This window comes from Bifidobacterium sp. C0047B3, from assembly GCF_056590535.1.
The window spans coordinates 57,672-115,342 of sequence record NZ_JBWPWH010000001.1; the positions used below are offsets into that span (position 1 = coordinate 57,672).

Below are 57,671 nucleotides of genomic sequence, written 5' to 3' on the forward strand. Positions count from 1 at the left end.
TTTGGTGACGCATTTTCCTTCTATTGCAGAGCAGTATCGCCGCCAATACAGCCAAGTTTTGCTTGACGAATATCAAGATACTTCTACAACTCAAGCAATGCTGATTGCAACGCTGTTTCATAAAAAAGCTAGCGGTGTGGAAGAAGCTAGCGGTGTTGAGGAAGCTAGCGTTGATGCGAAAGATAACGTTGCTGCGAAAACTAGCGAAAATCAAGACTTTTTAACTACTCAACAAACGCATATTGCTGCAGTAGGTGATCCGTTCCAAGCTATTTACTCGTTTAGAGGAGCTAGTTCCGGAGCTTTCAGAAAGCTTGAGCAAGCACTAAATATTGACCAATCAAGTGAGTTTTCTCTTACTAGAACGCGACGCAATTCGCGACTTATTTTAAAAGCTGCAAATTCTATTACGAAACCTTTGCGAGTGCCTGCGCTTCGTCATAGTAGCTCACTTGCTACAGAAGTAGAAGTGAAGAACTTGCAATACTTAGATAATGCGCCAAAAGGTACTTTTAGTGTGTTAAATATGCCTACGCAATATCAAGAAGTAGAAGCCGTTGTGCGTTTTGTAAAATATGTAAAACATAATGCGCTGTCTCAAAACGACGATACTAATTCTGCATCTGCTAGAGTTGCAGTTCTTTTCCGTAGCAAAAATAATATTCCGTTATATGAAGAAGCATTACAAAAAGCAGGTTTGCGCACTCTTACTGTTGGGTATTCTGCATTGCTTGAAAAACCAGAAATTCGAGATGTTTTAGCTCTTCTTTCTGTTGTTGCAGATCACACAAATACTCAAGCTTTGATGAGATTGCTTGCAACTCCTCGTTTTGCGCTTAATACTGACGATTTGACTGCTATAGCTAATATTGCAACATCAAAGAATATCGAATATGTTTTTCGTGCTTTAGTGCAAGCAGGTTTAGTAGACGCTGAAACTCCTCGCTCTAAGTGGTCGCAAGTTGTTCGAGAACAGCAATCTCAAGCTTCGCAAACCAATAGTATTCATGGTGGAGTTTTTGTGGCGGATGTTTTGCTTGAAGCATACGAAACTCAACTAAGCGAAGAAGCAAAAAATAACGACAATAACGACAATAATTTGCTTTCTGATCTAAAAAATAATTTAAGCTCTAAAGCTTATGTAGCAGTGTTAAGAATAGGGCAAATGATTCATGCAATACAACGTGCTCAATCTGGCTCTTTACAAGATATTATGCGCGTTGCTGTAGAAACGCTTAACGTTGATATTGACGTTGCGCTATCTCGTGCGCTTATGAATGATACTTCCTCTAATGCAACGCTTCTTGACGATATGCACTCTACTGTCGATTCTATTTGTCTACTAGCAGACGCGTATTTGCAAGAAATGAGCGATTTTACAACTCCTACTTTGCATGGGTTTATGTCTTGGATTTTCAATATAGACAAGATTAACGATCAACCTTCTTCAGTGGATGAACCTGCGGATGTCGTATTGATGACTATTCACCAATCGAAAGGTTTGGAATGGCCTGCTGTAGCGATAGTTGGGCTTAATGAAGGCGCGTTCCCAAGTAATCAAGGCGATAATTTGCGCGTAATAGCAACGCAACAAAGTGGCGTGTACAGTGAAAGGGCATATGCAACGCTCGAAGTTGCTTCAAAAGTGCCTGTTTCTATGAGAGTGGATGCAAACATATTGCCAAGATTCCCTCACGATGTTGATCTTGAAACTAGCATGGAACCTCAAAAATCTTTGAAAAATATGTTAACTGTGGACGATATCGACGCAGAAGTTTATGGATCAAGAGCTAGAGAAATGTTTGATTTGGCAGAAAAGTTCCATGAGCATGAGCAGGCTCCAGTAGAAGCGATTCCTTCAGAAGCTAGCAAAGTGTATGACGCTGTGATGAAAACTGGCACATTGCCTCTTTCGCAAGTCGAGGAGCGCGGGCGCGCTTTGCATATTGACGAGCGTCATCTTATGTATGTTGCTTTGACGCGTGCTAAATTCGCAGCATTGCTCACTTGCAGCCAGTCTAATGCTATGAGCGTTGTTGAGAATAAAGAAAATTTTGTCAATAGTGCAGCTTCTTCTGTAGATGAATCTTCAAATATTTCAACTTCTAGAGTTAAAAAACCTTCTGTTTTTTGGCAAGAAATGTATGATTCAATGCGCGAATCTGAAGAATCTCCGGTTCAGGTCACAGCTAGTCTTTCTGATTCTTCAAATCAAGTAGGTTATGTTGTAGGGGAGTCAGCTTCGCAACTTGCGCAATTATTTAGCGAGGAAAGCTCTATTCCAACTGAAGATAATAAGAAGCAATTATCTTGGCCGAGTGCATCTAGTGAAGCTATACGTAGTGTATTGCAAAAATCTGCGCAAGACGTTGTAAATTCAAAAATTAGTAATCAAGTTTCTGGTATTTCAAAAGATAATTCTTTGCTTTACAAAGCTCAAGCTTTGCTACAAGATGCGGATTTAATGCCGAAAATTGATTGGTATCGCAACATTCAAGAGTTAAAAAACAGAGCAGAGCAGCTTTCTAATGTTGAAAATGTCAATGTGACTGCTGTGCAAAGGCGCGCTATGTTTCGTAATGATTATTCGCGCGCGAATGAAGATTTTGATGATGCGGATGCTAAGCGTTTACGAAAGGAATGGATGGCAATTATTCGCCCTATTCCTAGTGTTTCTTCGCCTGCTTCTGATTTGGGAACTCGTTTTCATGCTTGGGCTGAACAGTTTGTAAAAGCTGGTTGCGTGAATAAAAATTCTATTCAGTATGACGTTGATGAGAACGTTGGCGAGAATGTTGGCGAGAATGTTGATGAGAACGTTGCTGAGAACGTTGCTGAGAACGTTGCTGGAACTTGCGAGAATATTTCGCAAAATGCAAAATCTTCGGAGCGCAAATTGTTGATATGGAAGCAGCGTTTAATGACATCAAAATGGGCGCATCGCCGTCCTATAGCAGCAGAGCAGCCGATTGTAGCTCATGTTCCAGAATTAGGCGATCAAATTATTAATGGCAAAATCGACGCAATATTCGCAGGTGGTTTAAATCCAGAAGATCCAAGCAAATTGTACACGATAGTTGATTGGAAAACCGGAAGAAAACCAACCAATCCACAAGATATTGCGCTTAAACTTGGTCAGCTTGACTGGTATCGTCTGCTTTTGTCTCTTATGACTAAGGTTCCGCTTGATGCTATCGATGCCACCCTTTATTATGTGAACATATCGGATGAATGTGAACGGGAAATTCATGCCGAGCAAAAAACGAAAGATGAGATCCTTGCCGAGTTACACTCTGACACGTTAATCTCCCTCGATGATGATGACGCATAAACGAATTATGAAGTAAGGAAGAACCATGACTGTTGAATTTCGTTCTGTAAAACTCAGCGATATTGATGCAATGGTTAAAGAATATGAACGTACTTGGGGTATTGCGCACGAAGTTGGGAAAGATGCTTCGTTAAGTCTTTCTCGAAGATCTGTGTTGCATTACTTGGAACCTTCAACGCATGGTACTATTGCTGAAATAGACGGTAAGTTTATGGGTCTGCTTTTGGCGCGAGTTTTTGACGCACCTGTTTTATTTCCAGAAGTAGAAAGAATGCTTCGCGAGCAAGAAGCCGCAATGAAAGAAAATTGTGACAAAAACTATGCTCTCGCTTTAGAAGAAGCGTATGGCATGCGCGCGTTGGAAACTAAACTTGAAGCGAAATCTCATATCAATAATTTAACTCAAGCGGAATTGGAGCTTTTCCTTGTATCTCCGGATGCTCGTGGGCATGGTGTCGGTGGAGGCTTGTGGAAGCGAACAATGCATATGCTAAGAAATAACGGAGTAAATCGTTACTATTTGCATACTGATTCAGCGTGTGACGTAAGCTTTTATGATTATCACGGGCTTAGAAGAGATGCTTCTTTTATGCGCTCGGATCATCCTTATGAAGCTAAGAACGTGAAGTCTTTGGTGGATGACTTGTACATTTACTCAGGTGAGCCGAGAGTTCGTTCAAAGCAAGCAAATGCTCGTTCTAAAACGCGCTAATAAAAAATATGCAAATGTATAACGTGTGTGACTTGCTTAACAAAAGGAGCAAAGAAATATATGTCGTCGCAAACGGCAACTAAGAAAGCATCGGTATTTTCTCAATATTCTAGATTATTTTCATTTAATGGAGCTAAAGCGTTTTGTATAGCAGGCGCGATTGCGCGTTTGCCAATGTCTATGATTGCGTTGGGGATTGTTCTTGCATTAAACCATTTGTATAACAATTGGACTGTTGCTGGAGCAATGTCTGCGTCGTATGTGCTTGCACAGGCTGCGGTAACTCCTGTGTATGCTAAGCTTTTCGACCGTTTTGGTCAGCGTAAAGTTGGGGTTATTGCGCTAAGTGCTCAAGTAATCGCTATGATTTCTTTTGCATTTGCAGCTTTATTTAAGGTTCCTCTTGTTTTGCTTTTTGTGCTAGCGATTGTGATGGGCGTAACTCAGTTTGCTTTTGGCGCGTTGGTGCGTACTCGTTGGGCTTATACATTGCGTGCAGAAGATGACGATTCTTTATTAAACGTTGCTTATGCGTTGGAATCTGGTATCGATGAAATTGTGTTTATATTAGGACCTATTTTAGCTGCGTGGTTAGCAACTTCTGTGCATCCTGTTTCGCAATTATTTGTGCCAGTAGTTGCAAGTGGATTGGGAGGAGCTTGGTTCTTTTCTCTAAAAAATACTCAACCTGCTGTGCTTAAAGTAGTGGAAGTTCCAACTGCTGCAGCTGAAGACGTTGATGTATTAATCGCTTCTCAAAAAGAAGATGAAATTTCTAAAGATTATGCGGAATCTCAAAAGCAAGAAGCGAAACGTTCATTTGCAGACAAATTTAGTCTTAAGCAATTGCACAATCATCACTCAAAAAAGCGCGGCAAAAACGTGCTGCTTTACCGCGGTATTATCCCGCTTGTGCTCATGTTTGTTGTGTTTAATATGAGTTTTAGTGCATTTGACGTGTCTGTAACAGCTGCAATGAAAGCTCAAGGGCTTGATCATTTTATCGGTATGCAGTTGGCATTGTTTGCATGCGGTTCGCTTGTGGGAGCGATTATTTTTGGATCGCATAAATTCCGCGGTTCTAATTGGTCGCATCTGATTGTGTTTTTGACTGGTTTAACTGTCGGATTTGTGCTTATGAGTCTTAATATTGACAGACTTATGCTTATGAGCGTTTTTGAAGTGCTTTCCGGCTTATGCGTTTCGCCAATTTTCGCAACTGGAAATCTTATCGTTAAAGCAACTGTTCCTGAAGAATCGCTTACGGAAGGTCTTTCATGGCTACCAACTGCGTCTGCTGTTGGCTGTTCTTTAGGCTCGATGGCTGCTGGAGCTGCAATCGACTCGTGGAGTGCTCACGCTGGCATGATGGTTCCGTGGATTTCAACACTGGCAGCTATACCTATCGCAACGTTCGGCTGGTTTATTGTAATGGTGCTTAAAAAGCGACATTAACTGCGCACGTGTGTAAAGTTTCTGCCGTTTTTTCGCGCGTATCCGACCGAAATTTTACGGCTGCGTAAAGTTTCTGCCGTTTTTTGGCGGTTTCGCGACTTTTTCTTTACACTCACGTAAAGTTTCTGCCGTTTTTTCGCTTTAATCCGACCGAAACTTTACAGCTGTGTAAAGTTTCTGCCGTTTCAGTTACAAAAGCTGAGTTGAGTCCTAACGGTACACTAGAAAGAAGTGCGCAATATCGCAAGATGTAGTGAGATGAATATGAAAACAGAATATGATGAACGTACTGAGGAAATTCTTGCTGAAGTAGTACGCGATGCGTTGCAATCTGACGCTGATAATATGCGTTCTCTTAATAACCAAGAATCTTCTGCGTCGTCTAAACAAATTCGACAATCGGTGAAAAAAGTGAATAAAAAAATGTCTTCTGATACTTCAACTAAATCAGTATCTACTAAAGATGTAAAAACTGCTAAAACTAAATCAACTAAAAAAGCTAAATTCAACAAAGAAACTAAAACAGAAAACGCAAAGTCATCAACTCGTAGAACAGGAAATGTTCTTCCTCCTGTAGTTAACGATCAAAGAGAAGGTGCTCTTATTGCGCCGCCAAAGTATCGTAAAGGATCAATGCGAATCGTACCGCTTGGCGGTTTGGGTGAAATCGGCCGCAATATGAACGTAATTGAATATAACGGTCATATTTTGCTTATCGATTGCGGTGTGCTATTTCCGGAAGAAGAGCAGCCAGGCGTTGATTTGATTCTCCCAGATTTTCACTACATTCAGGATCGTTTAGACAAAGTTGAGGCATTGGTTTTAACGCACGGTCACGAAGATCATATCGGTGGCGTGCCTTACCTTCTTAAAATGCGTCCCGACATTCCGTTAATTGGTTCAAAACTAACTCTTGCTTTTGTGGAAGCTAAGTGCAAAGAGCATCATATTGATCCGGAGCTTATTCGCGTAGAAGGTCGCGATAAGATGAAAGTCGGTCCGTTTAACCTTGAATTTATTACTGTTACGCATTCTATTCCGGATGCGCTCGCTGTGTGCGTAAAAACTCCAGCCGGAACGCTTATTGATACTGGAGATATTAAGCTTGACCAGCTTCCTCTTGATCATCGCATTACTGATTTAGTTGAGTTCGGGCGTTTAGGTGAGCAAGGCATAGATTTGCTTATGGCTGATTCCACTAATGCTGAAGTTCCGGGATTTGTGAAGCCTGAAACTTCGATTGGTCCGGCTTTGGATCGCGCTTTTGCTGAAGCTACGCGCAAAATTATTGTTGCTAGCTTCTCAAGTCACGTTCATCGCGTGCAGCAAGTGGTTGACGCTGCGCATAAGTTTGGGCGCAAAGTTGTGTTCGTCGGGCGCTCGATGGTTCGCAATATGTCAATTGCTGCGGATTTAGGCTACCTGCATATTCCTGAAAATACTGTTGTTGACTTAAAGCAGGCGAAGGATATTCAGGATGACAAGCTCGTTTACATGTGCACTGGTTCACAAGGCGAGCCTATGGCTGCACTTGGGCGTATTGCAGATGGCAGCCACCGAGATATTACAGTTAACGAATTCGATACTGTTATTCTTGCAAGTTCGCTTATTCCAGGCAATGAGCATGAGGTTTACAAAGTTATTAACAAGCTTGTGCAGTTGGGTGCGCGCGTAATCAACAAAGATAATGCTGCTATTCACGTGTCTGGTCATTGCAATGAAGGAGAGTTGCTGTACTTGTACAACATTGTGAAGCCAAAGTGCGCTATGCCAATTCACGGTGAGCATCGTCACTTGGTTGCAAACGGATTAATTGCAGTAAAAACTGGCGTTGATCCAAATAACGTTGTGCTTGCTGAAGACGGCGATGTTGTGGATTTGTATCATGGCAATGCTGCAGTTGTTGGTTCTGTGCCATGCGGTTACGTGTATGTTGATGGTGATTCTGTTGGTGAGCTTACAGATGAAGAGCTTGAAAAGCGCAGGATTTTGGGTACGGAAGGTTTCGTTTCGAGCTTTGTTGTAGTTGATACAGAGCACGCTGACGTTGTTTCTGGTCCAAAGATTTTCTTGAATGCTGTTGCTGAAGACGAGGCTGATTTTGAGAAGGTTCGTCATCAAATTGTTGAACAGTTGCAAGATGCTATGATGCGCGGCGAGCACGATACTTATAAATTGCAGCAAATTATGCGACGCACGTTGGGCAGTTGGGTGGCTCGCGCTTTGCGCAGGAAGCCTATGCTCGTGCCGGTAGTTGCGGATATTGCAAATAATAATCAAGAATAATAAAGAATAATGAAATATAATTAAAAATAAGAAAAATATTCGCAATTATTCGTAAATAGCTGAAAATAATCGTAAATATAATTAAAAATAAGAAAAAATAAGGAAGGTACAAAATATGCCAGGAGCAAATCTTACTCGCGTAGAAGCTCAAGAGCGTTTCGACGCTATCCAAATGCCAATTCATTACGATGTTGCGCTCGATTTAGGAAAGGGCGGACGCGATTTTACTTCGCGCACAAAGATTGAGTTTGACGCTAAAGCTGGTAGTGCAAGCTTCCTCGATTTGATTGCAAATAGCGTAGAATCCGTAGTATTAAACGGCACTGCTCTTGACGTTTCTAAAGTTTTTGCAGACAGCCGAATTGAGCTCGCAAATTTGCTTGAGCATAATACCGTAGAAGTTGTAGCAAACTGCCAGTATTCCAACACGGGCGAGGGTTTGCACAGAAGCGTTGATCCTTCCGACGGAAACGTGTATTTGTATACTCAGTTCGAAGTGCCAGATGCTCGCCGCGTTTATGCTGTGTTTGATCAGCCGGATTTAAAGGCTGTTTTTGACTTTACGGTAGACGCTCCAGAAAGCTGGATCGTTACTTCCAACATGCCAGTTAAGAGCGAAACTACGATTGAAGACCGCGAGACTGAAGCCGGCACTTTGGAAAATGGTGCTGTAGAAGGCATGAAGCGCTGGGTATTCGAGTCAACTCCAAAAATGAGCTCCTACTTAACTGCTATTTGCGCAGGCCCTTACGCCGAATGGCACACAACTTACAACAACGAAGACGGTCGCGTAGTTCCAATGGCAATGTACTGCCGTCAGGCACTTAAAGACGCTTTTGCTAAAGACGTTGACTACTTGTTCGATATTACGAAGAAGGGCTTTGCTTTCTACGCTAAGACTTGGGGAGTGCCATATCCGTACGCAAAGTACGATCAGATTTACGTGCCAGAATACAACGCTGGAGCTATGGAAAACATTGGTATGGTTACGATTCGCGACCAGTACGTGTTTGAATCCAAGGTTACGGACGCTTATGCTGAGCGCCGCGTTGTAACAGTTTTGCACGAGCTTGCACACATGTGGTTTGGCGACTACGTAACTATGAAGTGGTGGAATGATTTATGGCTTAACGAATCTTTCGCAGAATTCACTTCTACTCTTGCAACTGCTGAAGCAACCGAATGGCACGACGCTTGGAGCACTTTCAATTCCGGCGAAAAAAGCTGGGCGCTTAATCAAGATCAGCTTCCAACAACGCACCCAATCGTGGCTCCAATCAACGATTTGAACGACACTTCCGTCAACTTCGATGGCATCACCTACGCAAAGGGTGCTTCCGTATTAAAGCAACTCGTAGCGTACGTTGGTCGCGAAAAGTTCTTTGAAGGAATCCACAACTATTTGAGCAAGCACGCATACAGCAACGCAACTTTGGCTGATTTGTTGCACGAATTAGAGCTTACAAGCGGACGCGATCTTAAGGCTTGGAGTGCGCAATGGCTTGAAAAGGCTGGAATTAACACTATTTCTACTGAAGTAGAAGAAGCAGGTGACGGCACTATTGCTTCTTTGCGTTTGCGTCAGAGCGCGCCTGCTGAGCATCCTGTTCTTCGCGCACACCGTTTGGCTGTTGGATTCTACAATGTAGACGAAGCAACTGGCGAAATTAAGCGCACGAAGCGAATCGAACTTGACGTTGACGGCGAAGTGACGGAAGTTGTTGAAGCGCGCGGCGAAAAAATGCCAGCGCTTATTCTTGTAAACGACGACGACTTGACTTACACAAAGCTACGTTTCGACGACAAGTCGCTTGAGTTTGCTGCCGAAAACCTGTACCGTTTCAAGGATTCTTTGACTCGCTCGCTTATTTGGCTCGCGTTGTGGGACATGACTCGCGACGCAGAATTCCCAGCAGAATGCTTCGTGGAGCTCAGCCTTAAAGCTTTGGCAACTGAGCGCGAATCAACTACTTTCCGCTATGCTCTTGGTCAAGTAAAGGTAACTGCAAGCCACTACGTGGTTCCAGAGCGTCAAGCAGAAGTCGCAAAGCATGTTGCTCACGAACTCTGGCAGTTGGCTTTGGCAGCTTCGGCTGGTTCCGACGAGCAATTCCAGCTCGTTAAGGCTTATCTTGGATACGGCGAAGTTGGAGATGCTGAGTTCTTGCGCGTAGCTAACGGATTGCTTGACGGTTCCGTGAGCTTGGAAGGTTTGGAAATCGACAACGACTTACGCTGGAGCATTCTTATTGCGCTCGCAGGTGTGAACGCTTTGGATGAAGCTGGAATTGACGCGGAACTTAAAAAGCGTGATACTACTGAGAATCGCGAATACGCTTACCAAGCTCGTGCAGCTCGCTCAACTGCAGAAGCTAAGGATTGGGCTTTCGAACAGGCTTTGCGCAATCTCGATTTGACTAATATGCAAATGGGAGCTGTGGTTGCTGGCTTTGCAAGCACAGCTAAAGGCGATTTGGTTAAGCCTTATGTTGAGCGCTACTTTGCTGAAGTAGAGTGGATTTGGAAGAATCGCACTTTCCACATGGCTGAGGCTTTGATCGAAGGCTTGTATCCAACTTATGCGGATGTAGACGAGTTAGTTGAGCGCGGACAGCTCTGGCTTGATGAGCATAAGGATGCGGATCAGGCTTTGCGTCGCATGGTGCTTGGCGGTCTCGATTCTTCTCGCCGCACGCTTAAAGTGCAGCACTACAACGCTTCCTTGCGCTAAATTTCGGACATTGGTGCAGTACGTTTTCTGCGGCAGTGTCTCAAAGCAGTCAGAATGAGACACTAGTGCAGTTGCTAATCTGCGGCAGTGTCTCAAAACAGTCAGAATGAGACACTAGTGCAGAAAACGTACTGCACTAGGGTCTTTGTTTGGTGGTTTAACTCTCATTGGTTAGCTCGTTCAAAGCGCTAGCGCGTTATGTAATGCTACGAGTAAGATGGCAAACAGTGTGTGACGCGCTAGTATGCGATGTTGTTTGCTTGCGCGCAAGATGAAGTGATTTTTGCGAAAGAGGCTTTATTATGCCAAGAATGTTTGGTACTGATGGTGTGCGTGGATTAGCGAATCGAGATTTAACAGCGCAACTTGCGTTAGATTTAGGTGACGCTGCAGTGCGCGTTTTGGGAGATAAAAGCGCGGTTGCGTCTGCTGCAGAAGAAGCGCAATCAAATAGTTCTTCTCGTTCCGCTCACGCTCGTCGTCGCGCGCTTATTGGTAGAGATACCCGCGTTTCTGGCGATTTTCTAGCTTCTGCTCTCGCTGCTGGCATGAGTGCTGGCGGTTTTGATGTTATCGATGCTGGAATTATCCCAACTCCTGGCGTTGCTTTCCTTACTTCCGTGCTTAACGTTGAAATGGGTGCTGTTATTTCTGCATCGCATAATCCTATGCCAGATAACGGCATTAAATTCTTTGCGCGCGGAGGCTTTAAGCTTCCAGATAGCAAGGAAGATGAGATTGAAGCTGTGCTTGGTCAAGATTGGGAGCGTCCAACTGGTGCTGGTGTAGGTCGAGTCAGCCATGATACTACTACAGCAACAAACCTTTATATTGATCATTTAGTTTCTGCTGTTGCGCCTTTAAGTAACGCTTCTACTACGCGTCCAAAGCCGCTTGCAGGTTTGCGTGTTGTAGCAGATTGCGCGAATGGTGCTACTTCCGTTGTAGCTCCTGAGGCTCTTCGCCGCGCTGGTGCAGAAGTTGTAGTTATTAACGCATCTCCTGACGGCTACAACATTAACGATCATGCTGGCTCGACTCATCCTGAGCAGTTACAAGCTATGGTTAAAGCTTCAAAGGCTGATTTAGGTGTTGCGTTTGATGGCGACGCAGACCGCTGCTTGGCTGTCGATGAAAACGGCAATATGGTTAATGGCGATCAAATTATGGGTATTCTTGCTCGCGCTAAAAAGGCTGAAGGCAAGCTCAATCATGACACTCTTGTAGTTACAGTTATGAGCAATCTTGGCTTAAAGCTTGCGCTTAAGGATATGGGCATTTCAACAGTGCAAACAAACGTTGGCGATCGCTACGTTCTTGAAGAAATGCTCAAGCATGATTATTCACTCGGCGGCGAGCAGTCTGGTCACGTTATTAATCGCGAATTTGCTACAACCGGTGACGGTACGCTTACTGCTTTGACTTTGTGCCGTGAAGTTGTGCGTTCAGGCAAGAAACTTTCGCAAATGGCTGCAGACTTCCCACAGCTTCCGCAAGCTCTTGTAAATGTGCCAAATGTAGATAAAATGGCTTCCAAAACTAATGCAGCTGTGCTTGCAGCTGTTGAGAAAGAATCGAAGCTTCTTGGAGATACAGGTCGCGTGCTTTTGCGTCCTAGTGGCACAGAGCCGCTTGTGCGCGTTATGTGCGAGGCTGCAACTCAAACTCAGGCAGATGAGGTTTGCGCTCGTCTTGCTCAAGTTGTGGTCGATAATCTGAAGTTATAAGTTTGCTTATTTTTTGCGCCTGCTATTTGCTTACATTTCAGTCGGCTCTAGCAGTGCGCAAATAATTTTGATACACTTGTATCTTTAGTGCGGCTTTCAAATTCTGCTCGCGGCATGTAGATTTTGTAATTTTCGCGTTACTATGCGCGTTATTTAAACGGTGAAAAGGAGTCCTATGTTTACGCATCACGCAAGTGTTGATACTAAGCTCAGTCGCGCTGTTGAGCGCTTGCTTGATTCTGCTACAGAAGACGGTATTTTGCCGATTGTGCAGGCTGGTGAGCCTGTTTTGCGTCAGCGCACTGTGGCATATGACGGCCAGCTTACGCGTGCAACTCTTACTAAGCTAATTTCGTTAATGCACAGCACAATGCTGGAGGCTCCAGGCGTAGGTTTGGCTGCTCCGCAGATTGGTTTAGGTCTTGCGATTGCTGTTATTGAAGATCATGTTCGTGACGATGAAGACGATCCTCGAGACATTGCAGAGCTTCCGTTTAGAGCTATTATTAACCCTCACTACGAGCCGATTGGCACTCAAACCCGCAGTTTTTACGAAGGCTGCTTAAGCGTTTCCGGCTATCAGGCTGTTCGCCAGCGTTGGCTTGACGTTCAGGCAACTTGGCAAGATGAAGACGGCAAACAACATTCCGAACGTTTGCACGGCTGGCCTGCACGTATTTTCCAGCATGAAACGGATCATCTTCGCGGTGAACTTTATATTGATCGTGCAGAAATGCGTTCGCTTTCCACCGATGAGAATCTTGAGGATTATTGGGCAGATGAAGCAGTTCCAGTAGCTGCAGCTCGTACTTTGGGATTTGCTATCTAGGTTTTATTGCAAATTTGTTTATTAATTTAATTTAATTTTGCTTTTGATTAATAAAAACTTAGTATATTTTTTTGTTTTTCTATTCTTACGTCGTATTTTTTACTGATTTACGTCGTATTTATAGAATTTTTTTGCCTTGAACAAGCACTTTTTTGTTATAATTAGTTTGTTTTGTGTGCTTTTAGTAATAGAATTGTGCGCAAGTGGTTTGTTAAACATTTCTCTGTTAACAAATTTATTGGATCTGTTCCATTAACAAAGGAGAGACGAGTGAAAGTTTGCGCTCAATGCGGTACTCAGAATATTGATACTGCGAAATTCTGCAAGGGCTGTGGAAACAAGTTTGAGGCTGCTCAGCAAGCGCCTGTTCAGCCTGCTCCAGCTCAGCAAGCACCTGTTCAACATGCTCCAGCCCAGCCTGCACCTGCTCAACCAGCACCTGCTCAGCCTGCTACGCAGCATGCTCCTCAGTTTGCGCGTCCTAGTATGCCTCAGCCAGGAATGCCTCATCAGGGTGCGCCTCAGCAGGGTATGCCAAACATGCAACGTCCAGGCTATCCATATGCTCAGCAGGGTATGCCAGCTCAGCCAGGAATGCCAGGCATGCAGAATCGTCCAAATACTCCAGGCGTTTCGCACTACAGCCAAATTTCAAACCAGCTTAATGCTGAACAGATGATGAACTTCTTCCGTTGGTTGGTAACTGCTCTTAAGAATCCTTCCCAGAAGTATCGCGTATCTAACCTCTACGCAGCATTGATAGCACTTATTTCTGGCTTGCTGTTCGGTTTGCAAGGATACTTGTCTTCTATGACTATTGTTAACGCATGGATATCGCAAGTTACCGGTTTTGCAAATGCATTGTCAACTTCTTCTGGAGGACCAAGCATTCCAACGACTCCAGGCGTTCCGTTTACAGTGTTCCTTTACAAGTTTATTATTGGTGTCTTAACTGTATACGCAGTCTACGCTGTTGCTTTGTTGGGTATGAAGATGTTTGGCGATGAGGTTTCACCAGCTCAGCTTCACGTTCTTTTTGCACAAAAGCTTGTTCCACTTGTTGGCTTGCAAATAGTTGCTACAGTATTAGCATTTATTCCACCATCTAGGACTGCTTTAATTGGATTAATGTCTGGGCAAGCATCTAATGTCATGAATGAATACATGTCGGGCAATTCTCAGGCAATGAGTATAAACTTTGATTCTGTAGATGCGTCTTTGTTCATCCATAATCCTTCTTTGGCATTGCAGATTCCATCTGTTGCTTTGCAAGCTCTTTACCTTGTGCTGCTGATTTTGGTGCCTGTGTCCTTCTTAGCGACTGCACGATATAAGGGCAAGCTTGATCGTGAGTGGATGTGGGTTATCTTCATCCTCGTAGGTGTTATTGCAATGTTCATTGTATCGGCCATCGATAAGAGCTTTATGACATCTGCATGGTCAGGTTTCTGGACAGCATATAAAAATGTACCATCGTTGCCTAAGATTTTTTAATTAAGAATAATTGAGCCTAGTTGGGAAACCAGCTAGGCTCCCTTGTATTTTTTAAAAACGTATTGAGAGAAATGTATGAATTGTCCATATTGCAATAGTCAAAATGCTTATGGAGCTATAGTATGCTCATCTTGTGGAGCGAGTCTTGTGCCGCAACAAGTTAATTCAAATTATCAGCCAATGCAAAATGATCAATATCAGCAAAATCAAATGAATGATGTGCAACAAACGCAGTTCATTCAACAGAACACACAAGCTTATCCTCAGCCTGCTTATAACAACCAAAATGCTTATGAGCAGCAGGGGTATCAGAATCAGCAGTATTATAATCAGCAAGATTATTCACAAAATCAGCCTGCAGAATATTATAATCCTGATTCTTTTGATTCTAATTTCGCAGCAGGTAATGTTGTTAAAAGCGCACCGATGAAGCGCAGCACAAAAATTATGCTTATTGTAATTGGCATTATTATTGTGGTTCTTGGTATAGGTTATACAGTTATTCAACAGAATGTGTATTCTCCACAAGCAACTATTCAACGTTATGTGAAGTCTTTGCAAGAAGGCAATTTTGATGAAGCTAACAATATGACAGATTGGTCTTCTTCTAAAATTCCAGAAAATTATCGTACACTACTTACAAGCGCAATAGGCAGAGCTTCCAAGAATCATATGTCTTATATGAATGTTGATAATGGCCCATACAATTCATTTAAGCTTTCTTACAAAGTTGGAGATAGAGATGCCTCAACGGTAGTAACTCTTGTGCCAGCTGGCAAACAATGGCTATTCTTTGACTCTTATAAAGTTCAATATCCGCCGCTTGGTCACATCAACATAACTGTGCCAAATGAAGTTGATAAAATAAAAGTTAATGATTCTGAAATAAACTTGTCTGCTCTCAAAAAATCGCCAAAATATAGCGGTGACACCTACAGTTCAGACTACGGTTATTCGGAATACACATCAACTACAGAATATAAGCTTCCTGCGTATCCTGGGTCTTACCGCGTTGAATCTGCAAAAAATTCACAACTATGGACCACAAATTCTACGAATGTGTTAATTAGTGGAAAAGATAGTTCAGAATCTGCAAGTTTAGAGTTAGAAGCTACAGAAACATTAAAGGATGAGCTTACTAAGGCTATTCAAAAGCATGTCGATAAATGTGTAGCGTCAACTGAAGCCGATGTTCCAGAAAGTTGTAGATTTGCAAGCTTTAATTACTATACAAGCTATAGCTATGACAATATTAAGCGTAGTGTTAATGGCACTCCTACGTTGGATCAAGTTGACATGTCGTCAGGGACTTTCCAGAGCGATGAGATTGGTGTAGATATCTCTTATCGTTGGAAGGACGATGATGATGACGATAGTGAATGGAGAGACGATCATACTAGCAATAGTGGTTATGTTTATGGAAAGTTTAGTATTAAAAATAATAAGCTTGTAATAGATTTTAACCAAGACTAAATCTAACGAAATGTGCAAAATTTAAAGGCGCATTAAACACAAATAAAGTTTCCCTTCGCAATTTGTTTTGTGGAGGGAAATTTTTTATAGCGTAGATTTATGCACTGGTAGATTTGCGCATTGTAAAGTATGACACTAAACGCATTTTTCAGTATTGACATGTTATACTGGTAGTCCGTATATTTAAAGGTTGATATACAGCAATTTTCAATGAAGAAAGGTAGTCGATGACGTTTATCTCTCGTGCAATACGCTACATTCTGAGGAAACGAATAAAAACAGCAATAGTTTTCATTATTGTATTTCTTATTTCGACATTGTTATTTTCTACTTCTGCAGTTTCAAGTGCTGCAGGTAGAGAAGGAGAAAAAGTTGAAGCGCAAGCAGAGTCTAGTTTTGTGCTCGCAAATAACCCTCAAATAAACCCTGGAACTCCTAGAGGAGCTGGAACTGTAAAACCTAAAGATGTACAGGCAATTGCAAAGTTAAATGGAATTGCTTCCTACGTTGTTCGACAAAATGTAACAGCAGATTTAGTTAATGCTAAAGCGGCAAGGATTCCAGGCGTACAAGAGTATGACAATAAGCGTGAACAGCAGTTTGGCAATGCCGTTAATATTGAAGGGACGAATGACTCTACTGGTTTAAATACTTTTAAAACAAAAGCAATAACTATATCTAAAGGCAAGCATCTTATTGCTAACAACGTTCATGCATCACTGATTCATGAAGATCTCGCTAAAGCTAACGGATTACATGTAGGAGATACTCTTACACTTCGCGCTAACCCTTACGATGCCGACAATATTAACCAATCAACAGCAACAGTAAAAACTCGTATTGTTGGAATTTATTCGGGGGCAAATAAGCGACAAGTTGCAACTAGAGCGGAACTGACTGCCAATATGGTTTATACGGATTTGCAAACTACGCGCGAATTGTATAAATATAAGCCAGGAAAAGAAATATATCAGGACGCAAGTTTTAGGGTAAAGCGCGGTGAGGATGCGGATAATATTATGGCGCAAGCTGCCAAATTGCCTATTGATTTGCAAAACTATCAACTAACTCGTGATGATCAGTTTGTTTCTGGTTTGCTGAAAGCAGCAAAGGGAGTGCGCTCAATAATGACTGTTACAACAATTGCTGTTGTATCATTTGCTATTATTGCTTTGGCATTAGTGCTTTTGCTGTGGATGAATGAGCGACGTAATGAAATTGGTGTGTTTGTTGCGATTGGCACTGGCAAATTATCTATAGTTGGTCAATATCTTGCTGAGATTGTGCTTATTTCAATACCTTCGTTAATTGTGGGTTACCTTTCTGCAAAAGTTATAGCTCCGTTGATGGCTAATGCTGCCCTTGGCTCTGTGCAATCATCAGCAGCCCGTGAATTGAGTAATATGGGTCAAGCTGGTGGAAATCTTGAATCAACTTTGGCAACAAAAACTTTGGAAACACTTAGCGTACAAGTAGACGCTCAGTGTTTTGTCGGAGTTTCTGCAATAGTATGCGCTGTAGTTGTTGCTGTAGTAGTGTTGTCTTATTTGCCAATGATATGCAAACCTCCTCGTGAGCTCCTCGGATTGCAAAAGTAAAACTATGCTGTTTGGCGGCATAGTTTTCATAATTCGTCGTATGAAAGTTATTTGAAAAGTTAGTGAGTAACATTATGAATGGTGAAGTAATTTCTTTATGTGCTCGAGCGAAACTTGCAATATTGCGCAAACCTCGACGTAACGCAATAATTGTGCTGATTATGACTCTTGTTTTAAGCGCGCTAGTTTCACAAGCTGGTATTAGTGCTTCTGTTGATGATGCTAGAAATCGTCTTCAATCAAGTATTGGTTTAGGTTTTACTGTGCGAGCAAAAACTCGTGGTGAAACTCTTCCAGAGCAAAGTAATGCAAATTCTAATTCTTCTACTAATTCCGATACTAAAGTACCTAATTCCGTAATTCCGCAAGATTTGGACGCAAATGAAGGGATTGACTCTAGTCAAATTCGTAAATTTGCTGCGATTTCGGGCGTAAAGACTGTAGTGGAAGAGCGCGATGTTTTAGCTACGCCTGTTGGGAAGCAAATTTTGCTTCCTTCGCAAGGTCCAAGACTAGACGATGATGTTTTGGCTCATGCTGCTGGAATTACTGGCACAACAGATTCTCGATTATCTCAAGGTTTTCAAGAAGGATTGTACCGTTTAGAGCAGGGTGAGCATATTACTAATCGTTCTGCGGGTAGCGCAATAGTGCATCGTGATTTTGCTAAGAAGAATAATCTTAAAATTGGCTCTACTATAACTCTTAAGCAGGGGTTTAATGTAAAAGTTCGCGTTGTTGGCATTTTTGCCGGCAAATTGCAAACTAAGGGAGCTCTTCCCTCGGATACTTCAGAAAATCGCATATTTACTGACTTAAGTTCGGCGTTGTCTTTGGCTGGATCTTCTAAGCGAGGTGTTTTGCGCTGTGCTGTTGAGCGTTCTGATTTATTAACTAGCGCAATACGTGATGCTAAAAGTATTGCCGGCAAGTGGGCAGATGTAGAGCAGAACGCTTCGCAACTGTCTGATGTAATAAGCTCGGTTAATTCTGTGCAACAACTTGTGCGAATGATTTTTGTTGCGCTAAGTTTTGTTGGAATTTTAGTGCTTGGGCTTGTATTAGTGTTCTGGGTTAGAGGACGTATGCACGAGATTGGCGTACTTATGTCTATTGGATTATCTAGAGCAATAATAGTTAGTCAATTGCTTGTTGAAATAGTGATACTTAACATTGTGTCATTTGTTATTTCGCTGGGATTGGGTGCTGCTTTTTCTGGCGTTATTGGTTCTGCGATTTTGCATAGTGCAAATTCGTCATTTATTGCGGATGGTGTTGCAGTATTGCCGTTGACACAAACGTTTACTTCTTTTGTTATTGGTTTGTTTATTTCAATAGTTGCGTTGATTGTTGCAGTGCTGCCAATCTTAATAAAGAAGCCTCGGAAAATACTAAGCGCTATGAGTTAGCAGAAATGTAGTTGCGTATGCGAATTTTCTACTAAAAACGCAATCACAAACAGCGCAATCGCATAAATGGAAACAAATCGTATAAATCATATTTAAATTATGTAAAAATAAGGAGCTTATTATGTCGGCTTTATTGCAATTAAAAAATGTGAAGTACACTTACGGACCTGCAAATATTGCGGTACTAAATGACGTGAATGCAGAGTTCGAAACTGGCAAAATGTACAGTATTATGGGAGCTTCTGGAGCTGGAAAGTCCACTATGCTCTCACTTTTAGCTGGATTAGATACTCCGTATAGTGGCGAAGTGCTTTTTAACGGTGAAAATATTGCGAAAACAGGATATGTTGAGCATCGCAGAAAGCATATCTCGCTTGTTTTTCAGAATTTTAATCTTATTGACTATTTGACGCCGTTAGAAAATTTGCGATTAGTAAATTCGCGCGCGGATGCTCAAGTGTTAGTAGATCTTGGGTTAACTGAAGAAGAAGCAAATCGTAACGTTACTAAACTTTCTGGTGGTCAACAGCAGCGTGTTGCAATTGGGCGAGCCTTGGTATCTTCTGCGCCGGTAATTTTAGCTGATGAGCCTACTGGAAGTCTTGACCCTGCAACAACTAAAGAAGTTATTGCAATATTAAAAAATGCTGCTAGCAAACACGGCAAATGTGTGATTGTCGTTACTCATGATTCGAAGGTCGCCTCTCAAGCTGATGTAAAATACGTGCTAAAAAATAAACAGCTAACGCAAAAATCTGCTTGAAAGCAAAAAAGCCGGCCCCGCGAAATCGTAGAGCCGGCTTATTGCTAGAATAACTTAACTACAAATCAGATGTGGAAATAAAGCTCGTACTCGAGTGGCGTTGGAGCCAAGCGAGCCATATCCATTTCCTCATGCTTCAAATTCAGCCAAGTTTCAATCAAATCGCTAGTAAACACGTCGCCTTGCATAAGGAAGTCGTGATCTTCTTCCAAAGCTTGCAAAGCCTCACCAAGCGAAGAAGGAACCTGCTTAATGCCGTCATGCTCCTCTGGAGGAAGCTCGTACAAATCTTTATCAACAGGTGCAGGAGGCTCAATATGGTTAATAACACCATCCAAACCTGCCATAAGCTGAGCGGAGAATGCTAAGAATGGGTTGCAAGAAGGATCCGGTGCGCGGAACTCAATGCGCTTAGCTGCAGGAGCGTCTCCAGCGAGAGGAATACGAATAGCTGCAGAACGGTTACGAGCAGAGTAAACCAAGTTGACTGGAGCTTCGTAGCCTGGAACTAAGCGGTGGTAAGAGTTAAGCGAAGGATTCGTAAATGCAAGAACAGAAGAAGCGTGCTTAATCAAACCGCCAATATACCAACGTGCAATATCAGAAAGCTGAGCGTAGCCAGTTTCCGCATAGAACAATGGCTTGCCATCTTTCCAAAGCGACTGATGGCAGTGCATGCCGGTGCCGTTATCTCCAGCAATTGGCTTTGGCATAAATGTTGCAGCCTTACCAGCTAAAGCAGCAGTTTCATGAACCACATACTTGTACTTCATCAAATCGTCGCCAGCGTGAACAAGCGTATTGTAACGGTAGTTGATTTCCTGCTGACCTGCACCGCCAACTTCGTGGTGAGAACGCTCAAGAATCAAGCCGACCTTTTGCAAATTTGAAACCATGTCATCGCGCAAATCCTGATTGTGATCTACTGGTGGCACAGGGAAGTAGCCGTGCTTTACGCGGTTCTTGAAACCAATATTGTTGCTGCCGTCATCTTCAGTGTCGATTCCAGAATTCCAAGGAGCTTCGTTAGAATCAACCTCATAGAAGGAGCGTTGCATGTCATTAGCAAAACGCACCTTATCAAAAATGAAGAACTCGGCTTCAGGAGCAAAGCTTGCAGTGTCAGCAATGCCAGTGGACTTCAAATAAGACTCTGCTTTAATAGCGACCTGACGAGGATCCCTAGAATATGGTTCATCTGTTACAGGATCAACAATAGAGAAAGCAACGTTTAAAGTCTTATGCTTACGGAATGGATCAACATAAGCAGTGTCAACATCTGGAATAAGCTTCATATCTGATTCGTTAATAGCCTGGAAGCCTTGCATAGAAGAACCATCGAATGCCATTCCATCAGTGAAAGCGCTGTGTAAGAACTCGTCAGCAGGAACAGTAAAGTGCTGCTGAACGCCAATCAAATCAGTAAATCGTACGGATACGTATTCAATGCCTTCCTTTTCAATAAGGGCTGCGGCATCTTCTTTAGTTTGCAAAGTGGTCATGGCCACCATTCCTTTCTTAAAAACCCATTAATGAGTTTATGACTATGAATGCCATTTTGGATTTCAGCGATTCGAATATCTCGTTAAGTTTGTGTTACATAATGTTACGCGTAGTAAATTAGGTGCGAATAGTTAATACTACATGCCGCTAATTCGCATTCATCAGTTCGCGCAGTTACAATAGTGTCTATGGATTACCAAGAGCAAGAAATGCATGAATATGAAATGCATGAGGATATTAAGGGAAGTGAAAATAAGCTAGACTTAGCTTCACTTTTTCCAGCCAAAGGCGACGATAGAAGACCGCCAGATTGGCTGGGGCGTGCACTTATTTACGTTGCAATTGTTACTTTTGTGTCTATCTTCTTATGGTTCGCTTGGAATAGTATTTCATTCATTGTTTTTGATGTTGTGATTTCTGTTTTTATTGCGCTCGCAATGGAACCGCTTGTCGTTCGACTAGTTAAGCACGGCTGGAGGCGAGGAGTTGCTTCTGGCTTTACGCTAACTGGTTTGCTTGTTGTAATTAGTTTGCTACTTGCTTTATTTGGTAATTTATTTGCTCAGCAGGTTGTTTCAATGGTTATGGGCTTGCCTGATTTATACAACCAATTTGCGAATTTTGTGTTTCACTATACCAGTTTTAAAATGCCTAATATTGAGCAGCTTGGCATGGAAATTTTGAAGCATGTGCAAACATCTTGGGTTGTTGATTTTGCTGGTCAAGCGCTTAACACAACATGGGGATTGATGACTGTTCTGCTTGATTTGCTCACCATTATTATGGTTACGTATTACATTTCTGCAGCAGGTCCAGCTATGCGTCGTAGCATGTGCCGTTGGATGAATCCGCAATCTCAGCGTCGTTTCCTATTTATTTGGTCAGTTGTTCAAGAGCAGATTTCGAGCTTCCTATTTTCGCGAATTATTTTGGCAGCGATTAACGCAGTAGGTACCGCAATTTTCCTTATTGCAATGAATATACCGTATTGGCTTCCGCTATCATTATTCTGCGGAATTGTTTCGCAGTTTGTGCCTACAATTGGTGGCTATTTGGGTGGAGCTTTGCCTATTTTGGTTGCGTGGGGTTCCAATGGTTTTGGTGCAGCTGTTGCAACATTAATTTTTATTACGATTTATCAACAAATTGAAAACATGGTTATTTCGCCGAAGATTTCCGAAAAGACTATGGATTTGAATCCTGCAGTAGCTTTTATTTCAGTTCTTGTAATGGGCGCTGTATTTGGTGCTCTTGGAGCATTTTTGGCTTTGCCTGTAACTGCAAGTTTGCAAGCGATTTTCAGAGTATGCACTAAGCAATATAGTTTAGTTTCTTCTCCGCTTATGAACGATCCTCATCCTGATCATACTTCTATTATTGTTCGTTGCGTTGAAGCGATTGGTCGTAAGTTCATGAATCCAATGAGCGAAAGTGTTCATCGCGTAATGAAAGGCACAAGCTCTCGCGTTTCTTTGAACGAAGATATTTTATATTGGTATAAGCAAGCTTATGTGTCAGACTCTGACGATGCGAATAGCAGCAAAGTTTCCTCTAATGATTCTGATCAAACGGACGTATTGGAAACAATGCCGATTTCGCGCGAAATATTAGATGCTGTAAATAAAGATATTGCGAATCGTAAAGTAAATTCTGAAAATAAGGATTCTCCTAAAGCAAAATTGCAAGTAGGTGAGTCTAAAATAGTAAGCAATACAAAAAATACAAAAAATAGTAAAAGTAACGTAAAAAGTAATCCACGGAGCGGATGGAAGCGATGATTCTTCTATCAATATTTGATGTACTAGTAATACTTATTGGCATAAGCGGTGTTGTGTATCAAGGTGTTTGTGCCGTTGCATCTTTATTCGCTAAACCTGTTGTTTTTCCTGAAGCGCCAATGGATAAGCATTATGCTGTGCTTATTTCTGCGCGTAATGAGGAAGCTGTTATAGGTAATCTTATTCATTGCATTCAAACTCAAACGTATAGGCAAGATTTTATTGATATTTGGCTTGTTGCAGACAATTGCACTGATTCTACTGCACAAGTTGGTCGCAATTGTGGATGCAACGTAGTCGAACGTTTCGATAAAGAGCATATTGGTAAAGGTTATGCGCTCAGCTATCTTCTCGACCATATTATGAAAATTGGTGCAGATAAAGTTTATGACGCATACTTCGTTTTCGATGCAGACAATAAACTTGATCCGCATTATTTTGAGGAAATGAATAAAGGTTTCCACGCAGGATATCAAATTTTAACTAGCTACCGCAATTCCGTGAATCTTTCAGATAATTGGGTTTCTTCCGGCTCTGCACTTTGGTTTATTCGAGAATCGCGATTTACTAACAACTCTCGAATGCTATTCGGTTCAAGTTGCCACGCTGGTGGAACTGGATTCATGTTCTCGCGTGAGATTATGCACAGAAATAGCGGATGGAAATTCCATCTTCTTACTGAGGATCTTGAATTTACTATGGACGCTATTCTTCACGGAGACAAAGTTGGATATTGCGGTTCTGCAGTATTATATGACGAACAGCCTGTGTCGTTTAGGCAGAGTTGGAGGCAGCGTCTTCGCTGGAGCAAGGGATTCTTGCAAGTATTTCGTTACTATGGAGCAGCTCTTATTCGGCACGGTATTCGCGAAAGAGATTTTTCGTCGGTTGATTTTACGCTTATGCTTTTCCCGTTTATGGTTTTGGCTGTTGCAAGAATAATACTTGGGTTTATTTTTGCTGCATTTGGATTCGTAACATGGATGAGTCAAATCTATTCAATGATTAACTTCATTACAACTACTGTTACAAGCGTTTTAGGCATGATGATATTTGTGTCGCTCACTATTTTGGTCGAACACGATAAGCTTGGCGCAACGAATAAGGAGCTGTTTGCGTACGCTCTTAGCTTCCCGATTTTTATGCTTTCGTACGTGCCTATTGCGTTCCAAGCTATTTTCTCAAAGAGCGAGTGGAAGCCGATTCAGCATACCGGTCGCTGAGTGCTTGTGTTTAGTGTGGCGCGAGTTTTGGGCTGGTGTTTGGCTGGCGTGTTTCTGAAGTGGCTGTGAGTGGTGGGTGTTACTTGTCTCGCAGCGCTCCGCTCTTATACCTTATTTGGACTTAGCGGTTGCGTAGTTGAGTTTAGTTTTTTACTTACTTTTTCTGCAAAAATAGTATTTATCAACAAGATTATTACTATCGTTCCGCTTTTATATTGCTCGACCAAGCAACACCCACCCCTCACTCGTAAATTCACCCACGGTTGTTTTTGATGTGGTAGGGGTGTTTGGCGTGGCGTCTGCAGCAGCAATGACGCTAGTGTTCTTTGGACAACAAGCAATCAATGTTTGCAAAGCATTAATGCTAAAGTTCACTAAGCAATAAATAATCAACGTTAGCAAAGCACTGGTGCAAAGCTTCAGGAGGTTTGGGGAAATACGACCTTTATTTTACACGCGCGTAAAGTTTCTGCCGTTTTTTAGCGCGTAGCCGACCATTACTTTACACGGATGTAAAGTTTCTGCCGGATTAAGGCGCGCAGGCGGCATAAACTGCGCACGCGCGTAAAGTTTCTGCCGGATTAAGGCGCGTATCCGACCTTTATTTTACAGCGTTGTAAAGTTTCTGCCGTTTTTGGTGATTGGGTGGGGGGATTGTCTCGCTTTTGGAGGTTTATCTGTTGTGTTTTGCTCCAAACGCGGGGAACTTATCTAGCGTTTGAGGCGGTGTGTGCGGATAGTGCCGGCGTTTCGATTGCGCAAAAATTGCGGGTATGAGATAATAGAAGCCTTGATATAAACGTGCGATTGCGCAATTAATGTAGCGCAATGCGTGCGTTTATCTGTATACTGCGAGGTTTCTATGGTAGATTCTATTCCGTCTGAATATCCGTCCGAGTATCCGTCCGGAAATACTTTTGCTAGCAGCGTTCCAGTTTTTGGCGCAAACACTTACGACGCTACTAACGAAGATGTTCCAGCAGTTTCTATTCGTGGATTTGTTAAGACTTTCGGCAAAAAAGTTGCTGTAGATAATCTTTCCTTAGATATTCCAGCAGGCTCTTTCTATGGATTAGTAGGCCCGAACGGTGCTGGTAAAACTACCACGATTAAAATGCTTACGGGCTTACTTATGCCGGATTCTGGTTCTGCTTCGATTTTTGGCAATGACGTCTGGAGTGACGTAAATAGCGCTAAGCGCGCGATCGGTTTAATGCCTCAAGCAGACGAGATTTTTAAGACGATTACCGGCCTTCAGCTTTTAACTTACGCTGGCATGCTTCGCGAGATGAGCCGCGCTGAGGCTGTTCGTCGCGCGACCGACTTGCTTTCTGCATTCGACTTAACAGAAGCTGCAAATACTATGGTTTCTGACTATTCAACTGGTATGACTAAGAAGATTTGCCTTGCAACAGCTATGATTCATAGCCCGCGCGTGCTTGTGTTGGACGAGCCTTTTGAGGCAGTGGACCCTGTTTCTAGCGCGAATTTGAAGGATATTCTCGCAGAGTACGTTTCTACTGGCGGCACGGTAATTATTTCTTCGCACGTTATGGAATTAGTCGAAAAAATGTGCTCGCACGTGGCGATTATTAACGAAGGTCATGTTGCGGCTGCTGGCTCTCTTGAAGAAGTTGCTCAAGGTAAGAATCTTGAAGATCGCTTTATGGAGCTTGTTGGCGGACGTCACGCGGCTGCACGCATCGACTGGCTTAATGGCGGTAAATCTGATAATGCTCCTGCATCTTCCGCCAATCTCAACGCTTAAAAAGGAGAACCGTAATGTCTATGATTTTTACAATGGTTCGCCTTCGCTGGGCGCTTACTTTTTCTGTTATGCGAAAGTCAATTTGGCAAAAAATTGGTTTTGCTATAGTAATTGTTTTTGGACTTGCAATCATATGCGCTTTTGGTTTTGCAGGCTGGAAAACAGGCAATTATCTTAATCCGGGAATACTCGCAGACGCTAAAGAATGGCGGGAATTCCAAGTTGCTCCAATAATGGTTGCGTCGATTGTGTCAATTTTTACGTTGTTTGTAAACATATTTATGTTTGGCAGCGACACAACACTAAAATCGCGTAGCTTTGCGCTTTACGGCATTCCTTACGTAAAACAGCAAGCAGGTATGCTTCTTGGCTCTCTTTTTGGAGCGCTTTCAATAAGCTTCACAATCGCACTTGCTTTGTGGTCTTTAGCGTACCGAAACTTTGGAATTGTGCCGGTTTTAGTAAGCGTAATTGCAGCTCCGCTTTATGTTGCAACAATCGTGTCTTTAAGTAAAATGCTTATTGAGCTTTTAGATACTATTTTAATAAACAAGCGTTCAAGAAACATTTTTTACGTTGTTATTTTTATAGTGTACATGATTTTTGTTTCTGGTATGGGTGCGAATAGCAAAGCCACAAATAGCTCAATTGAAATCAGCTCAAGTTTCTGTGCTGCGTCCGCTTTTACGCCATTAAGTGCAGCTATGGCCTTGCCGCTCGATGCAATTAATGGCAATTGGCTTTCGCTTGTTATTCGCTTCTTTATTTGCGTTGTAACGATTGCTGCTTGCTTTGCAATCTCTGTATTTTGCGCAAAATTAGAGCCGAAGCTTATTCGCGGTGAGCAAAAAACAGTTGTTAAAACTAAGGGAATCGGCTTGTTTGCACTTGTTCCAGACAACACAGTCGGTGCGATTATTGCGCGAATTGTTAGCGTTATGAGAAGAGATATGCGTCAGCTATTTTTGCTTCTTATGCCGCTTTTTATGCTGCTAATCGCAGGAGGAAATAGTTTTAATGCTAAAGGATTTGAGTCTCTAACAGATAACTTAGGTATTTCTGGCTGGATGATGTATGCTGCGATGCTTATGGGCATGGTTGTTGGAAACAATATTGCATACGATGGCACAGCTTTTACTATGCACGCGATTATTGGAGTAAAAGGCGTGCACGATCGCTTAGCGAACGCAATAGTTTGGTCAGTGATTTGCGCTGTTTATTTCGCGATTATTGGAGTAGGGGTTTACGTTTTCCTTTTCTTCGTAGTAAATGTTCAGCAAAATGTGAATGCAGTTATATTCCAAACTCTTTGTCCAATTGGAATAGCTTTTGCTTCCATAGGCATTGGCTTAATTTCTTCGTGCATTGCAATGTACCCTGTAGCGTCAATCGAAAAGCCATTTTCTAGGCCGCAAGGTTCTGCAGGCGCTAGATCCTTTGCTCCAATAGGTTTTACGCTTCTTGCTGCAGTATGCATGATTCCGTCTATTGCTGCAGCTATGGCGTTTTTGGCTATTAACCCGAATCTTTTGTGGATTGCAAGCATTCTGTTCATAGTAAACGGCTTGGTTGTGCTGGTTGTTGGCGTAATTCTTGGCGGCAAAGTGATGGACAAGCGCATGATTCGCATTGTAGAAAACTTGCGCAGATTCGCGTCTATTACTGCGTAACTTACGCACGCTTTGTTGCAAGCGCAATGTATAGTTAAGCGCGGTATTTGCAATCGATTTAAAGGTGTGCTCGCATGGAAAGTAGTAAAGGCTCAAACGATGCCTTAAATACTCCTAATGCGAGCACGCCGACGCAAAGCGGCGAACCCAACAAAAGTATCGAGCCTAAAGCAAGTATTGAACCTAAACCAAGTAGTGAATCTGAACCAATCAGTGAGATTGAGATTAAACCAAGTAGCACACAGAAGAAAAGTAAATACGCTGCTATGGTTTTAAGAAGCCAATATCCTTCTCGTTGGCGATTACTTATTGCATTTATAGCAGTTATAGTTAGTGCAGCAATTATTTTTACTTATTTTTTGCTTGACGTATATGATATTCTTCCCGGTCCTTTGACGTTGCGAAGCCAACATTATGCTGTAACTGTTTCTTCTCCTAAATCACTTTTGCGAGTTAAATCCCTAGCTAAAGGCGTGACTTATGGTAAAGAAATAAATCATTCGCAAGCTCAAAAACTTATTGACGAGTTGGTTTCCGATGCTTCTATGAGTAGCAGCACTTCGGCAGTAATTATGGATGCTAATGGGCGAGTAGTTGCTTCACATGAGCCAAATGCTTTAAGAGAGCCAGCGTCAACGCTTAAAACTTTAACTGCTAGCGTGGCTTCTCGCACTCTCGACATGGGTTCAACTCTTGATACTCAAGTATTTTTGTTGCCGAAAACAGGCGGTGAGCCAGAGCGAGCTTCTAGTACGAATGCTAGAAAGCTTGTGCTTCGCGGCAATGGTGACATGCTTCTTGGAGTTGGAGAAAACGATTGGAACCATGTTAATGGCAGAGCAGGCTTAACAACATTAGCGAGAAGAACAGCCAACGCGCTGAAACTTGAAAATATTCACACAGTTTCATTAGCTGTTGATGACTCATTGTTTGGCGCAAAACGTGCTCCTGATTTGATTTATGAAACAGATGTTGAACGACGCTTTTATGCTCAAACGTCATCTTTGGCTATAGATGATGCTCGTCAGCGTGACCTTTCAGTGCAAGGTGTTGACGCTGACGCTATGACAGATTTTCCGCTTTCTGATCCTCATCCTGCTTTAAGTGTTGGTCGTGTTTTTGCTAAATTATTAAGCAAACAAGGAATAGTTATAAGTAATTATTCTAATAAAACCACTTCTGACGAAAAAAATTCCGGTTCAGACTCATCTGCAGATGATTCTTCTGAAAATAACAAAGATTCTGAAAATGAAAATAAATCTGCACAATCTGAAAATCTTGTAATACCGGTGAGCGAAACTAAATCGTTAATATCATCTAATTCGCGTTTAATTGCACAAGTTTCTTCTGCACCTTTAAACGAAATAATGGCATATACGCTTCGTATTTCAGACAACACATTGGCGGAAGAGTTTGGTCGTTTGACTGCGCTTGCAACTCACAAATTCAACTCTCCGGAAGGTGCAGTTCAGGCAGTAAAAGAGGGATTGCGCAAGCTCAATATCGATATACGCGGTTTGCACATGTCTGATTGCTCAGGCTTGTCTCCAAAATCAAGGTTGCGCGCAACAACGCTAGCTCAAGTACAGGTGCTTAATATTAAAGCCGATTCTGGAGGTGCTGCAGCTGCTGAAGGATTGTCTCTTCCTGGTTTAGTTGGAACAGCAAGAAAGCGTTTGGCGGATGAATCTTCTGCAGGTATGCTTCGCGTAAAGACTGGTTCTTTAAGTGAAGTTACTTCTATGGTTGGTAATGTATCTAGGAAAAGTGGTGGAGTACTAACTTTCGCTGTTGTTGCGAACCAGCCAGCTGATATTTGGGGAGCGTTCGTAGCGATTAATAAGTTTATGGCAGAATTGCCAAAACTATGATTTATGAGTTGCAATTTAGCGTTATTAGCGCGCTACACTAGAAGCTATGGTGTATTCTTCTCGCATACGCGCAGGAATTGGCGCAATCAAGCATTGTTTTGACGAACTTTCGTTATGTGCACAAGACGCGCGTTTTTCCGAACATGGCAACCACGCGACAGATGCTGATGCTCCTTTGGTTCTTATTGCGTGCTCTGGAGGTAGAGATTCTCTTGCACTTACAGCATTGAGCGTGATTGTGTGTGCAAGTAGAGGTATTCGTTGCGGTGTCGTAATAGTAGATCACCATTTGCAGCCACACTCAACTGAAATTGCCAATACTGCTGCTAAGCATTGTTTGCAATCTGGAATAGATGAAAAGTACGTGTATATTCAATCTGTGAACGTTGAAGATTCGGGAGAAGGCGAAGAGTCTGCTGCTAGAAATGCTAGGTACCAAGCAATTATTGATGTTGCTAAAAAGCATCAAGCTGCAGCCGTGCTTCTAGCTCATACTGCAAATGATCAAGCAGAAACTGTAATGATGGGGCTAAAAGATTCTGCAGGTTTAGAAGCAGTTGCTGGCATGAAAGCAGTGACATTGCGTCAAAACGTGCTTTTTGCAAGGCCTCTTATTAAGCTTAGTAGAGAAGATACTACTGGTATTTGTGAGGATTTAGGCATTTCATGGTGGGATGATCCTACAAATGGTGACGATATTTCGAAAAATGAGGAACTTTCAGAAAATTATCCATTGAGATCTCGAGTTAGACACACGTTAATGCCTTATATTTCGCGATTTTTTAATGCGAATATGGTTACTTTGCTTTCTCGTGGAGCTGAAATAGCTAGAGACGATCTTGACTATATTAATTCTCAAGTTGACGAAGCTAGTTCACAAGTTATGGAATTTGATAAAAATGCGAAAACTGTTAGGTTAAAAGCTGATAAATTAGCGCAATATCATCCATCAATTCGTAGACGAATTATAGTGCGTGCGTTAAGTGAGCTTGGTCTGCGTTTCTCGTCAAGTCACGTATCGGCAGTGGATGAACTATGTACAAAATGGCATGGTCAGAAGCCTTTTTCGCTGCCAAATTATTACGAAGCGACTCGGCTTTCGCGCAATATCGTCATTCGCTTATGCAAAGATAGTGAACATGCAAATTGCAGATATACGAGATGACATCGACTATGAATTAATTAGCCACGAAGACCTTATGAAGCGTATTCGTGAAGTCGCTAAACAAGTAAGTGAAGATTACAAAAACAGTAATGTTTTGCTTGTTGCAGTTCTAAAAGGTGCTGTAAATACTCTTGCTGTATTTTCGCAAGAATTAAGCATTAACGCATCAATGGACTTTATGAGCTTGTCTAGTTACGGCAGTGGCACTCAAACTAGCGGACAAATTACTGTGCGCGAAGATTTAAGTACTGACGTGCGCGGTCGAGATGTGCTTATTGTAGAGGACATTGTTGATTCCGGTCGCACGCTAGCTTGGCTTGTAGATGAGCTAAAAGGTCGTGGTGCTGCAAGTGTAAAAGTTTTTGCATTGCTCAGTAAGCCTGCACGTCGCGAAGTAGACGTACAAATCGACTACTCGGGCTTTGAAATTCCTGATGCATTTGTCGTTGGTTTCGGAATGGACTACGACGAACGCTACCGCAATCTCAATAGTATTGCGGTATTAAAGCCATCAGTGTATGGTGCTTGATTTTATAGATTCTATTCAGAATTTTTATATAAATTGAGGAGTTTGAAAGGAGCCTTATTACATGGGCGCTTCTCCTATGACACCGCAAGGCCCAATGGGCGGTCCTGGGCGTGGAAATAACGGAAATAATCCGTTTTTAAATCCACGCAACCCTAGGAATCAGCGAAACAACGGTCAGCAGGGCAAGAATAATAAAAATAACGAGAACAACCACAACAATCGTCGTTCCTTCTGGCAGTCGCCATGGACGTGGATTGTGCTTCTTGTGTTGCTTTCAGTTGTCGGATTCCAAATGTTTGTTCATAACGGATCGCAAACTATCGATACTCAAGATGGTATTGAGTTAGTGCGATCTCATAAAGCAAGTTATGTGGAAATCATTGACAACAAACAGTTAGTTAAGCTTACGCTTGATAGACCGTTTAAGAAGTTCGATAAACGAAGTAATCAAAATCGTGACTTTGGCAAGGATGTGCAATTCTACTACGCGTATGCACAAGGTAGGTCAATTGTACAAGAAGTCGAAAAAGCTAAGCCTTCTAACGGTTGGACAGCTAGCTTACAATCATCTAGCATTATTTCGTATTTGATTACTTCGCTTGTTCCAATATTGTTCTTCCTTGGCATGATTTGGTTCATGTTTAGCAGAATAGGAGGTGCCGGCGGAAGTATGCTTGGCATGGGCGGCGGACGTGGCCGCGGCAAGCTACTCGAAGGTCAAACTCCTAAAACTAAGTTTGCTGACGTTGCTGGCGAACAAGCTGCTGTTGAAGAAGTTGAAGAGATTAAAGACTTCTTAAAGGATCCTTCGCGATACAAGGCTTTGGGTGCTCGCATTCCGCGCGGTGTGCTGCTTTATGGTCCTCCAGGAACTGGTAAGACTTTGTTGGCTCGTGCTATTGCAGGCGAAGCTGGTGTGCCGTTCTACGCAATGGCTGGTTCTGACTTCGTGGAAATGTTCGTAGGCTTGGGTGCGTCTCGTGTTCGTGAACTTTTTGACGAAGCTAAGAAGAATGCTCCTGCAATCATCTTTATCGATGAGATTGATGCTGTTGGTCGTCGCCGCGGAAGTGGCATGACTGGCGGTCATGATGAGCGCGAGCAGACGCTTAATCAGTTGCTTGTTGAGATGGATGGCTTCGACAACGACACTAATTTGATTATTATTGCCGCAACAAACCGTCCAGATGTCCTTGATTCCGCGCTTCTTCGTCCTGGTCGTTTTGACCGCCAGGTGGCTGTTGAGGCTCCTGATTTGGAAGGTCGCGAGGCAATTTTGAAGGTTCACGCTAAGGGTAAGCCTTTTGTGCCGGATGTTGATCTTCATATGGTTGCTGTGCGCACTCCTGGTTTTACTGGTGCAGATTTAGCTAACGTGCTTAACGAAGCTGCGTTGCTTTGCGCTCGCTCTGGTGCTCAATATATCGATAATCGCGCCATTGATGAGGCAATTGATCGTGTTCAAGCAGGACCTCGACGTAAGTCTAAGGGCATGGCTTTGGATGAATTGCGTAACACTGCTTACCATGAGGGCGGTCATGCGCTCGTTGCTGCTGCGTTGCACCACACGGATCCTGTTACTAAAGTAACGATTTTGCCGCGAGGTCACGCACTTGGCTACACTGCTGTGATGCCAACAAGCGACCGTTACTCGCAGTCTCGCAACGAATTGCTGGATCAAATGGCGTATGCTATGGGCGGACGTACAGCAGAGGAAGTTGTGTTCCACGATCCAACAACTGGTGCTTCTAACGACATTGAGAAAGCTACTGCCATTGCTCGTAAGATGGTTGTTGAATATGGTTTCTCAGCGAAGCTTGGAGCTGTTAAGTGGATGGATGCTGATGAAGATTCTTCCGGTTCACTCGATTCTTTGCAATCTCGTAAGTTCTCGAATCGTACTGCTGAAGTAATCGATGAAGAAGTTCATAAGCTTATCGAAACTGCTCATACTGAAGCGTGGGAGATTATTAACAATAATCGTGACGTATTAGATGAGCTGGTTCGTCAGTTGCTTGCTAAGGAAACTCTTAACGAGAAGGAACTTAAGGAAATCTTCAGTAAGATTCGTAAGGCTCCTGAGCGTACTCTTTGGCTTTCGGACGATAGAAGACCAGATTCTGATCTTCCTCCTGTTGAAATTCCAGAAAGTTTGAAGCGCAACGTTGAAGGTAAGAATGAGCAGACTGAAGCTTCTGAACTTTCTGAATCTTCCAATAACGCGACTTCACAAAACCAGCAGTCTGATCAGATGCCTGCTAATACGTCTGTTCAGACTCCTGCACCTGCTCCTCGAACTGTTATTGGAACTGTTAAGCCACCTGTTAATCCGTCTACTAATCAAAATGACGGCACTCAATTTGGTGCTTAATAGTGTAAATGCAGTGCTAAAAAAGCAGATAAAATAAAATTATTAATAAACGCTGATAACAATATAATTTATTGCTGTCAGCGTTTATTTTTATTTTTTTAATAATTTAATAATAAAAATTAGTGTTATATGCAAAAAATTAAGCATGTTGATTTATATCGAGTACAATATATCAAAATATTAGTTTTGCGTATTTATAGGCAAGAGTAAAAGATAAATAAACGAATAACTGAAACTTTAATTGTTTTTTATTAGAGAGTAGAAGATGAGATTATGAATACGACCATAAGTTTGAAGGGTATTCGCCCAAGCGGTGACTCAATAGTCATTGGAATATATTCTTCTATTTACATAGATGCTGCTTTAAAAGTTAATTTGAGTAATGCGTTAGACGGAGATGAAACTAACGCAATAGATATTCCTCAAATTGCTGAGCGTCTTGCTTTTATGCTTAAACGTTGCGAAAAGGATAGCGAGATTGAGGAGCATCCTGCTATAGCTTTAGAACTTATTGCTAAATCTGTTTTAAATTCTGCTATGCACACTTGGCAAATTAGTGAGGCTGATATTACTGTTCATGCTGCTTTAAGAAGCGAATATTACGGCATGAAAAGCACTGTTGACGATGTTTGTGTTACTTTGAATAGCGTTTCTAGAGAAGAATTAAATTATTCGGAACGGCGTGTAGTTCCTGAGTCTCTTGCGCATGTTGCTGTTCGCAGCGGAAGAGTATCAGTTGACGAGTTTGAGGAAGGCGAAATAGCAGATTACTATCGTTCTCTTATTGAGGAAGATAGAAAAGAAAAGCAACGCAAAGAAGATGAAGACGCTGCTGCAGCTGCTAAAGCTGCTGTCGATATTGCAAATTCTTTTGCGGATGATTATGAAAATGGTGGAGATTCACAGTGCTCTTGTGGCGATGAATCTAAAAACGTCAATTATGGTAGTGAGCTTGTTAAAAGAGAAACTAAGTCTCCTTTGTTCCGCATATGTCCAACTCCGTTACAAACAACTGCAGTGATTTCTATGAAGGGTGTCGCGAAACAAGACACGCGTTCTGCTATGCTGAGAATAGTTGCAATGCTCGAGCAGGATAGAGAATCTCGCGTTGACGGTGTATCGGCATTATATGTTGCCAATATGCTTGATGATGATTATTACGCGGCTGTATTTATTCTGTCTTCGGGTGGTGACGAGTATGAGCTGCTTCGCTTGCTTCGTGCTGTTGCTACTTTGTATAAAGATAATGTGACTGTGCGAGTGTTGGGTACGCGTTCATATGGTGCTTCTGCTGCTGACACAAGAACTGTTGATGCAGAAAAATTACCACAACAACTAGCGGAAATGGTGACGGTTGACCCTAAGGCGCCTGAACTTATGCCGTGGATGCAGATAGAGCCAGATGCTGCTTTGGACGATAACTCAGTTTCGTACTCATTAGCGTTTGATTTTGATGCTCAAACTGTTGGGGTATACTCAGAGCAATGGCTTATAGGGGATGGTTGTTAATGAAAGCGTATCGCACACCTTGGTGGTATTTGGTACTAGGGTTACTGTTTGGCTTTGTGCTAGGCGCATTTCTAGTGTCGTCAACAGAGTCTAGTGCTATGTCATTAGCAGGAGCTCCGTGGATTGTTGTTGCAATTATGGTGATTGCTGGCTTAATAACTTTTGTTATGGCATTGCAAACTCATCAAAGTGTTGCCAACAATAAAGATAAGAATAAGAAGCATGTAAGTTCTCAATTTGCTGTTGCTGCTCTTATGCTGTCGAAGGCATTGGGAATGGCAGGTGCTATTTTGTCTGGCTGGTACGTTGGGCAATTGTTAATGAGCTTGCCACACAGTGAGATAATTCTGTATAACTCTGTTGTGCGTGAATGCTCTATTGCTGGCTTGGTGTGCTTTATTGATATGGTTGTTGGCATTTTGGGCGAGTGGCTATGCCAGATTCCGCCTGAAGATGATTCGGAATCAGTCAATAAGTCAAATTGTACGCCAGCAACATGCTAGTATTTGCTAGGCTGGTATTTGCTAGATTAGTTTGTGCAGTTTTATTTAAGTTGCATCTTGCTTGAATTAAGTAGGTAAAAGTATTAAACGCTTTTGACGCAAGTTGCAACAAACGCTGGAATTTCAACGTTTGTAAGGATGGTATATTACTTTGGCTGAATTTATCTATCAGATGATTAAGGCGCGTAAATCGTACGGAGATCGTGTAATTCTCGACGATGTTACTTTAAGCTTCCTTCCGGGCGCAAAAATTGGTGTTGTGGGTCCGAACGGTATGGGTAAGTCGACGCTGCTGAAAATTATGGCCGGTTTGGAAAATGTGACCAACGGTGAAGCTTCTTTGACTCCTGGCTATACGGTAGGTATTTTGCAGCAGGAACCACCTCTTGATGACACTAAGACGGTTGGCGAAAACATTAAGATGGCTTTTGGTGAAATTGCGCAAAAAGTGGCGCGTTTTAACCAAATCGGCGAAGAAATGGCTAATCCAGACGCTGATTTTGATGCGTTAATGGAAGAAATGGGTAAGCTTCAGACTGAAATTGACGCTGCAAACGGTTGGGATTTGGATTCGCAGCTTGAGCAGGCAATGGATGCTTTGCAATGCCCAGACCCGGATTCTCCTGTTTCTGTGTGCTCTGGTGGTGAAAGGCGTCGAGTGGCATTGTGCAAGCTTCTTCTTGAAGCTCCAGATTTGCTGCTTTTGGACGAGCCTACAAACCACTTGGATGCGGAGTCTATTTTGTGGCTTGAACAGTTCTTGCACAAGTACGAGGGTGCTGTTATTGCTGTTACGCACGATCGCTACTTTATGGATAACGTAGCAGAGTGGATTTGCGAAGTTGACCGTGGTCAGCTTTATCCATATAAGGGAAATTACTCAACGTATTTGGAAACTAAAGCAAAGCGTATGGAAATCCAGGGTGCTAAGGATGCCAAGCTTGCTAAGCGTTTGAAGAATGAGCTTGATTGGGTGCGTAGCTCGCCGAAGGCACGTCAGGCTAAGAACAAGGCTCGTTTGGAACGCTACGACCAAATGGAGCAAGAGGCACGTAATTCCAAGAAGCTTGATTTCTCTGAAATTCAAATTCCAGCAGGTCCGCGTTTGGGCTCGCAAGTTTTGGAAGCAAAGCATATTCACAAGGCTTTTGGCGACCGTGTACTTATCGACGACTTGTCGTTTACGCTGCCTCGTAACGGTATTGTTGGCGTGATTGGTCCAAACGGTGTTGGTAAGTCTACGCTTTTCAAGACGATTGTTGGCTTGGAACCTCTTTCTGGTGGCGAGCTTATTGTTGGCGATACTGTGAAGATTTCTTACGTGGATCAGAATCGTGCAGGATTGGATCCTAATAAGAACTTGTGGGAAGCTGTTTCTGGCGGACTCGATTTTATTGAGGTTGCAGGCGTTGAGATTCCTACTCGCGCATATGTTGCAAGCTTTGGTTTTAAGGGCTCGGATCAGCAGAAGCTTACGGGAGTGCTTTCCGGCGGTGAGCGTAACCGTTTGAACTTGGCTTTGACTCTTAAGCAGGGCGGAAACTTGCTTCTTCTCGATGAGCCTACTAACGATTTGGATGTTGAGACTTTGGAAAGCTTGGAAAACGCTTTACTTGATTTCCCAGGCTGCGCTGTTGTGGTTTCGCACGATCGTTGGTTCCTTGACCGAGTTGCAACGCATATTCTTGCTTGGGAAGGTGACGACGAGAATCCTGCAAAGTGGTACTGGTTCGAAGGTAACTTCCAAGCTTACGAAGAAAATAAGATTGCTCGCTTGGGTGAGGAAGCTGCTCGTCCGCATCGCTTGCATCGTAAGCTCACTCGCTAGATTTTGTGAATATAAGTCGCGCAAATTGTATATAAATTTTACAGTTTGCGCGACTTTTTTCTATTTTTGAGTGTTAAATTAGTTTCCTATTTAAAAGTGATAAGAATCACACATGCTGCGCTTGAGATGTATGAATATGCGAGTATCATACAACTTGTATTAGTGTCAGTTTGCAATTTTATGTGCGCTGAAACGTATTGAGAGAGTATGAAGCGTTCTAGATAGCAACTTGGCGTGAAACAAAGAAGCGAATGCTAATTTATTGGCTGCCGCATGATTGCATATTACAAATTATGCCTAATCAGAAACATAAGGAAGACACATTATTGAAGTGAGGAATAATGGCGAAGAAGATCATGAATGCAAAGCATCTTGCTGATTTGCAAAAGTCTATGCAAAAGTCTAGTAACAGCGTTATTTACGCGCCACTATCCAAGAGTGTGTGCGCTGCGATGCTTGCCGGCGCAATGGTGCTTGGGGGGGGGGGTATTCGTTTCTACTCCTTTGCCTGCGTATGCTGACGGTTATGTAGACGGAACTGGCAACAATGTTTATTACGGTTTCAAAACTGATGCAAAATATGCCGAGGCTCATTTCAACATTGACGTTGAATATTACGATACCTTTGATCACGCCAAAGCTGGCGGTACTGAAGGCATAGATCCTCTTGGTAAATTTGTTCGTGTTCATTATCTTTCTAATTGCCACGACAATGCTACAGCTGACGATTGGAAGTTCCGCCCTATGTGGTGGTTTGGCGTTCCTGCTGGTTTGAAAGATCCTCAAGATATTCAATTTAAGCGTATTGAAAAGTTAACAAAAAATGGCAAGGAGCAGGTTAAACCTGCTGGTTCTTCGCAATATATTACAACCGACGCAAACGGTTATGGCGCTGTTTCTGACAAACATTTTAATAGTCCTAAGGAATGGACTAATATTTCTAATTATTATTTTAGTGACAAAAATATTCTTGCCAGCAAAGGCTGGAAACAGCTTATGGGCTTGGGTACCAAAGACAATAAAGGCTACGATAATGCGGGCAATACTGCACAACAATGGGAAGAATACCAAAAGCAAACACAAGGCCTTAAGGGTATTTTTGTAGACTGGGAATCTGCTGGTCAGCGTTGGTATGACATGACTTACATTTCCGAAATGGAAGACAAAGCATGGAAAGAGCGCGACACCAATCCGCTTCGTTTTGCTGCTGGCGTGTATCGTTTTGCTGGTAACTGGCACTATGCCGTTGGCCAAAAGCACAATACGCCAAAGATTGCGGATCATTTTAATCTTACTTATCCAGCTGTGACTAAGGTGAAGGATACCAAAAAGCTCACTAGTGACGAACAGACAACTGTTAAGAATGCCATAGTAGACGCTAATAAAAATGCAAAGTATTACTCGGATTTGGTAGATAAAGTAGAAGTATCCGAAAATGGTGATGCAACTATCACCTTTAAAGATAATACGACTCGCACTATGCCAGCTAGCTTGCTTGTAACAAAAGATGAGACTGATAAAGATAAGTACAAGCCAGCTTTGCCAACTCGCACGCCTGTAGTTAATTTGAAGAAGCTCACGCCTGATGAAAAAACTAAAATTCGTCAAGCGATTATTGATGCTAATGGAGGCTCAACTCCAAACGAGTTCTTGAAGCATGTGAAGAAGAATGCTGATAGTAATCAGTACGAATTCAATGTTAAAGAAGATGGTTCTGTAGAAGTTACGTACGAGGATGATTCAAAACTTACTATTCCTGCTGAAGATTTGGTGTATCAAGGTGCAACTATCGCTGATTGGGCACCATACGTTGTGCCGGACACGATTGAGGTTGAGAATCTTAAGCAGCTTTCTGATGATGATGTAACTAAGATTAAGAATGCATTCGATACGGCAAATGCTGATTTGGATGTTTACTCGAATGCGAAGAAGAAGGATTCTGCTGGCTACTTAGCAATTGATAAAAAGACCGGAAATGCCACAATCAAGTGGGCAGATGGTTCTACAACAGTTATTGACGCGTGGCAATTCCTACAGCAGAAGCCAAAGACTACGCCATCTCCAAATCCTCAGCCACCAACTCCAACTCCTACTGCCGAAAAAGAGTTCATTGTTGAAGCGCCTCAAAACCAATCAAGTGTTAATTTCGATCCTTTTAATGCTAAGGATACGGACTTAACGGACCCTAATAACACACAGAGTTTGAATTCAATTAAAGGTAAATTGAAAAACTGTGTAGCAAAAGATGCAAAGGACAACAAGACCCCTGTCACAATCAAAGATGTTGAATTTAAGATAGAAGATGGTAAGGGCGTAGTAGTATTCCACGCCGACAACTACAAAGACGCTAAGTATCCAATGAGCGTATTCCTTAAGCAGAAAGCTAATAAGCAAACGCCTCAGCAGCCAGATACCACTTTGCACCATCCAGGTCAGATGACTGCATATAAGTATTATGTAGATCCAGTACAAGTAGATAACGTTAATTCCCCTAAACCCGAAGATCAGATTGCTGCGTTTAAGAAGTTTATGAAGAAGAACTATAATGTGGATATAACCGATCAAGAGGCTATGTCTGCTTATACTCTTAAAGACAATGATAAGCCTGTAGCTGGTGTTGAAAATATGCAACGCTATGTTAAAGGTCAAAATAATGGCGCAGGCGTAGTATCGTTTAGTCTTAATCAGGACGGAACCATAGCTGTTCAAGGTTTTGAAACTGGAGAAAATAATTCAAAGAAATTGTTTGATGTGCCTTTAACAGATTTGTATGTTAAAAAGAACAGCTCTCAGCCGCAAAAAGATACCACGATTGACAATCTAAAGCAGCAAGCTAAGGATCTGTTGCAGAAGCGTACAAAAACTGATGGTCTTACCAATGACGATTTGAAGCGCGCTGGTATTTCCGATCCTGATCAGCTGAATGATGCCAAGATCGATGAAATAGCAAAGGGTCAAACAGCCGAAAAAGACCTGCGCGACCTTATCCGCAAGCTTACCGATGCAAAGAAAGCTGAGCGCAAGTATAACGAACCTGGCGTTGTTGAATTTGATAAGGGTGCTAAGGACGATGCTAAATTCAAAGAAGCTGTGAAGGCATTCCTTAAAGCTAACTATACAAATCCAGAAGTTGTAACTGATGCAAGTATTACGTCTACACTAACTTTGCCTAGCACGCTTACAGCTAAAGCTGACACTGTTTATATGGGAATAGACGCTGACGGCATTAAGTCTCTTTCTAAGGATGCAAGTAACAATATTGTTGTTACTCCATCTAAGGGTGATGCTTTTACAGTTAAGGTGACCTATAAGCAAAAAGAAGATAAACCAGCTCCATCCGCTGAAGACCTCAAGAAGCTTAAAGAGCAGGCAAAGAACGTAATTGAGCGTAATCCTAAGCTTACTGAGGAGCAGAAGACAAACTACAAGAATCAGATTGAAAATGCTACTACCAAGGAGCAGATTCAGAATATCCTCAAGGAAGCTAATAAGCAGGCTGGCAAGAATAATGTAAAGCCTGACGACATCAAGAAGAAAGAGGAAGAAGAAAAGGAAAAGCGCGAAAACGAGCAAAAGGAAAAGGATAAGAAGGAGCGCGAGGAGAAGCAAAAAGAGCAAACCACTAAGGATAAGCAGACCGCTAACACAACTATTGATGGTCTTAGTGATTTAACTCAAGATGAAAAGGATAAGCTCAAGGAAAAGCTGAATGGGAAGAGTGATGATCCTTCCAAGCCTGGTGCTAAGACTCCTGAAGAAGTTCAGCAGATTGTCAATGAGGCTAACGCTCGAAATGATGCTCACAAAGCTATCAAGAAAGAGTTACCATTCTTAAGCCACGGCAAGTCTGATAGTAACGACGATAAGGCTCTTAAGGAGTTAATCGGTTCTGATCCAGCTAAGAAGGATGCAGCACTCACTGCTTTGGAAACCGCTCTTGCAAAGCAGAATCCTACTGCAGCTGATATCCGCGCAGCTCTCGATGCTGCTAAGCGTCAGAATAGCATTAACGAGCAGAATGCTAAGAATGCTGGTATTGCGAAGCTTGAAGCTAAGAAGGCAGAGCTTGATGCAGCATATAACGCTTTAGCAGCTGATCAACAGGCGAAAGCCAAGGAGAAGTACGACGCGGCTATTAATGCAATCAATGATGCTAAGACTACTGTGAACAACGCAACAAAGCCTTCTGACATCATGACGGCTGTTAATGGTGTAGATACTTCGCTTAATGCTGCTAAGGAAGACATTAAGAATAATACTCCTCAGCGCGATACCACTCAGAACACATACGATAATCAGTCTGAACTTAATAAAGAAAAGGAAGATCAGAAGAAACGCATTCAAAATAGTGATCTCCCAGCTGCTGACAAGCAGAAGGCCATTGATGACATCAATAATGCAAAGAAGATTGGCGACCCAACTGCTATTGCTAATCGTGCTTTGAAAGCAAAAAAGATTGAGGATGCTAAGAAGCAGATTGCTGCGCTTGATCATTTGAACAATGCTCAGAAGGAAGCTTTCAAGAAGATTATTGAAGATACTGATGCTTCTGATCACAAGAATGCTGACGGAACAACTTCTGACGACATTGACGATGCGCTCGCAAACGCTGCAAACACCGATAATGCTATGGCTCGTCTTGAAGAGTTGAAGAAGAAAGCTGACGATCTTAAGGGAACTGACAAGTACACTGGTACTAATGTTGATTCTAAGAAGAAAGCTGCATTTGACGAAGTTCTTCAGTCTGTTGATGATTTGCTTAACAAGGATAAGGGTGACGCTAAGGGTGCTCCTGAGGTCAACGATCTTTACACTGATCTTCTAAACAAGATGCGTGATTTGGATCCTGATGCTCAAAGTGCTGGTCTTAAGACTGATGCTCTTGCTGCTGAGATTAAGTCCGATAAGACCTACAAGCCAGCTACTCCTGCAGATCCTGCAAAGCCAGGCAACTCTGTTTACAACACTTCGTCTCAGGCTAAGAAGGATGCGTTTGATCAGGCTTTGAAGGATGCTGAAACTGCTTTGAAGACTGCTGAAGATACTAAGAAGCCTGGTGCCAAGAAGATGAGTGCTGAAGAGGAAGCAACTGCTCAACAGGCTGTTGACGAAGCTCTTGACAAGCTTATTAAGGCTCGCCTTGCTTTGGATGGTGTTGACACAACCAAGTTGCAGACTGAGATTGATAAGGATAGCAACGTTAAAGACTTAGATAAGTATAAGTATGCTGATAAGTCTAAGACGGATGCGTTTGATCAGGCTCTTAAAGATGCTAATGATCTTATCGATAAGCTAACTGGTAAGCAGCAGGCCAGCGTAGACGATCATCTTGACACCAAGGAGAATAAGCAGACAGCTTTGGATGCGGCTTTGAAGAAGTTGCAAGACGCGGCTAAGGCTCTTGATGGCAAGAAACCAGTCGAGCCAACTCCAACTCCAACTCCGACCCCAACTCCAACCCCACTTCCAAATCCTGGTGCCGGAACTGGCAATACTGGCTCTGGTTCTGAATCCGGCTATGGTGTGAATGATAACGCGCCTACTACTGTGGATAAGGGCGAGTTGAACATTCAGATTGATAGTGCTGAGTCTGATTTGCAGCCTGGTAATGCTGACAACGGTAACGCTGGTTCTAACAACGCTGGTAATGCTGCAAACTCTGGCGCAAACGCTGGTAATGCAGGTAACAACAATGCTGCCAACGCCAATGCCAACTCTGGTTCCAACGCAAATAATGCTAATGGCGCAAATTCTGCTGCTGTGAATGCTGCGGTTGAAAGTAATCCGGCTGTGAAGCAGGCGGACGCTCAAGTTTCTAAGGCTCAGGCGGCTCTTGATACTGCTTTGGCTGAAGCTAAGAAGGTTGCTGCTGATCCTAACGCAACTCAGGCTCAGGTTGATGCTGCAGTTCAGAAGCTTTCTGCTGCTCGTAAGGCTTTGGCTGCTGCTAAGGCTCATGCGGCTGATGTTCGTGCTTCTGTGCGCGCTCAGGTGTTGAAGAGTGGTAGTGCTGCTCAGCTTAGTAAGACTGGTAGTGACGTGTCTGCATTCGGCTTGTTTGCTGCAACTATTAGTGCTGCTGGTGCTGCGCTTTTTGCTGCTAAGCGTCGCGGTATTTCCCGCCACAGCAATAAGTAAGCGATAGCTGTTGCAAAACCTGTAAAGATTTTGCAAATTATGTAAGTTCACGTGCTTAGCTCTAAGCTTACATAATCTTCTAAGTAAACTGACTAAAGCCTCACTTGTGATTTTTCACGGTGAGGCTTTTCTTTCATTTGTTGTCGCTTTGGCTGCGTTTGACCACATTTGCCGTGATTGTGCCAGGCGTGTGCTAGGCTCGATTAGTTCACGTTTTGAAATTTAAGTTTTGAATACACATATTTTACGAAAGGCTATTGTGCCGCATACTCATAATGCTGCGTCTCATCAAAAGCGAGGCGCGAAGAATACCAAGAACGTCAAAAATACTAGGAAATCAGCTGAAAAACGCAATCCTTTTGAATATCAGGGTAGTCATAAAAATTACGGTTCTAATCACGAGTTCAATTCGCGCAGGGAGCGCAATCGCAAAGCAGAAAAAGCTCGTCAAAAAGCGCGCGAAAAAGCCTTGCGCTATGAAGAAGTAGCTATTGCGGATGCTGAACAAGATTTTGCTAAAAATAATTTTGCTAAAAGTAATTTTGCTAAGCATAATATTGATAAAAATAATGTTGCTAAAAATGATATTGTTAAAAATGATATTGCAAAATCTCATAATCCAAAGCAAAATTCTGCAATATCTTTGCACTCTACTTCAAAAAAGCAAAAGCAAGATTCTCATAACGCAACAATTATTCCAGACTCTGCTATTGAATCTCGTGAAAATTACCGTGACGATGTCACTTTTGCGCAACTTGGCGTTCCAGAGCCTTTAGTAGAAGTGTTGCGTGCGGATGGGAAAACCACTGCATTCCCAATTCAACAAGCAACGCTTCCCGATTCCTTACAAGGTGCGAATATCCTAGGGCGAGGTCGCACAGGAAGCGGTAAAACATTAGCATTTTCTATTCCACTTGTTGCGCGTTTAGCTGAGAATTTTGTTGATTTAATTAATTTTGGTAAAAACCGTAAGTCGCGCGAGTCTAGTGAAATTCCTGCTCCTAGAGCAATAATTCTTGCTCCAACTCGTGAACTTGTGCATCAAATTGATGACGTAATAGCGCCGCTTGCTGCAGCTTATGGCATGCGTACTGTGACAGTGTATGGAGGCGTGAGATACCAGCGCCAGGTATCGCAACTTAAGCAGGGTGCGCAGATTGTGCTTGCTTGCCCTGGTCGTTTGGAAGATTTGCTGCGTCAGGGAGCACTTACGCTTGAAAAAGTGATGGTTAGCGTGCTCGACGAAGCAGACGAAATGGCGGATATGGGATTCCTTCCTGCTGTTACTAGACTTCTTGAACAAGTTGCGCCAGATGGTCAACGTATGCTGTTTTCTGCAACGCTTGATAAGCAAGTTTCTACATTAGTTGAGCGTTTCCTTCCAAACGCTGTCGTTCATGCTGTGGATGATGCTGATTGCCAAGTTGACACTATGACGCATCATATTTTTGCTGTATCGGCAGGGGATAAGTACGAAGTTTTGCGAAAGCTTGCTTCCGGAAAGAAACGTTCTATATTCTTTACTCGCACGAAATATCAAGCGAAAAATATGGCGAAAAAATTTGTGCAGCAAGGTATTCCTGCAGTCGATTTGCAAGGTAATCTGTCGCAGAATCAGCGAGATCGTCATTTGGCTGTGTTTGCTGAAGGCTTGGTGCGTGTGCTGGTTGCTACGGACGTTGCTGCGCGAGGTATTGACATTAGTGACGTTGCGTTGGTTGTGCAGACTGAGCCTCCTGAGGATCCTAAGTCTTTCTTGCATCGTTCGGGTCGCACTGCTCGAGCTGGTGAAGAAGGCGATGTTGTAACGCTTGTGCTTCCTAATCAAAAGCGCGCTGCTCATATGATGCTTCGTAAGGCTGGAATTCATGCGAAAGCTGAGGATGTGAATCCTGCTTCGCAAGTTCTAGATGAGATTGTGGGTGAAGCTGCTGAGCTTCAAGAAGGCTGGAGTATGCCGGAGCCGGAGCAGCAGAAGCGTAAAGGTCGCGGTCGTGGACGCGGTGGTCGTGGGCGCGTACGTGGGCAACGCGGTGAGCGTGGTCGTGAGAGTGAGCGTGGTGAGCGCGGCGAACGCGGCGAACGTAACGGTCACAGCAGTAGCGGTGAACGCAATGAACGCAATAAACGCAGCGAACGTGGCGAACGCAGCGAGCGTCGTTGGCACGGTAAACGTGGCGAGCGTGGTAACCGTGTTAATCGCTTCGGTCGTTAGTTTGGCGGCATTGCGTTAACGACAGTTAGTTTGGCGGCATTACGTAGCGGCCGTTAGTTTTGTGCGGCATTGCGAGGCTGGTATATTTCTCTCTCCGCGCGCTTTTATTTGCGATATTTTTGTGTGTTTTGTCGATTTCACCAAATGGTTTGGTGTTTTCGACAGAATTGCCCCGTATTTTGTCGAAAGTATCGGTTGGTTTGGTATTTTCGACAAAAACAGCGCAATACTACAGAAGTAAGTAGCGAGTTAGCAAGCAATAAGGACTTAGCAATAAGCAAGCAATAAGCAAGCAATAAGCGACTTAGCAATAAGCGACTTAGCAATAAGCGACTTAGCAATAAGCAAGCTAGCAATTAAAAGCAAACAGGCAGCTAAACAGGCAGTTACGCAAGTCAACAGTCGGTTAAGATAGTTACGTCAACTAGCAAATATACAACTAGCAAATACTACTTGGATTGACCTTTACCAAATGCGCGCAATTGCACACCATTCCAGTCAGCGCTTACTGTTAACGGAGTGGCTGCGTTCATGCCAGCTGTTTTTGCTGCAGATTGAACTGTACTAGAACTTGGGGAACCTTCGCGACCTGGTTTTGGAGTAAGAACCCACATAGGCGCGTCATCGTCAAGCATATTTGTGGCATCCATAATGGTATCTGCGAGCTCATCTTCATCGTCGCCGTCGCGCCACCAAATAATCACACCATCAACAGCAGCGTCGTAATCCTCATCTACCAACTCTTCGCCGGTAAGTTTCTCGATGCTTTCGCAAATTGTTTCGTCAACATCGTCATCCCAGAGCCATTGTTGCACAATGTCTCCTGGTTGGAATCCGAATTCCTGTGCATGCTGAAAAGCTATCTGTTCCACGTGATTCAATATATCAAAGCGTCACGAAGTGCGCGCCTACAACGGCGTGTATTAAGTAATTTATCGTTTATCAATTACGACACACCAGGACACGCCTCAAAAATCGCGATTGTGACAAAAATCACTATATGTAGGTGGTTATCTTTGCGTCTTGCCCTAGATATTGTGCATGAGTTGGGTTATAGTAGAGCGAGTTGTTAGAAATAGTTCCCATATTCGCAACGAGAGAATTTGCTAGAAGGAACGGTGTTTGAGAAAGGTCTGTACCGATGCAGGTTTTGGAAGAAACTGCTGTCACAAGCGCAGAAAATTGTACGGATGATGTAGTTGAATCTCCAGTTTCTCGCGTGCAGGTCGAAAAGCGCGATGGTCGCGTAGTTGATTTTGATCCGCTGAATATCATTATGGCAATTAAGGCTGCTTTTAAGGATTTGGGCAAGGAAGTCGGTCCGCAAGAAGAGCAGTTGATTCGTAATATTTCTGATCATATTGAGGCTGAAATTCAAGATCGTTACAATGGTCCAGCAAAGATTGAAGATATTCAGACTCTTGTTGAGCATGGTCTTATTGAAAATCACCTTTATGAGGTTGCTCGTTGCTACACGAGTTACCGCTTGAACCGAGATATCGATCGCGCTAAGGCTACCGATATCAACGAGGCTGTGAACCGCCTTGTGAACCGTGATGAGTCTCTTGTTCGCGAAAACGCAAATAAGGATTCTAATGTTTACGCAACTCAGCGCGATCTTCTTGCAGGCGCTGTTTCTAAGGCTTCTGCGTTCTCTATGCTTCCTCACGCAGTTTCTAACGCTCATATGAAGGGTGATATTCACTTCCACGACGCTGATTATTCACCATTTACTTGCATGAGCAACTGCTCGCTTCCTGATTTTGGAGACATGCTTGCTAAGGGATTTGCTCTTGGTAACGCAATGATGGATAGCCCAAAGTCTATTGGTACTGCTGCAACTCAGGTTACGCAAATTATTAAGGATATTGCGGGTGCTCAGTACGGCGGTCAGACTGTTAATCGTGCTGACGAGATGCTTGAGCCTTACGCTAAGTGCGATTACGACAAGAATCTTGCTATGGCTCACGCAATGATTCCTGATTCCACGCCAATTCAAGTCGCAAAAGATATGATTGACGGCTTGAAGGCTCAGGAGCCTAAGAATCTGCACTGCTTGGACAGGGATCCACTTCCTGCTGATACTCCTTTTGATGAAAACTTGAGCGAGCTTGATCAGCTTCGTGAAGTTTACGCAAAGATTATGACGCGTAAAGCTATTTACGACGCTATGCAAACGATGGAATATCAAATTAATTCCAACCGCGTTTCTAACGGCCAGACTCCGTTCGTAACTGTTGGTTTTGGCTTGGGTACTTCTTGGTTTGCTCGCGAAATTCAGCGAGCTATTTTGCTTAACCGCATTCGTGGCCTCGGCAAAGATCGCCACACTGCAATCTTCCCTAAGCTTGTATTTACTATTAAGCACGGTGTTAACGCAGACGCTGGCGACCCGAACTACGATTTGAAGCAGCTTGCTCTCGAGTGCTCTACTAAGCGCATGTATCCAGACGTCGTTTTCTACGAGAATATTGTTAAGATTACCGGCTCCTTCAAGGCTCCTATGGGTTGCCGCTCATTCCTCCAGGGTTGGATTGATCCAAAGACTGGTAAGGATGTTGAAGATGGCCGTATGAATCTTGGCGTTGTAACTGTTAACATGCCGCGTATTGCTCTTGAATCTCACGGCGATGTGACTCGCTTCTGGAAGCTTTTTGACGAGCGTATGGAAGTTGCTCACCAGGCTCTGCGATTCCGCATTATGCGTTGCAAGCAGGCAACTCCTGTGAACGCTCCAACACTGTTCCGTTACGGTGCTTTTGGTCGTTTGGAAGCTAACGAGAGTGTCGATCAGTTGTTCCGTAATGAGCGAGCAACCGTTTCTCTTGGCTACATTGGCTTGTATGAGACTACTGCAGTGTTCTTCGGCAAGGATTGGATGCAAGATCATAGCTGGAATGAGGAAGGCAAGGAGTTTGCGCTTTCTTTGGTTCGTCGCATGAATAAGCTTTGCCAGCAGTGGTCAAAGGCTGAAGGCTACCATTATTCTGTTTACTCAACTCCTGCCGAGTCTTTGACTGACCGCTTTAACCGCATGGATCGTCAGAAGTTCGGCCGCATTGAAGGCGTTACCGATCACGACTTCTACACTAATTCCTTCCATTACCCGGTTTGGTTGCAGCCAACTCCTATGGAGAAGCTTCGCTACGAGGTTGACTTCCCGTATCTTGCTTCCGGCGGCTTTATTAATTACTGCGAGTTCCCATGCTTGCAAGCGAATCCTAAGGCTTTGGAAGCTGTTTGGGATTATGCTTATAAGATTGGCATCGGCTACTTAGGCACTAATACGCCAATCGATCACTGCTTCGTTTGCGGTTTCCAGGGCGATTTTGAGCCGACTAAAGAAGGCTTCCGCTGCCCTGAGTGCGGAAACAGCGACCCAGATAAGTGCAATGTTACGAAGCGTACTTGCGGCTACTTGGGCAATCCTGTTCAGCGCCCAATGGTTCACGGACGTCACGAGGAAATCGCTCACCGCGTAAAGCACATGTCTGGCGAAACTGGCCATGTGACTCTTAACAACGGTGAGTCTCGCGAATGGTATGAGGAAACAAAATAAACTTAGCTAATTTACTATGTTGAAACTTAGTAAAATAAGTATGACTAGATAATTTAGCTAAATAAATAGCTTTTCTTGTGTTTGTTGTTTGGTGATAATCTGGCCGTTAGAAATGTATTGCGTTTTGTGATTGCACTTTCTAACGGCTGGATTTATTTTATTTTCGCAAATTTGGTCGTTTATTTTTTAGTTGCTTATTCGGTTTGGAAGGGGGTTGGATATGGCTCGCATTAGTTTGCACGATTTTGCGCCTGCAGATGTGAATCGTGGACCGTGGATTCCTACCTCTCTTTCAAATAACCCTCGCGCAGGACAGTGGTCTAGTGAGCGCATGAGTCAGGGCATGGTTGCCGATTACAAGCGTTTTTTGATGACTGACGGCGAGGGAATTCGCTGCTCGCTTTACGTTTCTGGTTGCCCGTTCCATTGCGTTGAGTGCTATAACGAGTCGATTTGGGATTTTCGCGCTGGGCATCCTTATACTCAAAAGCTTGAAGATCAAATTATGGAAGATTTGGCGCAGCCTTATGTGCAAGGATTGACTTTGCTTGGCGGCGAGCCTTTGCTTAATACGGGCATTTTGCTGCCTCTTTGCAAGCGTATTAGAAAAGAGTTTGGCAATACAAAAGATATTTGGAGTTGGACTGGATACACTTGGGAAGAACTTATGCGCCCAGGGGAGACGCCTGATAAGCTTGAGCTTCTGCGTTATATTGATATTCTTGTTGACGGCCGTTATATGAAAGATTTGCACGATTCACTTTTGCAATTCCGCGGCTCTAGTAATCAGCGAATTATTGACGTTCCAAAGTCTCTGGAAAATCCGCAAAATCCTCCTGTAATTTGGGAAAAGCTTCACGATCAGGAGCGTTTTATTCCGTCGATTTACGGCAAAGACCGCGCCTCAGGCGAAGGCGATGCCTCATAAACCCCTGCCTGCCTTATATTCAAAGGTGATATCATTAAAGAATAAGTATTTAATTTAGAGTAGGGGAAGAATGGCAGAGAAGTCTGAGAAGCCAAGTAAGTTTGATGAATCAAAAAAAGATTCTCATAAAAAAGACTATGCCTATTCCCCTCGAGCACTTCGAACAATACTAAGTTCTTTAAAAAAGTACCGTTTTCTCGGCGTTTTAACGGCTGTTACTATTCTCGTTGAAGCTGCTATGCAAATTGAGATCCCTACAGTAATGTCAAATCTTATTGATTTTGGCATTATGTCACGTTCTCAAGAAGCTGTACAATATTATGGTTTGCAATTGCTCATTTTTGCTGCAATTGCAATGATTGCAGGCGTTATTTCTGGTATTTGTTGCGCTCATTCTAGTGCTGGTTTTGGTAAAAATTTGCGCCACAACATGTTTTCACGCTTGCAAAGTTTAAGTTTTTCTGATTTAGATAAGTTTTCTAGCGGCACTGTTGTTACGCGTATGACTAGCGATGTGTCAAATGTGCAATTTGCTTATCAAATGATTATTCGCTCTGGTGTTCGCAGCGTTATGATTATCATCACTGCTTGGTGGTTTACTTTTTCAATTAGCCCTGCTATCTCGTGGGTTTTTCTTTCATTCGTGCCTATTGTTGGTGCAATTGGCGCTTTTGGTGCGAGTATAGTTGCTCCAGCATTTTCTCGAATTTATCGAATGATTGACGAGATGAATAATCGAGTTGGCGAGAATTTACATAATATTCGCGTCGTAAAGTCTTATGTGCGTTCTGATTATGAAATAAGTCGTTTTACGCGTATTTCGCATAAAATCTATGATTATTTTATTAAAGCTGAGTATGTGTTAAATTGCAGTATTCCTTTGTTTAACTTATGTTTTTATTCTGGCATGCTGCTTATTGCGTGGTTGGCTTCGCACGAAATTGTGGCTTCTGGAAATAATCCTGTTTTTGGTTTAACAACAGGAAATCTTGCTGCTCTAGTTGTGTATGCTTTGCAAATTTTGTTTGCTTTAGCGAATTTAGTTGCAGTTTTTGTAATGTCGTTAACAGCTCGAGCTTCGATGCATCGTATTTCACATGTTTTGCAATCTCGAAATACTGAAGTTGTTTCCAAAAAGCCGCTTACAAAGCTTTCTGACGCTTCTGTGCGTTTTGAAAATGTTTCGTTACGCTATCCTCAATCAGATAATACAGATGAATCCACTCCAGCAGAACAGGAAATTTTACACGATATAAATATATCTATTCCTTCTGGAGCAACTGTTGGTGTCGTTGGCGCGACGGGATCTGGAAAATCAAGTTTAGTGCAATTAATTGCAAGACTTTATGACGTAACTTCTGGCACTCTTTTTGTAGGCGGAAAAGATATTCGCGATTATGATTCTTCTAGTTTGCGTGAAGAAGTTGGTTTTGTTCTACAAAAAAATATTTTGTTTAGTGGCACAATTGCAGAAAATCTTCGCTGGGGTAGAGCGGAAGCAAGCGATGATGACTTGCGTCAAGCTTGCGAAATTGCTTGTGCTGATGAGTTTATTAAAGATTTACCAGACGGCTACAATACGCATATTGACCAGGGTGGTAAGAATGTTTCCGGCGGTCAGCGACAGCGTTTGTGCATTGCGCGCGCACTTTTGAGGAAGCCGAAAATTTTAATCCTCGACGACTCGATGAGTGCGGTTGATATGAAAACGGATAGTAAAATTCGCGATGGCTTGAAAAAGTTCATGCCTGATTCTACGCAAATTATCGTTGCTCAGCGCATATCTTCAATCGAACATGCAGATATTATTGTTGTTCTTAACGATGGTCGTGTTGTTGCTAAAGGTTCGCATGATGAATTATTTAAATCTTGTGAAATTTACAGAAATATGGCGGTTTCTCAAGAAAAAAGTCGCATAACTAGCGCAACTAAAGAAGAAGGAGCTAAGTGAAAATGTCTAATAATAAAACTGCTCACTCTTCTAAAAAAGATTCAGCTATTAGTTGGAAAACTCTTAGCAGACTTGCCTCTTATGTGCTTGTGTATCGAGTTAAAATTTGCGTAATTATTGCATCAATAATAGTTAGCGCAATTGTGCAAGCTGCAAGCGCAGTGTTTTTGCAATCTCTTGTTGACTCGTATATTCTTCCGCTTGTCGGTAAACATAATCAGGATTGGATGCCTCTTGTTCGCATGATTATTCTGATGGCAAGTGTTTACGCTGTCGGCGTGTTTTGTTCTTGGCTTTGGAGCAGGCTTGTTGCGAATATATCCGAAAGTGTTATGCGTGATTTGCGAGACTCGATGTTTAAGCATCAGCAGAAGCTTTCATTGCGTTACTTAGATTCTCAAGGTTACGGCGATATTATGAGCCGTTATACAAACGATACTGAGGTTCTTCGTAGCGCAATTTCGTGGGCTTTTCCGGACTCTTTTTCTGCACTAATGTCAATTTTGGCAGCGTTTATATCTATTATGTGCCTATCTATTCCGGTTGCAGTTTTTGTAGCTATATTTACTGCAATATTGCTTTATTTAGTGCGTTTTATGCTAAAGAAATCTGGCAGTTTATTTGAGCAATTCCAGCATGCATTAGGCGAGTTAAATGAGTTTATTGAAGAATCTGCAACTGGCAGCAAAGTAATTAAAATTTTTAATCATGAAGCAGATTCTATTGAAAAATTAGATAATTGCATAGAAAAAGTGCAAAAAATTTCTGCAAGTGCGAATTCTTATGCAAATAACGTAATGCCTGTTATTAGTAATGCAAGCTATTTGCTTTATGTATTAATTGCTTTACTCGGTGCGTGGGCTGCTTCAGCTGGTCTACCAACGCTGGGATTAGCTGGATCTAGTACTCTTACATTGGGTACGCTTATATCTTTGCTGGCACTTTCGCGCGCATTTATTAATCCTATTGGCGAAATTACAATGCAAGCTAATGCACTTATGATGGCTCTTGCAGGAGCTTCTCGTATTTTTGAGTTACTTGATGAAAAGCCAGAACTTGATTCTGGCAGTGTGCAATTAGTTAAAGTGCGTGTACTTCAGTCTGCTGAAGATCTTGAAGAAAAATCAGCATTTGATGTGCTTGAAGAAGTAGACGAAAAATCTGAAGGAAACAATATTTATTGGGCTTGGAAAAGGTCAAAGCAAGATAATGGCACTAAAGCTAATAAGCGCGCTCAAAACTTAAGCGAAATGGCTCAAGAGATTGTGTGCCATGCAAAGCGAGATGCTCGCACTTCTAAAGATGGCCGCTATACTTTGCTTCGAGGTGACGTTCGCTTTACGGATGTTGTGTTTGGTTACAAAGAGGATCATCCAGTTTTACACGATATTACGTGGTTTGCAAAGCCTGGTCAAAAAGTTGCCCTTGTTGGAGCTACAGGTGCTGGAAAAACTACTATTGCTAACCTTCTTACGCGTTTTTACGACATCGATGATGGGCAAATTTTGTATGATGGCATTGACGTGCGCGATATTTGCAAAACGGATTTGCGTCACGCTATTGGCACTGTTTTGCAAGATGTGAATTTATTTACTGGCACAATAATGGACAATATTCGTTATGGAAATCTTGATGCTAGCGACGAAGATTGTATTCAAGCTGCAAAATTAGCTCATGCTGACGCGTTTATTTCTAATCTTCCTGACGGATACAATACGCAGCTTAACAATGGCGGTGAAGGGCTTTCTCAAGGCCAGAAACAGCTTATTTCTATTGCTCGTGCTGCAGCGGAAAATCCGCCTGTGCTAATTCTCGATGAAGCAACTTCATCGATTGACACGCATACTGAAGAATTGGTTCAGCATGGAATGGATTCTTTGATGGAAGGGCGCACTGTATTTGTAATCGCTCACAGACTCTCTACAGTGCGCAATTCTGATGTGATTATGGTGTTGGATCACGGTCGCATTATTGAACGCGGTTCGCATGAGGAATTATTGGCAAAACGTGGGGAGTATTATCAGCTTTGCACTGGAGCTGTTGAGCTTGAATAATAGCTTGATTTTGTGCCGCAACACGCCGAACACGCGCGGCACTTGCATTTTGCTAAGGATTCTGTAAGATAGTGACTCGGCTGTTCGAGAGAACAAAGCCACGGCCCCGTAGCTCAGTTGGTTAGAGCGCCGCCCTGTCACGGCGGAGGTCACCGGTTCAAGTCCGGCCGGGGTCGCGATTAATAGAATACCCGGTTCGCCGGGTTTTTTATTCGTCATGGCTCTGTAGCTCAGTTGGTAGAGCGAACGACTGAAAATCGTTAGGTCAGCGGATCGATCCCGCTCGGAGCCACAACAAAAAACGCGCGACACGATTTGTGCCGCGCGTTTTGTTTTATTCGCTAGTCAAGTTGCTTCCACGAATCAACATCAATATGATGTTCAGGGTTTGCCTGCCAAGCTGCCCAAGCAGATTCTACGATGTCCTTCACGTCGTAGCGAGCATGCCAACCCATTTCTTCGTTAATTCGCTTCGTGCTGCCAATAAGCTGTGGAGGATCTCCAGCTCTGCGATCAAGAACAGTTTCTTTAAATGGCAAACCGGTAACTCTGCGCACTTCGTCAACAATTTCGCGCACAGACGTACCCTTACCAGTTCCTACGTTAAAAGCGTCATACTTGCGTTCGTCGCGATCCAAATACGTAAGTGCTGCAATATGCGCGTCTGCTAAATCAGAAACGTGAATATAGTCGCGAATGCAAGTGCCATCAGCAGTAGGGTAGTCGTCGCCAAAAATAGCAGGTGCTTTTCCTCGCTGTAGTCTGTCAAGAAGCATAGGAATTAAGTTCAAAATCGCAGGATCTTCCAATTCCACCGGACCGCATCCAGCTACGTTGAAGTAACGCAGTGCGCAGAAGCGAATTCCGTATGTGTGCTCGCAAGCGCGTGCCATCCATTCGCCAAAAAGCTTGGTTTGACCATAAGGGTTAATTGGCAACATTGGCACAACATCTTCTGGTACAACTTCAACAGGAGGAACGCCATAAGTTGCTGCAGAAGAAGAAAATACGAGCTTCTTAACTCCGCTATCTTTCATGCCTTCAAGCACATTAAGCATGCCGTTAATATTCTGTTGATAATACCAAAGTGGCTTTTCTACGGACTCTCCAACTTGCTTTCTAGCAGCAAAGTGAATTACAGCATCAACATGCTCATCTTTCATAATTTGCGCAAGTCGCTTTCCTGCATCAGGAGAAGAGATATCCATACCATAAAGACGTGCGCCTTCAATTCTTGTAGGCTTTCCGTAGCTTAAATCGTCAACGACGACGACATTTTGCTTTGTTTCATGTAAGGCGTGCACTACGTGTGCTCCAATGTATCCGCATCCACCTGTAACAAGAACAGTCATTGTCGACCTTCCTTTTGAATAATATCAATACAATCAGTGAGATTATATCTCGTAAAACTGAAGTTTAATGATATGCATCTGTTGCATAACATCTGTTATTCTCGCATTTTGATTCTGCAGCGTATGCTTAACTTGAATGTGTTAGTTGTATTATTTTGTAAGGTGATGTTCGAATGATATTTGTTGCGTTATCTATATTACGTGTGATTATACGCGCTTATTTGATAATAATGATTATTCGAATGGTTGCAGATTGGTTATTTGTGCTTATTCCTCGTATGCGGCCTAGAGGTGTTTTTAATTTTCTAATACGGATTATTTATTTCATAACAGAGCCGCCATTACGAGTATTGCGTAAGTTTATTCCGCCAACTCGTTGCGGAAATATCAGTATTGACGTAAGTTATATGCTTTTATATTTTGCTTTATACGTTTTTCAAATTTGGTTATAAGTTATATTACAGCTTAATTATGTCGTTATTCAGTCGTGTGGATATCAGTGTGGTAGAGATTTGAGATTTTTCGCACAGATTGAATGTCTGCATGCTTATGAAGTTTTGCAGTTGCGCTCTGCAGACTCTGAGTACTTATTGCATAGAGAACACTAGCGTCCGTGCTGTTGCACACACTACATCAGACGCACCTACCGTACAACAGAACACTAGCGGCTTTATTAGTAGTGGGAGATAGGAATTGCTTGGTCGAGCAATATAAAAGCGGAACGATAGTAATAATCTTATTGACGAATACTATTTTTGAAAGAAAGTAAGTAAAAAACTAAACTTAACTACGCAACCGCTAAGTCTAAGTAAGGTATAAGAGCGGAGCGCTGCGAGACAAGTAATTCCTATCTCACACAGACACTTCAGAAATCCGCCAGCCAAACACCAGCCAAAACTCGCGCCACGTTAAAAAATTGTAAAATAAACCAATAGATGAGTTTATGGTTTTAAGAGCGTAATTTTTATAAAAGCGGCGTTTTGTTACATAAATTTTTGTATTAACCGCACTAATTTTCTGCGGACGTGATAGCATCGAATAGATATATATCAAAGGGCTATGCCCAAAAAGCGAGGTGTAAAGCATATGACTCTGTTGACGCCTAAGGACATTCGAGAGCATACCTTCCAAATTGTACGTTTTAAGGGAGGTTATGACGTTGACGAGGTCGACGAGTTTCTCGATCAGGTTACAGAAACAATAGAAGCACTCGGTCAGCAGGCAGTGCAGGGCCTAGGAGCTTCCACGCAATCTCTTGGCCGTGATGTTGCGGGTTTGAATACGAAGATTGCTGAGTTAACTTCTAAGGTAGAATCCTTAACTAAAGAAAATGAGGCATTGCGTAATGCTTCTAAGAAGCAGGGCGAATCAAATGAAGCTGCTTCTCAACTTGAAGCTACTGCAACTAAGTTGCGTGAAGCTGAAGAAAGTAATCGTGCTTTGACTGCTCAAAACCAGCAGTTGAAGGAACAGTTAGATGGTTTGGGTGCGCAGGTAGATCAGTTAACTGCTCAAACTGCTCAAGCAGACAATGCTAAGCAGGTTCAAAAAGAGCTTGAAACTGTTACTCGTGAGCGTGACGACTTCCGTGCAAGCAGTGAAAACTTGGGTCGCGAGCTTGAAACTGTTCGCCAGCAGCTTGTTGTCACTCAGCAAGAAAACACTAAGGTTGAGGAACTTTCCAAGCAGTTGGAAGAGTCCCGTCAGCGTGAAGAGCAGCTTCGAAAGCAGGTTGCTAAGATGGAGCCAAATACTGAAACTGGTAGCTTGCAAAAGATTGCTGGTGCTGGTGCAGAAGCACAAGGTTCTGAGCCAGAGCGTGCAACTGCAATGTTGACTCTTGCTATGCAATTGCATGATCAATATGTAGATAAGGGCAAGGCTAAGGCTCAACAAATTGTTGAAGAAAGCCAAGCTCGTTATAACGAAACTGTTGCTAAGGCAGATG

The 57,671-nt window shown here is 42.8% G+C and carries 34 protein-coding genes and 2 tRNA genes (2 of these 36 cut by a window edge); 33 read left to right on the forward strand and 3 right to left on the reverse strand.

From position 1 onward, the window contains the following. The 12 genes from AC1EKT_RS00160 to AC1EKT_RS00215 form a co-directional block, all read left to right on the forward strand. A protein-coding gene (locus AC1EKT_RS00160; RefSeq protein WP_481615829.1) for an ATP-dependent DNA helicase crosses the window boundary here: on the forward strand, positions 1-3,331 show its 3' portion. Its footprint begins 947 nt before the window's first position; only the last 3,331 of its 4,278 coding nucleotides appear in the window; its start codon lies off the left edge, out of view; it ends in the stop codon at positions 3,329-3,331. A gap of 25 nt (positions 3,332-3,356) precedes the next feature. Next, positions 3,357-4,043, forward strand: coding sequence for a GNAT family N-acetyltransferase (locus AC1EKT_RS00165; RefSeq protein ID WP_481615830.1), 687 nt, complete (start codon positions 3,357-3,359; stop codon positions 4,041-4,043). 60 nt (positions 4,044-4,103) lie between these two features. Beyond that, the gene (locus tag AC1EKT_RS00170) at positions 4,104-5,498 is read left to right on the forward strand and encodes an MFS transporter (protein WP_391495969.1); all 1,395 of its coding nucleotides are present in this window, start codon (positions 4,104-4,106) and stop codon (positions 5,496-5,498) included. Between the two features lie 258 nt (positions 5,499-5,756). Further along, positions 5,757-7,784 (forward strand): ribonuclease J, encoded by a 2,028-nt coding sequence (locus AC1EKT_RS00175; protein WP_481615831.1) that lies wholly within the window; start codon positions 5,757-5,759, stop codon positions 7,782-7,784. A gap of 115 nt (positions 7,785-7,899) precedes the next feature. Further along, positions 7,900-10,515 carry an aminopeptidase N gene (pepN, locus tag AC1EKT_RS00180; protein WP_481615832.1) on the forward strand — a complete coding sequence of 872 codons (2,616 nt, stop codon included), beginning with the start codon at positions 7,900-7,902 and terminating at the stop codon, positions 10,513-10,515. Positions 10,516-10,817: 302 nt separating this feature from the next. Then, positions 10,818-12,242: a phosphoglucosamine mutase gene (glmM, locus tag AC1EKT_RS00185; protein WP_481615833.1), complete on the forward strand. Its 1,425-nt coding sequence runs from the start codon at positions 10,818-10,820 to the stop codon at positions 12,240-12,242. Between the two features lie 175 nt (positions 12,243-12,417). Then, on the forward strand, positions 12,418-13,071 hold the full coding sequence (locus AC1EKT_RS00190) for a peptide deformylase (RefSeq protein ID WP_004127356.1): 654 nt from the start codon (positions 12,418-12,420) through the stop codon (positions 13,069-13,071). A gap of 270 nt (positions 13,072-13,341) precedes the next feature. Next, a complete protein-coding gene (locus AC1EKT_RS00195) occupies positions 13,342-14,565 on the forward strand; it encodes a hypothetical protein (RefSeq protein ID WP_415689517.1) in 1,224 nt (407 codons plus the stop codon). A 75-nt stretch (positions 14,566-14,640) separates the two neighbouring features. After that, positions 14,641-16,038, forward strand: coding sequence for a zinc ribbon domain-containing protein (locus tag AC1EKT_RS00200; protein ID WP_481615834.1), 1,398 nt, complete (start codon positions 14,641-14,643; stop codon positions 16,036-16,038). A gap of 227 nt (positions 16,039-16,265) precedes the next feature. Beyond that, complete coding sequence (locus AC1EKT_RS00205; RefSeq protein ID WP_481615835.1) at positions 16,266-17,636, forward strand: ABC transporter permease; 1,371 nt, start codon at positions 16,266-16,268, stop codon at positions 17,634-17,636. A gap of 74 nt (positions 17,637-17,710) precedes the next feature. Continuing rightward, positions 17,711-19,045, forward strand: a complete 1,335-nt coding sequence (locus AC1EKT_RS00210) for an ABC transporter permease (RefSeq protein ID WP_481615836.1) — start codon at positions 17,711-17,713, stop codon at positions 19,043-19,045. 121 nt (positions 19,046-19,166) lie between these two features. Then, positions 19,167-19,808, forward strand: a complete 642-nt coding sequence (locus AC1EKT_RS00215; RefSeq protein WP_481615837.1) for an ABC transporter ATP-binding protein — start codon at positions 19,167-19,169, stop codon at positions 19,806-19,808. A gap of 65 nt (positions 19,809-19,873) precedes the next feature. Here the strand turns inward: AC1EKT_RS00215 and glnA are convergent, their stop codons facing one another. Further along, a complete protein-coding gene (gene glnA / locus AC1EKT_RS00220; protein WP_415683726.1) occupies positions 19,874-21,310 on the reverse strand; it encodes a type I glutamate--ammonia ligase in 1,437 nt (478 codons plus the stop codon). A gap of 189 nt (positions 21,311-21,499) precedes the next feature. On the opposite strand from glnA, the gene AC1EKT_RS00225 reads away from it, so the two are divergent. From AC1EKT_RS00225 to AC1EKT_RS00285, 13 genes are all read left to right on the forward strand, one after another. After that, positions 21,500-23,089 (forward strand): AI-2E family transporter, encoded by a 1,590-nt coding sequence (locus AC1EKT_RS00225; protein WP_481615838.1) that lies wholly within the window; start codon positions 21,500-21,502, stop codon positions 23,087-23,089. Next, positions 23,086-24,312 (forward strand): glycosyltransferase family 2 protein, encoded by a 1,227-nt coding sequence (locus AC1EKT_RS00230; RefSeq protein ID WP_391496485.1) that lies wholly within the window; start codon positions 23,086-23,088, stop codon positions 24,310-24,312. The genes AC1EKT_RS00225 and AC1EKT_RS00230 overlap by 4 nt, the downstream gene beginning before the upstream one ends. A gap of 862 nt (positions 24,313-25,174) precedes the next feature. Then, a complete protein-coding gene (locus tag AC1EKT_RS00235; protein WP_415687828.1) occupies positions 25,175-26,080 on the forward strand; it encodes an ABC transporter ATP-binding protein in 906 nt (301 codons plus the stop codon). Between the two features lie 14 nt (positions 26,081-26,094). Then, on the forward strand, positions 26,095-27,750 hold the full coding sequence (locus AC1EKT_RS00240) for a hypothetical protein (protein WP_415687827.1): 1,656 nt from the start codon (positions 26,095-26,097) through the stop codon (positions 27,748-27,750). 74 nt (positions 27,751-27,824) lie between these two features. Beyond that, positions 27,825-29,621, forward strand: a complete 1,797-nt coding sequence (locus AC1EKT_RS00245; RefSeq protein ID WP_415687826.1) for a D-alanyl-D-alanine carboxypeptidase — start codon at positions 27,825-27,827, stop codon at positions 29,619-29,621. A 46-nt stretch (positions 29,622-29,667) separates the two neighbouring features. After that, entirely contained in the window at positions 29,668-30,786 is a 1,119-nt protein-coding gene (tilS, locus tag AC1EKT_RS00250) for a tRNA lysidine(34) synthetase TilS (RefSeq protein WP_481615839.1), read from the forward strand. Next, positions 30,761-31,315, forward strand: a complete 555-nt coding sequence (gene hpt / locus AC1EKT_RS00255; protein ID WP_033888468.1) for a hypoxanthine phosphoribosyltransferase — start codon at positions 30,761-30,763, stop codon at positions 31,313-31,315. Before tilS ends, hpt begins: the two co-directional genes overlap by 26 nt. 61 nt (positions 31,316-31,376) lie before the next feature. After that, entirely contained in the window at positions 31,377-33,686 is a 2,310-nt protein-coding gene (gene ftsH / locus AC1EKT_RS00260) for an ATP-dependent zinc metalloprotease FtsH (RefSeq protein ID WP_419399190.1), read from the forward strand. Between the two features lie 273 nt (positions 33,687-33,959). Next, a complete protein-coding gene (locus AC1EKT_RS00265) occupies positions 33,960-35,195 on the forward strand; it encodes a dihydroneopterin aldolase (RefSeq protein ID WP_481615840.1) in 1,236 nt (411 codons plus the stop codon). After that, entirely contained in the window at positions 35,195-35,698 is a 504-nt protein-coding gene (locus AC1EKT_RS00270; protein ID WP_415683742.1) for a DUF3180 domain-containing protein, read from the forward strand. The genes AC1EKT_RS00265 and AC1EKT_RS00270 overlap by 1 nt, the downstream gene beginning before the upstream one ends. Positions 35,699-35,849: 151 nt before the next feature. After that, entirely contained in the window at positions 35,850-37,526 is a 1,677-nt protein-coding gene (gene ettA / locus AC1EKT_RS00275) for an energy-dependent translational throttle protein EttA (protein ID WP_004118724.1), read from the forward strand. 474 nt (positions 37,527-38,000) lie between these two features. Then, the gene (locus AC1EKT_RS00280) at positions 38,001-43,664 is read left to right on the forward strand and encodes a MiiA motif-containing surface protein (RefSeq protein ID WP_481616911.1); all 5,664 of its coding nucleotides are present in this window, start codon (positions 38,001-38,003) and stop codon (positions 43,662-43,664) included. 259 nt (positions 43,665-43,923) lie between these two features. Next, positions 43,924-45,879, forward strand: a complete 1,956-nt coding sequence (locus AC1EKT_RS00285) for a DEAD/DEAH box helicase (protein ID WP_481615997.1) — start codon at positions 43,924-43,926, stop codon at positions 45,877-45,879. Positions 45,880-46,328: 449 nt separating this feature from the next. Here the strand turns inward: AC1EKT_RS00285 and AC1EKT_RS00290 are convergent, their stop codons facing one another. Then, positions 46,329-46,751, reverse strand: a complete 423-nt coding sequence (locus tag AC1EKT_RS00290; RefSeq protein ID WP_004107331.1) for a DUF3052 domain-containing protein — start codon at positions 46,749-46,751, stop codon at positions 46,329-46,331. A 269-nt stretch (positions 46,752-47,020) separates the two neighbouring features. Between AC1EKT_RS00290 and nrdD the strand changes: the two genes are divergently transcribed. From nrdD to AC1EKT_RS00320, 6 genes are all read left to right on the forward strand, one after another. Then, positions 47,021-49,438 carry an anaerobic ribonucleoside-triphosphate reductase gene (nrdD, locus tag AC1EKT_RS00295; RefSeq protein WP_481615842.1) on the forward strand — a complete coding sequence of 806 codons (2,418 nt, stop codon included), beginning with the start codon at positions 47,021-47,023 and terminating at the stop codon, positions 49,436-49,438. 220 nt (positions 49,439-49,658) lie between these two features. Then, complete coding sequence (gene nrdG / locus AC1EKT_RS00300; RefSeq protein ID WP_481615843.1) at positions 49,659-50,366, forward strand: anaerobic ribonucleoside-triphosphate reductase activating protein; 708 nt, start codon at positions 49,659-49,661, stop codon at positions 50,364-50,366. Between the two features lie 70 nt (positions 50,367-50,436). Further along, positions 50,437-52,317, forward strand: a complete 1,881-nt coding sequence (locus AC1EKT_RS00305; protein WP_481615844.1) for an ABC transporter ATP-binding protein — start codon at positions 50,437-50,439, stop codon at positions 52,315-52,317. A gap of 2 nt (positions 52,318-52,319) precedes the next feature. After that, on the forward strand, positions 52,320-54,371 hold the full coding sequence (locus tag AC1EKT_RS00310; RefSeq protein ID WP_481615845.1) for an ABC transporter ATP-binding protein: 2,052 nt from the start codon (positions 52,320-52,322) through the stop codon (positions 54,369-54,371). A 102-nt stretch (positions 54,372-54,473) separates the two neighbouring features. Beyond that, positions 54,474-54,547 (forward strand) — tRNA-Asp (locus AC1EKT_RS00315). A 43-nt stretch (positions 54,548-54,590) separates the two neighbouring features. Further along, positions 54,591-54,663: transfer RNA gene (locus AC1EKT_RS00320), tRNA-Phe, on the forward strand. 49 nt (positions 54,664-54,712) lie between these two features. Here the strand turns inward: AC1EKT_RS00320 and galE are convergent. Continuing rightward, positions 54,713-55,723 (reverse strand): UDP-glucose 4-epimerase GalE, encoded by a 1,011-nt coding sequence (galE, locus tag AC1EKT_RS00325; RefSeq protein ID WP_004108540.1) that lies wholly within the window; start codon positions 55,721-55,723, stop codon positions 54,713-54,715. Positions 55,724-55,896: 173 nt separating this feature from the next. On the opposite strand from galE, the gene AC1EKT_RS00330 reads away from it, so the two are divergent. After that, entirely contained in the window at positions 55,897-56,175 is a 279-nt protein-coding gene (locus AC1EKT_RS00330) for a YggT family protein (RefSeq protein WP_481615846.1), read from the forward strand. 634 nt (positions 56,176-56,809) lie between these two features. Next, positions 56,810-57,671 carry the 5' portion of a DivIVA domain-containing protein gene (locus AC1EKT_RS00335; protein ID WP_415689545.1) on the forward strand. It continues 467 nt past the right edge of the window, so only the first 862 of its 1,329 coding nucleotides appear in the window; its start codon is at positions 56,810-56,812; its stop codon lies off the right edge, out of view.

What these genes read in the sequence shown, in the direction of transcription:
- AC1EKT_RS00165 (WP_481615830.1), top strand. Translation starts at nt 3,357, where the DNA reads ATGACTGTTGAATTTCGTTCTGTAAAACTCAGCGATATTGATGCAATG.
- AC1EKT_RS00170 (WP_391495969.1), top strand. Translation starts at nt 4,104, where the DNA reads ATGTCGTCGCAAACGGCAACTAAGAAAGCATCGGTATTTTCTCAATAT.
- AC1EKT_RS00175 (WP_481615831.1), top strand. Translation starts at nt 5,757, where the DNA reads ATGAATATGAAAACAGAATATGATGAACGTACTGAGGAAATTCTTGCT.
- pepN (WP_481615832.1), top strand. Translation starts at nt 7,900, where the DNA reads ATGCCAGGAGCAAATCTTACTCGCGTAGAAGCTCAAGAGCGTTTCGAC.
- glmM (WP_481615833.1), top strand. Translation starts at nt 10,818, where the DNA reads ATGCCAAGAATGTTTGGTACTGATGGTGTGCGTGGATTAGCGAATCGA.
- AC1EKT_RS00190 (WP_004127356.1), top strand. Translation starts at nt 12,418, where the DNA reads ATGTTTACGCATCACGCAAGTGTTGATACTAAGCTCAGTCGCGCTGTT.
- AC1EKT_RS00200 (WP_481615834.1), top strand. Translation starts at nt 14,641, where the DNA reads ATGAATTGTCCATATTGCAATAGTCAAAATGCTTATGGAGCTATAGTA.
- AC1EKT_RS00205 (WP_481615835.1), top strand. Translation starts at nt 16,266, where the DNA reads ATGACGTTTATCTCTCGTGCAATACGCTACATTCTGAGGAAACGAATA.
- AC1EKT_RS00210 (WP_481615836.1), top strand. Translation starts at nt 17,711, where the DNA reads ATGAATGGTGAAGTAATTTCTTTATGTGCTCGAGCGAAACTTGCAATA.
- AC1EKT_RS00215 (WP_481615837.1), top strand. Translation starts at nt 19,167, where the DNA reads ATGTCGGCTTTATTGCAATTAAAAAATGTGAAGTACACTTACGGACCT.
- glnA (WP_415683726.1), bottom strand. Translation starts at nt 21,310, where the DNA reads ATGACCACTTTGCAAACTAAAGAAGATGCCGCAGCCCTTATTGAAAAG.
- AC1EKT_RS00225 (WP_481615838.1), top strand. Translation starts at nt 21,500, where the DNA reads ATGGATTACCAAGAGCAAGAAATGCATGAATATGAAATGCATGAGGAT.
- AC1EKT_RS00230 (WP_391496485.1), top strand. Translation starts at nt 23,086, where the DNA reads ATGATTCTTCTATCAATATTTGATGTACTAGTAATACTTATTGGCATA.
- AC1EKT_RS00235 (WP_415687828.1), top strand. Translation starts at nt 25,175, where the DNA reads ATGGTAGATTCTATTCCGTCTGAATATCCGTCCGAGTATCCGTCCGGA.
- AC1EKT_RS00240 (WP_415687827.1), top strand. Translation starts at nt 26,095, where the DNA reads ATGTCTATGATTTTTACAATGGTTCGCCTTCGCTGGGCGCTTACTTTT.
- AC1EKT_RS00245 (WP_415687826.1), top strand. Translation starts at nt 27,825, where the DNA reads ATGGAAAGTAGTAAAGGCTCAAACGATGCCTTAAATACTCCTAATGCG.
- tilS (WP_481615839.1), top strand. Translation starts at nt 29,668, where the DNA reads ATGGTGTATTCTTCTCGCATACGCGCAGGAATTGGCGCAATCAAGCAT.
- hpt (WP_033888468.1), top strand. Translation starts at nt 30,761, where the DNA reads ATGCAAATTGCAGATATACGAGATGACATCGACTATGAATTAATTAGC.
- ftsH (WP_419399190.1), top strand. Translation starts at nt 31,377, where the DNA reads ATGGGCGCTTCTCCTATGACACCGCAAGGCCCAATGGGCGGTCCTGGG.
- AC1EKT_RS00265 (WP_481615840.1), top strand. Translation starts at nt 33,960, where the DNA reads ATGAATACGACCATAAGTTTGAAGGGTATTCGCCCAAGCGGTGACTCA.
- AC1EKT_RS00270 (WP_415683742.1), top strand. Translation starts at nt 35,195, where the DNA reads ATGAAAGCGTATCGCACACCTTGGTGGTATTTGGTACTAGGGTTACTG.
- nrdD (WP_481615842.1), top strand. Translation starts at nt 47,021, where the DNA reads ATGCAGGTTTTGGAAGAAACTGCTGTCACAAGCGCAGAAAATTGTACG.
- nrdG (WP_481615843.1), top strand. Translation starts at nt 49,659, where the DNA reads ATGGCTCGCATTAGTTTGCACGATTTTGCGCCTGCAGATGTGAATCGT.
- AC1EKT_RS00305 (WP_481615844.1), top strand. Translation starts at nt 50,437, where the DNA reads ATGGCAGAGAAGTCTGAGAAGCCAAGTAAGTTTGATGAATCAAAAAAA.
- AC1EKT_RS00310 (WP_481615845.1), top strand. Translation starts at nt 52,320, where the DNA reads ATGTCTAATAATAAAACTGCTCACTCTTCTAAAAAAGATTCAGCTATT.
- galE (WP_004108540.1), bottom strand. Translation starts at nt 55,723, where the DNA reads ATGACTGTTCTTGTTACAGGTGGATGCGGATACATTGGAGCACACGTA.
- AC1EKT_RS00330 (WP_481615846.1), top strand. Translation starts at nt 55,897, where the DNA reads ATGATATTTGTTGCGTTATCTATATTACGTGTGATTATACGCGCTTAT.